This window comes from Mesorhizobium sp. CA4, assembly GCF_020165075.1.
Lineage (GTDB): Bacteria > Pseudomonadota > Alphaproteobacteria > Rhizobiales > Rhizobiaceae > Mesorhizobium.
In genome coordinates, this window is the sequence record NZ_JAIUHK010000043.1 from 1 (window position 1) to 43,341 (window position 43,341).

Annotated in this window: 44 protein-coding genes; 22 read left to right on the plus strand and 22 right to left on the minus strand. The window is 64.2% G+C overall.

What is annotated here, in order from left to right; translation table 11 throughout:
• Positions 1-149 precede the first annotated feature (149 nt).
• Entirely contained in the window at positions 150-374 is a 225-nt protein-coding gene (locus LB528_RS26160) for a hypothetical protein (protein WP_224716812.1), read from the minus strand.
• Positions 374-994, minus strand: coding sequence for an NmrA family NAD(P)-binding protein (locus tag LB528_RS26165; RefSeq protein WP_224716813.1), 621 nt, complete (start codon positions 992-994; stop codon positions 374-376). The genes LB528_RS26160 and LB528_RS26165 overlap by 1 nt, the downstream gene beginning before the upstream one ends.
• 313 nt (positions 995-1,307) lie before the next feature.
• On the opposite strand from LB528_RS26165, the gene LB528_RS26170 reads away from it, so the two are divergent.
• Positions 1,308-1,949 (plus strand): ThuA domain-containing protein, encoded by a 642-nt coding sequence (locus LB528_RS26170; protein ID WP_224716850.1) that lies wholly within the window; start codon positions 1,308-1,310, stop codon positions 1,947-1,949.
• A gap of 17 nt (positions 1,950-1,966) precedes the next feature.
• Here the strand turns inward: LB528_RS26170 and LB528_RS26175 are convergent, their stop codons facing one another.
• The 3 genes from LB528_RS26175 to LB528_RS26185 all read right to left on the minus strand — a co-directional run bounded on the left by LB528_RS26175 (position 1,967) and on the right by LB528_RS26185 (position 5,215).
• Positions 1,967-3,322: a glutamine synthetase family protein gene (locus tag LB528_RS26175; protein ID WP_224716814.1), complete on the minus strand. Its 1,356-nt coding sequence runs from the start codon at positions 3,320-3,322 to the stop codon at positions 1,967-1,969.
• Positions 3,323-3,559: 237 nt separating this feature from the next.
• A complete protein-coding gene (locus tag LB528_RS26180; RefSeq protein ID WP_224716815.1) occupies positions 3,560-4,258 on the minus strand; it encodes a GntR family transcriptional regulator in 699 nt (232 codons plus the stop codon).
• A gap of 147 nt (positions 4,259-4,405) precedes the next feature.
• The gene (locus LB528_RS26185) at positions 4,406-5,215 is read right to left on the minus strand and encodes a helix-turn-helix transcriptional regulator (protein ID WP_224716816.1); all 810 of its coding nucleotides are present in this window, start codon (positions 5,213-5,215) and stop codon (positions 4,406-4,408) included.
• Between the two features lie 117 nt (positions 5,216-5,332).
• On the opposite strand from LB528_RS26185, the gene LB528_RS26190 reads away from it, so the two are divergent.
• From LB528_RS26190 to LB528_RS26210, 5 genes are read left to right on the plus strand one after another with little or no spacing between them, the layout of a single operon-like run.
• The gene (locus tag LB528_RS26190; protein ID WP_224518590.1) at positions 5,333-6,469 is read left to right on the plus strand and encodes an ABC transporter ATP-binding protein; all 1,137 of its coding nucleotides are present in this window, start codon (positions 5,333-5,335) and stop codon (positions 6,467-6,469) included.
• Entirely contained in the window at positions 6,450-7,613 is a 1,164-nt protein-coding gene (locus LB528_RS26195) for a PotD/PotF family extracellular solute-binding protein (protein WP_224518589.1), read from the plus strand. Before LB528_RS26190 ends, LB528_RS26195 begins: the two co-directional genes overlap by 20 nt.
• 47 nt (positions 7,614-7,660) lie before the next feature.
• Positions 7,661-8,554 carry an ABC transporter permease gene (locus LB528_RS26200; protein ID WP_224716817.1) on the plus strand — a complete coding sequence of 298 codons (894 nt, stop codon included), beginning with the start codon at positions 7,661-7,663 and terminating at the stop codon, positions 8,552-8,554.
• The gene (locus LB528_RS26205) at positions 8,554-9,366 is read left to right on the plus strand and encodes an ABC transporter permease (protein ID WP_224716818.1); all 813 of its coding nucleotides are present in this window, start codon (positions 8,554-8,556) and stop codon (positions 9,364-9,366) included. Before LB528_RS26200 ends, LB528_RS26205 begins: the two co-directional genes overlap by 1 nt.
• Before the next feature lie 11 nt (positions 9,367-9,377).
• Complete coding sequence (locus tag LB528_RS26210; protein ID WP_224716819.1) at positions 9,378-10,139, plus strand: SDR family NAD(P)-dependent oxidoreductase; 762 nt, start codon at positions 9,378-9,380, stop codon at positions 10,137-10,139.
• Between the two features lie 19 nt (positions 10,140-10,158).
• Here the strand turns inward: LB528_RS26210 and LB528_RS26215 are convergent, their stop codons facing one another.
• Entirely contained in the window at positions 10,159-10,599 is a 441-nt protein-coding gene (locus LB528_RS26215) for a GFA family protein (RefSeq protein ID WP_224716820.1), read from the minus strand.
• Positions 10,600-10,712: 113 nt separating this feature from the next.
• Between LB528_RS26215 and LB528_RS26220 the strand changes: the two genes are divergently transcribed.
• The 4 genes from LB528_RS26220 (at position 10,713) to LB528_RS26235 (ending at position 14,827) form a co-directional block, all read left to right on the plus strand.
• On the plus strand, positions 10,713-11,015 hold the full coding sequence (locus LB528_RS26220) for a hypothetical protein (RefSeq protein ID WP_224716821.1): 303 nt from the start codon (positions 10,713-10,715) through the stop codon (positions 11,013-11,015).
• 73 nt (positions 11,016-11,088) lie between these two features.
• Positions 11,089-12,459, plus strand: a complete 1,371-nt coding sequence (locus tag LB528_RS26225; RefSeq protein ID WP_224716822.1) for a glutamine synthetase family protein — start codon at positions 11,089-11,091, stop codon at positions 12,457-12,459.
• A 2-nt stretch (positions 12,460-12,461) separates the two neighbouring features.
• Positions 12,462-13,760 carry an NAD(P)/FAD-dependent oxidoreductase gene (locus LB528_RS26230; RefSeq protein ID WP_224716823.1) on the plus strand — a complete coding sequence of 433 codons (1,299 nt, stop codon included), beginning with the start codon at positions 12,462-12,464 and terminating at the stop codon, positions 13,758-13,760.
• Positions 13,761-14,038: 278 nt separating this feature from the next.
• Positions 14,039-14,827, plus strand: coding sequence for a DeoR/GlpR family DNA-binding transcription regulator (locus tag LB528_RS26235; RefSeq protein ID WP_224716824.1), 789 nt, complete (start codon positions 14,039-14,041; stop codon positions 14,825-14,827).
• A 12-nt stretch (positions 14,828-14,839) separates the two neighbouring features.
• On the opposite strand, the gene LB528_RS26240 is transcribed toward LB528_RS26235, so the two are convergent.
• From LB528_RS26240 to LB528_RS26265, 6 genes are all read right to left on the minus strand, one after another.
• Entirely contained in the window at positions 14,840-15,346 is a 507-nt protein-coding gene (locus LB528_RS26240) for an L-2-amino-thiazoline-4-carboxylic acid hydrolase (RefSeq protein ID WP_224716825.1), read from the minus strand.
• Positions 15,347-15,409: 63 nt separating this feature from the next.
• A complete protein-coding gene (locus tag LB528_RS26245) occupies positions 15,410-16,186 on the minus strand; it encodes an ABC transporter ATP-binding protein (protein ID WP_224716826.1) in 777 nt (258 codons plus the stop codon).
• Positions 16,183-17,037, minus strand: coding sequence for an ATP-binding cassette domain-containing protein (locus LB528_RS26250; RefSeq protein WP_224716827.1), 855 nt, complete (start codon positions 17,035-17,037; stop codon positions 16,183-16,185). Before LB528_RS26250 ends, LB528_RS26245 begins: the two co-directional genes overlap by 4 nt.
• Positions 17,034-17,864 (minus strand): ABC transporter permease, encoded by an 831-nt coding sequence (locus LB528_RS26255; RefSeq protein ID WP_224716828.1) that lies wholly within the window; start codon positions 17,862-17,864, stop codon positions 17,034-17,036. The genes LB528_RS26250 and LB528_RS26255 overlap by 4 nt, the downstream gene beginning before the upstream one ends.
• The gene (locus tag LB528_RS26260; protein WP_224716829.1) at positions 17,861-18,847 is read right to left on the minus strand and encodes an ABC transporter permease; all 987 of its coding nucleotides are present in this window, start codon (positions 18,845-18,847) and stop codon (positions 17,861-17,863) included. The genes LB528_RS26255 and LB528_RS26260 overlap by 4 nt, the downstream gene beginning before the upstream one ends.
• A 144-nt stretch (positions 18,848-18,991) precedes the next feature.
• Positions 18,992-20,602: an ABC transporter substrate-binding protein gene (locus LB528_RS26265; protein ID WP_224716830.1), complete on the minus strand. Its 1,611-nt coding sequence runs from the start codon at positions 20,600-20,602 to the stop codon at positions 18,992-18,994.
• Positions 20,603-20,933: 331 nt separating this feature from the next.
• On the opposite strand from LB528_RS26265, the gene LB528_RS26270 reads away from it, so the two are divergent.
• The gene (locus LB528_RS26270; protein WP_224716831.1) at positions 20,934-22,127 is read left to right on the plus strand and encodes a M24 family metallopeptidase; all 1,194 of its coding nucleotides are present in this window, start codon (positions 20,934-20,936) and stop codon (positions 22,125-22,127) included.
• A gap of 171 nt (positions 22,128-22,298) precedes the next feature.
• Here LB528_RS26270 and LB528_RS26275 read toward each other — a convergent pair whose 3' ends face one another.
• The 3 genes from LB528_RS26275 to LB528_RS26285 are packed head-to-tail and all read right to left on the minus strand — an operon-like array spanning position 22,299 to position 24,834.
• Positions 22,299-22,718, minus strand: a complete 420-nt coding sequence (locus LB528_RS26275) for a cupin domain-containing protein (protein ID WP_224716832.1) — start codon at positions 22,716-22,718, stop codon at positions 22,299-22,301.
• Positions 22,719-22,722: 4 nt separating this feature from the next.
• The gene (locus LB528_RS26280) at positions 22,723-23,625 is read right to left on the minus strand and encodes a phosphoenolpyruvate hydrolase family protein (RefSeq protein WP_224716833.1); all 903 of its coding nucleotides are present in this window, start codon (positions 23,623-23,625) and stop codon (positions 22,723-22,725) included.
• A gap of 12 nt (positions 23,626-23,637) precedes the next feature.
• A complete protein-coding gene (locus LB528_RS26285) occupies positions 23,638-24,834 on the minus strand; it encodes a Tm-1-like ATP-binding domain-containing protein (RefSeq protein WP_224716834.1) in 1,197 nt (398 codons plus the stop codon).
• 154 nt (positions 24,835-24,988) lie between these two features.
• Between LB528_RS26285 and LB528_RS26290 the strand changes: the two genes are divergently transcribed.
• From LB528_RS26290 to LB528_RS26320, 7 genes are all read left to right on the plus strand, one after another.
• Positions 24,989-25,675 (plus strand): TetR/AcrR family transcriptional regulator, encoded by a 687-nt coding sequence (locus LB528_RS26290; RefSeq protein ID WP_224716835.1) that lies wholly within the window; start codon positions 24,989-24,991, stop codon positions 25,673-25,675.
• Between the two features lie 361 nt (positions 25,676-26,036).
• The gene (locus LB528_RS26295) at positions 26,037-27,353 is read left to right on the plus strand and encodes an ABC transporter substrate-binding protein (RefSeq protein WP_224716836.1); all 1,317 of its coding nucleotides are present in this window, start codon (positions 26,037-26,039) and stop codon (positions 27,351-27,353) included.
• 64 nt (positions 27,354-27,417) lie between these two features.
• Complete coding sequence (locus tag LB528_RS26300) at positions 27,418-28,323, plus strand: carbohydrate ABC transporter permease (protein WP_135870866.1); 906 nt, start codon at positions 27,418-27,420, stop codon at positions 28,321-28,323.
• 1 nt (position 28,324) lies between these two features.
• The gene (locus tag LB528_RS26305; RefSeq protein ID WP_224518320.1) at positions 28,325-29,281 is read left to right on the plus strand and encodes a carbohydrate ABC transporter permease; all 957 of its coding nucleotides are present in this window, start codon (positions 28,325-28,327) and stop codon (positions 29,279-29,281) included.
• On the plus strand, positions 29,278-29,496 hold the full coding sequence (locus LB528_RS26310; RefSeq protein ID WP_224716837.1) for a hypothetical protein: 219 nt from the start codon (positions 29,278-29,280) through the stop codon (positions 29,494-29,496). The genes LB528_RS26305 and LB528_RS26310 overlap by 4 nt, the downstream gene beginning before the upstream one ends.
• Positions 29,496-30,602 carry an ABC transporter ATP-binding protein gene (locus tag LB528_RS26315; protein ID WP_224716838.1) on the plus strand — a complete coding sequence of 369 codons (1,107 nt, stop codon included), beginning with the start codon at positions 29,496-29,498 and terminating at the stop codon, positions 30,600-30,602. Before LB528_RS26310 ends, LB528_RS26315 begins: the two co-directional genes overlap by 1 nt.
• Positions 30,602-31,705, plus strand: a complete 1,104-nt coding sequence (locus tag LB528_RS26320; protein ID WP_224716839.1) for an ABC transporter ATP-binding protein — start codon at positions 30,602-30,604, stop codon at positions 31,703-31,705. Before LB528_RS26315 ends, LB528_RS26320 begins: the two co-directional genes overlap by 1 nt.
• Positions 31,706-31,727: 22 nt before the next feature.
• Here LB528_RS26320 and LB528_RS26325 read toward each other — a convergent pair whose 3' ends face one another.
• The 3 genes from LB528_RS26325 to LB528_RS26335 form a co-directional block, all read right to left on the minus strand.
• Positions 31,728-32,159, minus strand: coding sequence for a DUF4437 domain-containing protein (locus LB528_RS26325; RefSeq protein ID WP_224716840.1), 432 nt, complete (start codon positions 32,157-32,159; stop codon positions 31,728-31,730).
• 108 nt (positions 32,160-32,267) lie between these two features.
• The gene (locus LB528_RS26330; RefSeq protein ID WP_224716841.1) at positions 32,268-33,230 is read right to left on the minus strand and encodes an AraC family transcriptional regulator; all 963 of its coding nucleotides are present in this window, start codon (positions 33,228-33,230) and stop codon (positions 32,268-32,270) included.
• A 286-nt stretch (positions 33,231-33,516) separates the two neighbouring features.
• Positions 33,517-33,864 carry a GFA family protein gene (locus LB528_RS26335; protein ID WP_224716842.1) on the minus strand — a complete coding sequence of 116 codons (348 nt, stop codon included), beginning with the start codon at positions 33,862-33,864 and terminating at the stop codon, positions 33,517-33,519.
• A gap of 119 nt (positions 33,865-33,983) precedes the next feature.
• Between LB528_RS26335 and LB528_RS26340 the strand changes: the two genes are divergently transcribed.
• Positions 33,984-35,279 (plus strand): amidase, encoded by a 1,296-nt coding sequence (locus LB528_RS26340; protein WP_224716843.1) that lies wholly within the window; start codon positions 33,984-33,986, stop codon positions 35,277-35,279.
• Positions 35,280-35,384: 105 nt separating this feature from the next.
• On the opposite strand, the gene LB528_RS26345 is transcribed toward LB528_RS26340, so the two are convergent.
• Genes LB528_RS26345 through LB528_RS26360 form a run of 4 tightly spaced genes read right to left on the minus strand, consistent with a single transcriptional unit; the run spans position 35,385 to position 39,202 of the window.
• Entirely contained in the window at positions 35,385-36,365 is a 981-nt protein-coding gene (locus LB528_RS26345; RefSeq protein WP_224716844.1) for a hydroxyacid dehydrogenase, read from the minus strand.
• A 4-nt stretch (positions 36,366-36,369) separates the two neighbouring features.
• Positions 36,370-37,086 carry a FadR/GntR family transcriptional regulator gene (locus tag LB528_RS26350; RefSeq protein ID WP_224518333.1) on the minus strand — a complete coding sequence of 239 codons (717 nt, stop codon included), beginning with the start codon at positions 37,084-37,086 and terminating at the stop codon, positions 36,370-36,372.
• Between the two features lie 2 nt (positions 37,087-37,088).
• Complete coding sequence (locus LB528_RS26355) at positions 37,089-38,258, minus strand: mandelate racemase/muconate lactonizing enzyme family protein (RefSeq protein ID WP_224716845.1); 1,170 nt, start codon at positions 38,256-38,258, stop codon at positions 37,089-37,091.
• A gap of 56 nt (positions 38,259-38,314) precedes the next feature.
• A complete protein-coding gene (locus tag LB528_RS26360; protein ID WP_224716846.1) occupies positions 38,315-39,202 on the minus strand; it encodes a sugar phosphate isomerase/epimerase family protein in 888 nt (295 codons plus the stop codon).
• Between the two features lie 398 nt (positions 39,203-39,600).
• Between LB528_RS26360 and LB528_RS26365 the strand changes: the two genes are divergently transcribed.
• The 3 genes from LB528_RS26365 (at position 39,601) to LB528_RS26375 (ending at position 43,057) form a co-directional block, all read left to right on the plus strand.
• The gene (locus LB528_RS26365; protein ID WP_224716847.1) at positions 39,601-40,656 is read left to right on the plus strand and encodes a sugar phosphate isomerase/epimerase family protein; all 1,056 of its coding nucleotides are present in this window, start codon (positions 39,601-39,603) and stop codon (positions 40,654-40,656) included.
• Between the two features lie 160 nt (positions 40,657-40,816).
• A complete protein-coding gene (locus LB528_RS26370; RefSeq protein ID WP_224716848.1) occupies positions 40,817-42,004 on the plus strand; it encodes a Gfo/Idh/MocA family protein in 1,188 nt (395 codons plus the stop codon).
• Positions 42,005-42,205: 201 nt separating this feature from the next.
• Positions 42,206-43,057 (plus strand): sugar phosphate isomerase/epimerase family protein, encoded by an 852-nt coding sequence (locus LB528_RS26375; protein WP_224716849.1) that lies wholly within the window; start codon positions 42,206-42,208, stop codon positions 43,055-43,057.
• Positions 43,058-43,341: the final 284 nt, after the last annotated feature.

A 43,341-nucleotide genomic window follows, 5' to 3' on the forward strand; every position in this document is an offset into this window, starting at 1 on the left:
GCGGGGTGGAGCAGCCCGGTAGCTCGTCAGGCTCATAACCTGAAGGTCACAGGTTCAAATCCTGTCCCCGCAACCAAATACAAAAAACGGCCCGCACAACGCGGGCCGTTTTGGTATTCGGCTGGAATGGCGGCATGGTGGCCGGCTGCTCACCCTTGCTCGCCGGATCGGGCAGGATCGCCTTGCGCCAATTCCTCCAAATAAGCACGCAGCGACCGCGGCTCCCGACCCAAGATCGCACGTAGCGTCAGTGGGTTGCCGAGCAGGCCGTGGCGATCGTAGTGATCGAACATGACCCTCAAGCCCGGAGGAACATCGCCGAGCACATCGCGATCGCGGCGCTCCACAATTTCATGGCCCAGCACATCGCTCATCAGCGCAGCGACGTTGAGACGGTTAAGATGCCCAAGCGCGCGAACGTTCCAAAAAGCAGCCGGTCTTCGGTTAGGGCTATCGCGGCGACCTCGGCGACATCGCGATAGTCGACCAGCGAAAAGCGTGTCCCGGACGACCAGGGCTCCGCAAGCATGCCCTCCTTCACGACTTTGGGCCAGAATGCCGCGTGGTTCTGGAAGTAGCGCGCCGGATGGAGGAACGTATATTCCAGGCCGGAGCTGAGAATCGCCTCCTCGACCGGCGCTTTGGCGACATGATTGACGAGGTCCGAAAGCACCGGATGGATCACGGCCGAGAACACGAACCGGCGCACGCCGGCGTCGATAGCGGCCTCCACGACTTTCTTTCCCACATCAGCCTCGGCGGGGATGAAGGCTGGGGCGATATAGAAGACGGCGCCCACATCCTTGAGCGCCGCATCCAAAGCTGCACGATCGCGCAAATCGCCGATGGCCACCTCGGTTGCGCCGTGACGGCGTACCAGTTCAGCCTGCTCGGGCTTGCGGACGAAGGCACGGACGCGCGCACCCCGGGCGGCAAGGGCGGGAATGACGCTGCCCGCAAAATTTCCCGCTGCTCCGAAGGCGAGAATCATCATGATCATGTTCCTGCGTGTCTCGTGACGATCACGGATCTGTTCGGGCCAGTGGCCCTCAGCCCAATCTGGTTCCCGCGACCGGGATGTCACCTCCCCGCCGGTATATTTTTCGGGTAGCGCTTCAGGTCGCATAGGATGAGTTGGCGCGAAGGCGCGCCGCGTTCGGATGGTTTCGTGTTTCGTAGTCGCGAAACCCGTTCGTGGGCAGGCTGGCCTCGGGCTTTTTTGCTGATGTGCATTAACGTCCGAAATCCCGACAAGTATTCGCCCTTGGCGATCTCGAATGAACGCAACCAAACTGACGGAGACAAAGATGCGGCAAGCGCTGATCGTATGGGGCGGCTGGGAAGGGCATGAACCCGAAGCCGGGGCGCGCGTCGTCAAGACGATGCTCGAGGAAGAAGGCTTTGCCGTGCGCGTCGAAAATACGACAGCGGCGTTCGCCGATCCGGCGATCGCCGATCTCAGCCTGATCGTGCCGATCTATACCATGTCCAAGCTCACCAGGGCCGAAGAAGCCAACCTGACCGAGGCGGTCCAAAACGGCGTCGGCCTCGGCGGCTATCATGGCGGCATGGGCGACGCTTTTCGCGAATCAACGAACTATCAGTTCATGTGCGGCGGCCAGTGGGTCGCGCATCCCGGCAACATCATCGACTATCGAGTGAACATCGTGCGGCGCGACGACCCGATCATGCAGGGGATCGAGGATTTCCCCTACCGCTCCGAGCAGTATTACATGCATGTCGATCCATCCAACGAGGTGCTGGCGACCACCACTTTTTCCGGCGACCACGCGCCGTGGATCGACGGCGTCGTCATGCCGGTGGTGTGGAAGCGGCGACACGGCAATGGGCGGGTGTTCTATCAGTCGCTGGGTCACGTGGCCTCGGAATTCCAAGTACCGCAGGTGCGCGCCATCTTGCGCCGCGGGCTGGTCTGGGCGGCACGCTGAGTGGCTGGTGCAACCGGCTAAACGCTCTCCAGATAGGTCTCGATCTCGAAGTCGCTGACGTTGAGCGCGAAAGTGTTCAGCTCCTGGCGCTTGCAGGCGATGAAGGCGTCGCGCAGCACATCCGGGAAGATCTCGGCGACACGCGGGCCGGCCTCGAAAGCGGCGATCGCCGAGGCCCAATCCGGCGGCAGCTTGGCGAGTGCCAGCCCCTGACCCTCGCCGCCGGTCGGCTCGCCGGGCGAGAGCTGGCGCTCGATGCCGATCAACGCCGCGCCGAGAATCGCCGCCAGCACCAGATAGGGATTGGCGTCGGCGCCGGAGACGCGATGTTCGATTCGCCGCGCGGCCGACGGGCCACCCGGAATGCGGATCGCCACCATGCGGTTTTCATAACCCCAAGCGACGGCGGTCGGCGCATAGGATCTGGGCCGCAGCCGGCGGTAGGAATTGAAATGCGGTGCGAATACCAGCGTGCTTTGCGCCATCGCGGCAAGCAGGCCGCCGACCGCGTGGCGCATGGCATCGGAGCCCTGATCCGAGCCGTCGTCGAAGATGTTGCGGCCGTCCTTGTCGAGGACGCTGAAATGGACGTGGAAACCATTGCCGGCGCGCTCGCCATAAGGTTTGGCCATGAAGCAGGCGGCGAAGCCATGCTTACGCGCGATGCCCTTGACGGTGCGCTTGAAGAGCACGGCGTCGTCCGCAGCGCGCAAGGCATCCGGCACATGGTTGAGATTGATCTCGAACTGGCCGACGCCGTTCTCGGCGATTGCGGTGTCGACCGGAATGTCCTGCATGCGGCAGGCTTCGTAGATATCGTGGATGAAGCCTTCGAAATCGTCGACCTCATCGATCGAGAGCGCCGCGTCGGAATCGAGGCGCCGCCCGGTCACCGGTGAAACCGGCCCGACCGGCCGCTGTGATGTCGGGTCGACAAGATAGAATTCGAGTTCGGTCGCGGTGACGGGCGTCAGGCCGAGCGCGGCGTAGCGGTCGAGGATGCGGGCAAGCGCGCGACGCGGGTCGCCAAGATAGGGGGCACCGCTGTCGTCCGCCAGCCAGACCGGCAACAGCGCCGTCGGATGCGCCGTCCAGTTGACGGGCAGTATGCCGCGACCCGTCCAATGGCAAAGCCCGTCGGCGTCGCCGGTCGAGAACACCTGGGCGTTACCTTCGATGTCCTCGCCCCATATGTCCAGCCCGATGGCCGAATAGGGCATGCGCAGCTTGCCTTCGAGTGCCTTGCGCGCCTGTTCGACCGGAATGCGCTTGCCGCGCATGATGCCGTTCAGGTCGCACACCGCTGCCCGCAGGCTCTGGATGTCCTTCCTGCTGTCCAGCCACTTCAAAACGTCCGCAATCGCATCGCTCAATTTCCAGCCCCTGTTTCTCTAGGTGCTGTAGCCCTGCCGGCTACCACATCCATTTTCAGCTTGTGAGTTCGTGAAGATCAGAACGGCCGACGCCGGGCTGATTATCTTCATTTTTTCAATTCACTAGCTGGGATATCGGGCGGCATTTCGGGTCAACATTGTGCGATCTGCGATCGCAACATAGCGGCCCGACCGACGAAAGCCAAGCCGGATTCGAAGTCGGCTTGTTGCGGCTTGTCAGCGGTGCGGTTCCGGAAACTTGACCTGGCCGAGGATGTGGGCCGCGCCCTCGGCGATATCGCGCACGATCGCGGCCCGCGCCCGCTCACCGTCGCCGGCCCCGATCGCCGCCACGACCTCCTCGTGGTAGTCGATGCCGAGAATGCCGGCCAAGTCATCCTCGAAGCCGATGTGCAGGTTGCGCAGGAAAGGGCCAACCTGCATCCATACCGTCTCGATCAGGAAGATCATCTGCTCGTTGCCGCAACGGCGGTAGATCGAGAATTTGAAGTCGTGGTTCTTGCGCAGATAGTCGTCGATGTCGCCGCTGCGGGCGGCCTGGGTGAGCTCGGCGCAATGACGGCGGATGGCGCGCAGATTGTTGCCGTTGATGAGTTTGGTGGCAAGCTCGGTGGCCGTGCCTTCCAGGATCGTGCGCACGTCGGTCAGCTGCTGGAAGCGGTCGGCCGAAATCAGCGGCACCTCGACGCTGCCGTTCGGCATCGGGCTCAGCGCCCTCAGCGCCTGCAGCCGCATGAAGGCGCTGCGCACAGGCATGTCGCTGGTGCCGAGCTCCTTGGCGAGCTTGCGCGAGGTCAGCTTCTGGCCAGGCCGGAGCTGACCCGACATCAGCGCCCGCACCAGTTCCAGATAGACTTTTTCATGCAGCGGAACGGTATCGACAGCGGTCAGTCCGAATTGCGATTTGTCGGCCATTGGCGATGAGCTGCTTGATCGGTCCTGAAACTTGTTTCGTCACGATCCGACGCGGGGAATAGCTCGCCGCCGCCGGGATACCTAGCCGGTCGTTCGGCCGCACGATAGACGGTGAACGCGAACCGCCGCAAGGGCGGCCGGGAGTTGCTATCCGATCCGCGCGTCGATGATCTCGACGAAGCGCGCGAACAGGCCGGCCTGCGATTTGATCTTCAGCTTGCGGTAGATGTTGCGGCGGTGGACCTTGACGGTCCCCGGCACGATGCGCAGCGCCCTGGCGATCGATTCCGTGGAGTGGCCCTGAAGCACCAGGTCGACGACCTGCTTTTCGCGCGAGGTCAAGGACAGGCTTTTCCAAATATGCGCCCGGTCGAGCTCGTTGGTCATCGCGATGATATCGCCGGAGGGTTGGGCCGCAACGTCGCCTGTAGGCAAAGACGGCCAGCGCTGCTTGCAGAAACCGATCACCGCCGGCGCCATGTCACGCAGTAGCCTGGCATCCGCCGTTCCGAACGGCCCGGTGGCGCGCAGCCGCATCAGCGAGAGCACCAGCGCATCCTTGCCGGCCAGCGGCACGAAGAAGCCGACCTCCTCGGCAAGTCTGGTCTGGCTGTAATAGGAGCGGTAGTATTCGCTGGCATAGAAGCGGTCCGGCGCGAGCTCGCGCATGCGCCAGAAACCCTCCTTGCGCTCGACCGCGGCGTGGTGGAACGGGTCGAGCAGATAGGGCCCTTCCTGATAGAGCGCGACGAAGATGTGGCTTTCGGCCGGCGAGAAGGTCTCGAACAGGAGCGGCGGCCGCGCAGCACCGCGATAGCCGAAGATCACGCAGTGATCGAAACGGACATGCCCGCGCAGCCAGCCGACGATCGCCTTGCCGAAATGGTCGCCGGTCTCGCGCGATGCGGCGATCACGGCGGCCAAGGCATTGTAGTCGTCACTGCGGGAGGCAGCCATTCATACCCCTCTAAACGATAAAATCGGCTAAATATACCACCTGCGAGGTATATACTAGATGCTGTTGGCTCTGATAGCGTCACGACATTGCCTCACGCTGTCGCTGGAGCCCGTGGCTTGACTGCAGTGCCCGATATCGAATTTCGCGCGGTCACCAAGCGCTATGGCGCCGTCACCGCGGTGAGCGGCATCGACCTTGCCATTCCGCCTTCCGCCTTCGTCGCTTTGCTCGGCCCTTCCGGCTGCGGCAAGACGACCTGCCTGCGCATGATCGGCGGCTTCGAGCAGCCGAGCGAAGGCCAGGTGCTGATCCGCGGCCGCGACATGGCGGGAACGCCGCCCTACCGGCGCCCGGTCAACATGGTGTTCCAGCAATATGCGCTCTTCCCGCATCTCGATGTCGAGGAGAACATCTCCTATGGGCTGCGCCAGGCGAGGCCCAGGCTGTCGTCGCGCGAGATCGCCTTAAGGGCAGGCGAGGCGCTGTCGATGGTGCAGCTCGCCGGCTACGGGCGCCGCAAGATCCACGAGCTTTCCGGCGGCCAGCAGCAGCGCGTGGCGCTCGCCCGTGCACTGGTCAACAAGCCGGCGGTGCTGTTGCTCGACGAGCCGCTGGCGGCGCTCGACAAGAAGCTGCGCACCGACATGCAGATCGAGCTGCAGAACCTGCAGCGCGAGATCGGCATCACCTTCGTGCTGGTCACCCACGACCAGGAGGAGGCTCTGTCGATGAGCGACTTCGTCTGCGTCATGAATGGCGGCCGCGTTGTGCAGCTCGGACAGCCGAGCGAGATCTATGATGAACCGGCCGACCTGTTCGTCGCGGATTTCGTCGGCAAGACCAATCTTCTCAGCGGCAAGGTGGCCGGGCTCTCGGGTGACCTCGTCGATGTCGCGCTTGCAGACGGCACGGTGATTGCAGCGCGGAAGCGGGTGCCGCTCAGCCGCGGCGAGGCCGTCTCTGTCAGCCTGCGGCCGGAATCGCTCAGACTTTCGGCGCCTGGAAGCGGCGCTTTTAAGGGCATAGTGCGCAACCGCATCTTCCTGGGCTCGACGGCGGAATACGCGATCGAGGTCCAGGGCATAGGATCGCTGCTCGCCAAGGCCGACCATGTGATGGGCCAGGGCAATCTCTTCAAGCCGGGCGAACCCGTCGCCATCGGCTTTGCCGCCGGAGCGCCGCTGGCGTTTCCGCACGCCAATAATAACGGGACAAACCAGAGGGAAGACCAACATGCCGAAATCCTATCGTGATGGACTGCCGATAACCCCCGATAAATTCATCGACCAGTTGATGCGCCTGAAGCGCGGTTCGATCAGCCGGCGCGACTTCCTCGGCCTCACCGGCCTTGGTGTCGCCACCGCCGTGATGGCGCGCGAGCTTGGCATCATGCCGACGCCGGCCTATGCCGCAGAGAACCTCGGCGACCGCATGTCGATCGCCACCTGGCCGAACTACCACGACCCGCAGACGTTCGAGAATTTCAAGGCCGAGACGGGCGTCGCCGTCGAGGTCAACGTCTTCGGCTCGAACGAGGAGATGCTGGCCAAGCTGCAGGCCGGCGGCTCGGGCTGGAGCCTGTTCGTGCCGACCAACTACACCATCTCGACCTACAAGAAGCTCGGCATCATCGAGCCGCTGGACATGGCGAAGCTTACGAATTTCGACGGCAAGTCTGAAGATGCGCGGTTCACCGCTGAAGGCACGATCGACGGCACGATCTATGCGGTGCCGAAGAACTGGGGCACGACCGGCTTCGCGGTCAACACTAAGAAGCTCGCGAAGCCGATGTCGAGCTGGAAGGAGTTCTGGGACACGGCCATGGCGGAAGCCGACGGCCGCACCATGGTGCATGACTATCAGCTCACCACCATCGGCAATGCGCTGAAATATTACGGCTATTCGTTCAACTCGCTGAAGCAGGACGAACTCGCCAAGGCCGAAGAGCTGCTGCTCAAGGTCAAACCGCATCTGTTCGCGGTGTCGAGCGACTACCAGCCGGCAATGCGCGCCGGCGATGCGTGGATGACCATGTGCTGGACCAATGACGGGGCACAGCTCCATCGCGACATTCCCGAGATCGCCTATGTGCTCGGCAAGGAGGGCGGCGAGATCTGGACCGACTTCTACGCCATCCCGAAGGACGCGCCGAACAAGCCGGCCGGCTATGCGCTGCTCAACTATCTAATGAACCCGAAGGTGGCGGTGAAGGAGCATCTGGCCAATGGCGCACCCTCGACCGACGCGCGCGTCAACGCGCTGCTGCCCAAGGAAGTGCTCGACAACCCGATCCTCTATCCGGCAGCCGACCTGTTGAAGCCGCTGGAGTTCGGCGCCGCCGCGACGCTCACCGATCCGGGCCGCGCCGAGCTGATGGCGCGCTTCAAGTCGGCTTGAGCGAGACCGGCCACAAACTCGATCCAGATAATGCGACCGGCGGGCAAATGCCCGCCGGCTCCCAACCGGCTTTCCCGATGCGCCGCAGTCTCTTTCGCAAAAACCTCGTGACGGCGCTGCTGCTTACTCCGGCGGCACTGTGGCTGGTCGTGTTCCTGGTGCTGCCCTTCGTCGCCATCGCCATTTTCAGCGTCGGCGAGCGGGCGCCGGAGGGCGGCTACCAAGCCGCGCTGACCTTGGCGCAATACGCCAACCTGCCGGCACGGGCGACCGCCTTCTGGAACACCATGGTGCTGGCGCCGGCCGGCGCTTTGGCCTGCCTGCTCGTCGCCTATCCGGTCGCCTATTATCTTGCGCTGCGTGCGCCGCAGCGCTGGCGGCTGATCCTGCTTGCGCTGATCGTCATCCCGTTCTGGACCAGTCTCCTGATGCGCACCTATGCCTGGATGTACATCCTTGGCGGGCGCGGCATCCCGGCTTTGCTCGCCTATGTCGGCATCGAGGATCTGAGGCTGATCAACACGCCGGGGGCGGTGCTGCTCGGCATCGTCTACGGCTACCTGCCGCTGATGATCTTGCCGATCTATGTCAGCCTGGAACGGCTCGACCGGCGCCTGCTGGAGGCCTCGGCCGATCTCGGTGCTACGCCGCTGTCGACCTTCCTTGGCGTGACGCTGAGACTTTCGTTGCCCGGCGTCATGACCGGCTTCTCGCTGGTGATGATCCTTTTGCTCGGCGAATATCTGATCCCGACATTGCTCGGCGGCGGCAAGGTGTTCTTCATCGGCAACGCGCTGGTGGATCTCTTCCTGCAATCGCGCAACTGGCCGTTCGGATCGGCCATCGCCATCACGCTGGTGCTGGTCTCGGTGGTAGTGCTGATCGTCGCCAACCGCATCTCGACCCGGCTTTCGGGCGCACGCCGGGTGGACCTGGTCTGATGCGCGCCTTCGTCGTCGCCGTCTTTGCCTTCCTCTATCTGCCGATCGCGCTGGTCGTGCTGTTCTCCTTCAATGCCGGCCACCATGCTAGCGAATTCACCGGCTTTTCGGTACAATGGTATGGCAAGGCCCTATCCAATCCCTTCCTAGTCGAGGCGCTGAAGAACAGCCTGTTCATCGCCACGACGAGCGCGTTGCTCGCGGCCTTCTGCGGCACGGCCGCGGCGCTCGGGCTGCAGCGCGTCGGCGCGCGGACGCGGGCTCTGTTCGATGCATTGCTGGGCGCGGCGATCGTCGTCCCGGGCGTCGTTATCGGCATCTCGACGCTCGTGGCGCTGGTGCAGCTTTTCGCTATCGTCAATCCGTTCCTCGCTTCGCTCTGGCCGACCGACCAGCCGCCGCGGCTTTCGCTGGGCTACGGCTCGATCATCGCCGCGCACGGCCTGTTCTCGATGGCTCTGGTGACGATGATCGTCGGCACGCGGCTGAGCAGCCTCGATCGCAATCTGGTCGAGGCTTCGAGCGATCTCTACGCCACGCCATTGACGACGTTCCGCTCGATCGTGCTGCCGCAGATCATGCCGGCGGTGATTGCCGGTTTCCTGCTCGCCTTCACCTTCTCCTTCGACGACTTCATCATCGCCTTCTTCGTCGCCGGCGCTCAGACGACGCTGCCGATCTATGTCTTCGCCTCGATCCGGCGCGGCGTGACGCCTGAGATCAACGCCATCGCGACGATCGTGCTCTGCGCGTCGGTCCTGCTCGTGCTGCTGGCGCAATGGCAGCTCGGCCGACGGAAGCCATCGCCTTGAGAGACCAATCCATGATCTTGAAAGACCGTATCGCCATTGTCACCGGAGCCGGATCTGGCATCGGGCGCGCCGGCGCGATGATCATGGCGCGGGAGGGGGCAGTCGTGGTGATCGCGGATCGGGACCCGGCGGCGGGCGAAGCCACCGCTTCGGACATCCGCGAAACCGGCGGCCGCGCCGAGGCCGTCGCCACCGATGTCGGCAATGATGCAGCCGTCGAACGCCTCATCGAGGGAACGCTCGGCAGGTATGGCCGGATCGATATCCTGCACAGCCATGCCGGCATCCAGGTCGGCGGCACGCTGACGGAAGTGGGCACCGACGGCATGGACGCCTCATGGCGGATCAATGTGCGGGCGCAATTCCTGGCGGCCAAAACCGTCATGCCGGCGATGATCGCGCAAGGCGGCGGCGTCATCCTCAACACGGCGTCCAATTCCGGCGTGTTCTACGACCGCGAGATGATCGCCTATGCCACCTCCAAACACGCCGTCGTGGCGATGACCCGGCAGATGTCGCTCGATTATGCCAAGCACAATGTGCGCATCAATGCGCTCTGCCCGGGCTGGGTCGACACGCCGTTCAACGAGCCATTCATCGCGCAGATGGGCGGGCGCGACGCGATCGAAAATTATGTCCGCACTAAGATCCCGATGGGGCGCTGGGCGAGCGCGGAGGAGATCGCGGAGGCCATTCTGTTCCTCGTCTCCGATCGTTCGTCCTTCATGACCGGACAGGCGCTGGTGGTCGATGGCGGCGAGAGTATCGGCTGAGGAGCGCTTGGCAAATCGCCTACCGGTCGTTGGGATTTCCGAATGCCGGATCGCGGCGCCGCGAGTAGGTGTCGATGCGCGGCAGATCGTCGGCGAATTCCAGCCAAGGCAGCCGAAGGCGCCAATAGGCGTGGGCGTGCGGCTTGAACCGTTCCGGATGATCGAAGAAGCCGATCGTGACATGGAGTTCGTCGCTCAGCCCTTCGTCGCTATAGGTGATCGAAGTGCCGCATTTCTCGCAAAAGGTGCGAACGACACCTTTCGTTCTCGAGAAGCTCCGGGGTTGACCGCGCGTGAAGCGGAACTGGTCCGGACGGTAGCCGATCCAGATGGTCAGCGGGCTGCCAATCGCGCGCCGGCAGTCATCGTCGTGATCGAAGCAGATCCAGAACGGATCGCCCTGCATCTCGGCGGCAACCGCTCCGCAAAAACATGCGCCCGTATCGCTCCTGCTGTCCATCTGATCACTCCTGGTTGTTTCGGGATCGTTTGGCCGGCGGCGCATATGGGGAACAATACAAGCAGGTACCCGGTTCCCTCCGCCCGATTGGGCCAGCAATGTGCAGCGGTTTCATGGGCGGGCTTGCGCTGCGAGCAACGATCGGCCAAACCATGGACCAGGTTCTCGACAAGGCTTGTCATGCGAGCGGTAGAAAGGCTTTCCCCCACCCGGCCGTTTCCAGTTGCGGTCGCAATGGCGCGCGCTTTGGCGGAGTGCCGCTGATCATGCGCAGCTGCCGCCACGAGAACCTGCAGCGCGCGGAGGAAACCAAGGTTGGCTCGCATGTCGTTCGCGACGGCTGGACCGAAGGGGTGGAAGGCGCTGCGCACCCGGCCTTTCGGCCGGTCATCAGGCGGGCGTCCGTCCTCGGATAACGCAGCTTAGATAACGCCCTACCGGAACGGACATGCCCGCCGAAGCGATCTCTCCTTCGTACGGACATGACCAATGCCTGACAATCTGAACACCTCATATGCCGGCGCGGACACGCAAAGCTGGCTGAAAACGCATGCGATCAACGAAGTCGAGTGCTTCGTGCCGGACGTCAACGGCGTGCTGCGCGGCAAGACCTTGCCGGTCGCCAAATTCCTGAAGTCGCTCGACGACCGCGCGCTCTATCTGCCGAGCAGCGCCTTCCTGGTCGCCATCGATGGCCGCTATTCCGGCTCTGTCGATGAAGGCTTCGCCTACCAAGATCCGGACATGCGCATGGTGCCGGACGTTTCGAGCCTGTGCCTTGCGCCCGGCAGCGCGGGCCGAGCCTATGTTTTCGCCGACACGTTCCACATGGATGACCGGCCGTGGATGGCTTCGCCGCGCCATGTGCTGAAAGCCGTGCTCGACCTTTATGAGAAGCGCGGCTGGCGTGCGGTGATGGCGCCGGAGCTCGAATTCTACCTGACGGCGCCAAATCCCAACCCCGATCAGCCTTTGACCGCACCGATCGGGCGCAACGGGCGGCCGGAAAGCGTGCAGCATCCTTACGACATGCAGGCGATGGAGGAGTTTGAAGCGGTGACGCGGCAGCTCTATCAGCATGCCGCCATCACCGGCTTGCCGGTGGAGACGCTGATCCACGAATCCGGCACGGCGCAGCTCGAGATCAATCTCGTGCATGGCGATCCGCTGACGCTTGCCGATCAGGTGCTTCTGTTCAAGCGTCTGGCGCGGCAGATCGCGCAGGCGAACGGCATGCACGCCACCTTCATGGCCAAGCCGATCGCCGCGCAGGCGGGCAGCGCCATGCATCTGCACATGTCGATCGTCGACAGGAAGGGCGAGCCTTTGTTTGCCGGCGGAGACGGCGAGGACAGCGAGATGTTCGCGCACTTCATCGGCGGCCTGCAGAAATATATCCCTGAAATCATGCCGCTGTTCGCGCCGCATGCGAATTCCTACCGGCGCATCCGACCCGGCCACAGCGCGCCGGCCAATATCGAATGGTCGCACGACAACCGTTCCTGCGGTCTGCGCGTGCCGCTGGGCGGCCGCGCCGCGCGCCGCATCGAGAACCGGCTGCCGGGGGCGGACGCCAACCCCTATCTCGCCATGGCCGGCTCGCTGATCGCCGGCTATCTCGGCATCGAGGAGAAGCTTGCGCGCTCGGAGGAGGCCTTCGGCAACGCCTATAAGAGCAAGAGCACACTGCCGAAGACGATGGAGGAAGCGCTGGATCGTTTCGCCGCCTGCGAGCCCGTGCGGGCGCTGCTCGGCGAGGATTTCTGCCAGACCTATCTGCGCGTGAAGAGCGTCGAGCTCGACCTGTTCCAGAGCGTCGTGACGTCCTGGGAACGCGACCATCTGCTGCTCAAAGTGTGACCATGGCTTCGGATTCGACAGGTTTCAATTCCGGTCTCGACGTCGACAAGTCCTACTATGTCGCTACCGCCAACCCGGCGCCCGAGCATCCGGCGCTTGCAGGCGATGTCGAGGCCGATCTGGTGGTGGTTGGCGGCGGCTGCACGGGCCTGTCGGCGGCGCTGCATGCGGCCGAGCGTGGTCTTGACGTGGTGCTGCTCGAAGGCGGCAAGATCGGCTGGGGCGCCTCGGGCCGCAATGGCGGCCAGATGATCCCCGGCCTGCGCAAGGGTGCCAGGGGCCTGGTCAGAAGCTTTGGGCCGGAACGGGCGAAGGCGCTGTTCGATCTGGCTTTCGAGGCGCGTGGGCTGGTGCTCGACATCATCGAGCGCCACGGCATCGAATGCGACTTGCGCCAGACCGGCCATCTGGTCGGCGCGGTCAGCGCTTCGGATATGCGCGACTTCGAGGAAGAGGCCCAATGTCTCGCCAAGGTGATGAACTTCACCGACGTCGAGATCCTGTCGGCGGCTGAGGCGCGGCAGATGGTCGACACACCCTATCAAGGCGCGGTGTTGGAGCGGCTCGGCGGCCACATGCATCCGCTCAACTACACGCTGGGGCTTGCCCGCGCCGCTACCGCCGCCGGCGTCGTCATTCATGAGAACTCGGTCGCGGTGCGGCTGGAGCGCGAACCTTCCATCCGGGTGTTCACCGACAAGGGCTCGGTCCGCGCCAGGCATGTGGTGCTGGCCGGCGATGCGCTGCTTAAGGGATTGGAGCCGCGCGTCAACAGCCGCATCATGCCGGTCGGCAACTATATCGTCGCCACCGAGCCGTTGGGCGAGCGCAATGTCATCCCGGCCGATGTGGCCGTCTCGGACACCCTGTTCGTCGTCAACTACTACCGCATGTCGGCGGACGGACGCCTGCTGTTCGGCGGCGGCGAGCGCTACACGCCGTCGCCGCCGGCCGACATCGGCGGCTTCGTGCGGCCGCATATGGAAAAGACCTTTCCGCAGCTCAAGGGCTGCCGCATCGATCATGCCTGGGGCGGTCTGGTGTCCATCACCACGTCGCGCCTGCCGCATGTCGGCCACTATGGGGAGGTCTATTTCGCGCATGGCTATTCCGGCAAGGGCGTCATCCTGTCGACGCTGTCCGGCAAGCTCTTGGCGGAAGCGATCACGGGCGATGCCTCGCGGCTCGACCTATTCTCGACTTTGACGCCGCTGCCGTTCCCGGGCGGCACGGCGCTGCGCGGCCCACTCTATGTGCTCGGCATGTTGTGGTATGCGATGCGCGATCGCTTAAGGCACTAGGGGTCCATCGATATTCAGGTGAGGCCGGCCTGCAAATGGCGGCTTCCTGCGCTTCCGGTGCTCACGTACTTCAAGTACGCTCCGCTCCGGCCTTCGCCGGCCGAAGCCCTAACAAGCGTCTCCGCTCTATGAAGGCTACGGCCGGCGTAGGCCGGTTCTCGGAAGCCACCACTTTCGGCTCGGCCTGACCTGAATCTCGACAGACCCTGGGCTGGCTTTCGTATCCCTGGGGTGGCTATGTCTGCACGCCAGGGACGAAATCCCGGGAAGGAAGAGCGATGAACATCGAGCCGGGCCGACTGACCAAGAAAGAGCGCCATGAGCTGATCCTGTCGGAGGTTCGGCGCTCCGCCTCGATCCGTATATCGAGGCTTGCGCGTCGCATTGGGGTCGCCGGCGAGACCATCCGCCGCGACCTGATCGAGCTCGGCGAAGCCGGGCTCATCAACCGCACCTATGGCGGCGCCACCATTTCGCTGGTGACGTCGGAACCGGTGGTCGCCGAACGCGGCCTCACCATGATGGAGGAGCGGGCCCGCATCGGCCGCGGTGCCGCCGGACTCATCGAGAAAGGCCGCATCGTGATGATCGATGGCGGCTCGACGACCTATGAGGTCGCGCGCAGCCTCTCGCAGCTTGGGCGGGATCTGACGATCATCACCAACTCCGTCGGCGTCGCTTCGGTGGCCGGCGCCAATCCGGGCTTCCGCGTCATTCTTTGCCCCGGCACCTATGACAGCCGCGAGGCCGCCGTGCTCGGCGAGGACACGGTGGAATTCGTGCGCCGCTACAATGCCGACGTCGCCATCATCGGCGCCTCGGCGCTGAATGCCGAAGGGCCGAGCGACATGATCTCGGGCGCGGCGGCGGTGAAGCGGGCGATGATGCGGCGATCTCTGTCGACGATGCTGGTCGTGACCAACGACAAGTTCGGCCGCACCGGCCTCGAACGCATCTGCGCGCTGAGCGAGATTTCCGACGTCGTCACCGATCGCGAGCCGGCGGCGGCGCTGCGCGCCGCGATCGACGAGGCAGGCGGCGAGCTGCACGTCTTTGCCGAAAGCTGAATAGATAACCGGTTAAGCGTCGCGGTTTGTCAGCGCGATGTGGCAGCAGCCGGAGCCATGGCCCGGCGTCCAGGTGACATTGTCGAAGCGCACGCCGGTCGCCTCAAACAGGCCGCGATCGAAGGCGCCGGCGATGCGGCAGAGCGTGGCGAGTTTCTTCTCGCCGACGCCGGCCTCGACCCAGGCACCCTTCAGTGGGCAGCGCTTCACCTTGAAGGCGATATGGCCAGGCCCCCGCTCGACATCGGTCCGATAGATGCGGCCGCCATCCGGACTGACGGCGAGGAATGCGTCGCCGATTGCCGGCGCGTCATTGGGCCCGAAATCGGCGAAAGCGGCTGCTGCAACTTCCCGGCCGCGCTTCTCGATCGTGCGGATCATGACCGCTTCGGCCTGCTCGGCACCGAACTCGGCGGTCAGCTCGTCGAGGAAGAGACGGTAGAGGTCGGCGCGGTTGCGGAAGGCGGAGAAGAGCTCACGCGACAGTTTTTCGGCCCTGGCTGCTTCGGGATCGGTCATGATGTGTCCTGATTTGTCGTTTGACCATGATCTTGCCCGCAAACCGGGTCCCACTTTGCGGGATCATGGTCGGTTCCTGGTCAATCTTGGTGTCGCCGCCACCAGCGACTTGCCGATCGCCGATTGCGGGTTGGCGATCACGGCGCGGGCAACGCCGCTCTCGGCGATCCGGCCGGCATCGAGGATGACGACGCGGTGCGCCACGGCGCGGATGACGCCGAGGTCATGCGAAATGAACAGATAGGCGATCCGTTCCTGCCTTTGCAGGTCGAGCAGCAATTCGAGGATCTGGCTGCGTACCGAAACATCGAGCGCCGACACGGCTTCGTCGAGCACGATCAGCGACGGCCGCGTGGCGATGGCGCGGGCGATCGCCACGCGCTGCCGCTGTCCGCCGGAAATCTCGTGGATGGCGCGCGCGGCAAGGGCGGCATCGAGGCCGACGCGCTCCAGCAGCGCCGCAATCCGGCGCGGGCGCTCAGCGCGCGAGGCAAGCCCATGAATGCGCAGGGGATCGTCAAGCACGCGCGCCACGGTGGCGCGCGGATTGAAGGCGGCGAGCGGATCCTGGAACACCATTTGGAGACGGGCGCGGCGCGCGCGCAGCGTGGTGCCCGACAGCGCGAGGAAATCCGCGCCTTCGAAGTAGATGCGGCCGGCATCGGGCTCGATCAGCCGCAGTACCAGCCTGGCGATGGTGGATTTGCCGCTGCCGGAGGGGCCGGCGAGCGCCAGCGTCTCCGCCGGGCCGATCTCGAAGGAGACGTCGTCGACTGCAGCAAACGGTTTGCCGCCACGATGGTAGCGCTTGGCGAGATTGGAGACGGCAAGCACGCTCATGCCGAGGCGCCTCGGCGATCAAGCAGCGGCTCGGCGTCGAGGCCGAGATGGGCATCAAGCAGCGCGCGCGTATAGGCATGGCGCGGCGCGTTGAGGATCTGGTCGGTCTCGCCAAGTTCGATCAGCTCGCCGTGGCGCAGCACCACGATGCGATCGGCAAGCGCGGCGGCGAGTGCGATGTCGTGGCTGATGAAAAGCAGCGTCATGCCGTCCTCGGCCACCAGCCGGCGGATCAGCGCGACGATCTCGGCCTGCACGATGGTGTCGAGCGCGCTGGTCGCTTCGTCGGCGATCAAGAGTTTTGGTCCAGCGGCGATTGCCGCAGCAATGGCCACGCGCTGCTTCTGGCCGCCGGAGAGCTGGTGCGGGTAGGTGTGGAAGGCCGAGTCCGGGTGAGGGAGGCGGATGCGTTCGAGGAGGGTTTTGGCTTTCGTACATGAGTCTCGCCAGCTGAGCTTGAGATGCGTGCGGACGACTTCGGCGATCTGCTTGCCGACGGGCATCACGGGGTCGAGGCTGGAGGAGGGGTCCTGGAAGACGAAGCCGATGTCGCGGCCGAGGAGGGGTGTTTGGTTTCCGTCAACCGCAGATGGTTGGGGTTCCGGTGTGACGGAATGAGACTCCTGTAGTTGGCGTGCTGACCACTCAATCGTTCCGGCGATCACAGCACCCCTCGCCAACAACCCCGCAACCGCCAGCGCCAGCGTGCTCTTGCCCGAACCGCTTTCGCCGATGATCGCCAGGCGCTCTCCGGCCTTCACATCCAGGCTGATGCCCTTCAGCGCCGGCACCTCCACACCGTCATGCCGGTACCGCACCGAGAGATCGCGGATCGAAAGCAGCGCGGTCACGACAGGCTCCTGCGCACCGCGGTGCTTTCCACCACGCCTTCGCCGGCCAGATAGACGCCAAGCACGGTCAGCACCAGCGCGATACCGGGAACGACCGACAGGAAAGGTGCGGTGCGCAGCACCGTACGCCCCTCGGCGATCATGCCGCCCCAAGTGACGCGATTGGGATCGCCCAGGCCAAGGAAGGAAAGCGCGGCCTCGGTGAGGATCGCGGCCGCGACGATCACCGAGGACAGCGCCAGCACCGGCGGCAAGGCGTTGGGGAGCACCTCGCGAAAGGCGATTTCGAGCGGGTGCATGCCGACGACGCGCGCGCCGGCGACATAGTCGCGTTCGCGGATCGACAGCACTTCCGCGCGGGCGACGCGCGCGGGTCCGGTCCAGGCGCCGAGCGCGATCGCGGTGACGACGACGCCGAGCGAGGGTCCGACGATGCTGACGAAGGCGAGCGCCAGCAGAAAACTCGGCACGGTCTGGAAGGCATCGGTGATGCGCATCAGCACTTCGCCGACAAGGCCGCCGGCAAAGCCGGCCAAAGTGCCGACCACCGCGCCGATGAGGAGCGCCGCGGCGGCGGCCGCCAACCCCACCGCCAGCGAGGTGCGGGCGCCATGGAACAGCTCGGCCAGCACGTCGCGGCCGAGCCGGTCGGTACCGAGCGGCAGCGACCAGTCCTGGAAAGGCGGCAGCAGCGCCGGGCCGGCGATCGCTTGTGGATCGCCGGGAAACAGCAGCGGCGCCGCCAACGCCATCGCGGCCAGCAGGGCGAGGATAAGCGCGCCGACGATTGCCTCCGGCGTGCGGAAGAAGCGGCGCAGGCGGCTCATGCGCTTGCCTCGCCGGCGCCGACGCGCGGATCAAGGACAGCGTAGACGAGATCGACCAGGAGGTTGATGACGACGACCAGTACGGCGCTCACCAGGATGATGCCGAGCAGCAGCGGCGTATCGCGTCCGGCGACGGCTTCCTGCGCCAGCCGGCCGAGGCCGGGCACGGCAAAGACGCTTTCGATGACGACGCTGCCGCCCAACATTTGCGCCGATTGCAGGCCGAGCATGGTGACCAATGGCAGGAGCGCGTTGCGGGCGACATGGGCAAGCACGATGCGGCGACGGGGCAGGCCTCTAGCGCGGGCGGCGAGGATAAAGTCCTGCCGCCAGGCCTCGGCCATGCCGGCGCGCATCATGCGCAGATAGAGCGCCAGATAGATGAAGCCGAGCGCCGACACCGGCAGCACCAGATGGGTGGCGATGTCGGCGGCGCGCGCCAGCCCGGTTTTGCCGGAGGCGATGGTCTCGATGCCGCCGATCGGCAACCAGCGCAAATCGACGGCGAAGACGACGATGAGCACCAAGCCGAGCCAGAAGCCGGGCACGGCATAGAGCGCCAGTGAGCCGATGGAGAGGAAGCGGTCGCGGATGCTGCCATGCCGCGCACCGGCATAGATGCCGAGCGCCGAGCCGAGGCCGAAGGAGAGCGCGGTGGCGCTGCCCATCAGGATCAGCGTGGTCGGCAGGCGTTCGAGGATGACGTCGCGGATGGGCCGCGAGAAGGTGACGGACTGGCCAAGGTCGAGATGCAGCAGCGCCCAGAGATAATTGGCGAGGCGCGTCAACTCCGACTGGTCGAGGCCCCAGCGGTGGCGCAGCAGTTCGATCATGCCGGCGTCGCCGCCGGTCGAGACGATATAGGCATCGACGGCATCGCCGGGGGCGGCTTCGAGCAGCAGGAAGCTGCCGATGACGACGATAAGGAGCACGAAGACGCTGCCGACGAGGCGGCGGCGCAGGAGGCGGAGGGCGCGGGTCATGCGCGCCTCGGGAGATTGGCGATATCCTGGCTAGGAATGCGCCCAGGCACCCCCCTGTGTCCTGCCGGACAGAGGGGGGTGTGAAGGAACGCGGCCTTCGGCCAAATTCCTACATTCTCGCGAACTCTCATCCGCGCGAGTGTGTCACGAATCCAAATAGGTGTCCGCCCAGTTCGACACCGCCCAGCGCGGGTTGTTGGCGATGTTGCCGACGGTATCGCGGGCGACAGAGATGAAGCTCCACTCCGCGACATTGATCAGCGGCAAATCGGCCGCGACCTTCTTCTGGAACTCCTTGTAGAGCTCCGTGCGGGCGGATGTGTCGAGCGTCTCCGATGCTTTCGCGATCAGCGCGTCGAGGTCGGCGTTCTTGTAGCCGCCCTGATTGGAGAAGGGCACGCCGTCGGGGATGCCGCTCTGCACCAGGATGGTGGTCGAGATTGCCGGGTCGCCACGGAACACCGGCGGGCCGACGGCGAGGTCGAAGGCGTGGTCTGTGTAGACGGCCTTGATGTGCGCGGCGGCATCGTTGTTGACGATCTCGGCGTCGATGCCGATCGCGGCGAGCGCCTGGCGCAGGTAATCGCCGAACTGCTTTGTCTCGTTGAAGTAAGGCGCCGGCAACAGCTTCAGCGCAAAGCGCTTGCCGTCGTCGGCGCGCTTGTAGCCGGCTTCGTCCAGCAGCGCATTGGCATTGGCGACATCGAAGGGATAGGTCGGGACGTCGGCGGTGTAGAATTGCGGATCGTTCTTCGGCACCGGGCCGGTTGCGGTCGCGGCGTAGCCGAGAAAGATCGTTTTGACGACGAAATCCTTGTCGATGGCATGCGCGATCGCCTGACGCACTTTCAGATCGGCCAACTCCTTGCGGCGGTGGTTGATCTCGACGACGAGCTGGTAGGTCAGCCCCTCATAGCCTTTGGTGATGACCTTCAGGCCGGGCACCTTGGAGATGCGGTCGAGGTCGGCGAGCGGCACGGCGGAGAAGGCGGCGAGCTGGATCTCTTCCGCCTCGAGCGCCGCGGCGGCGGACGTGCGATCAGGGAGCACCTGGTAGACGATCTCGTCGAGATAAGGCTCGTCCTTGCCCCAATAGGCGTCGTTCCGGGTCAGCCGGTAATATTGGCCGGCCTTGTATTCGGCGAATTTGAACGGACCGGTGCCGAGGGGCGCGTTATTGGCCGGGTTCTCCTCGATCTTGCCCACCTCATAGAGGTGCTTCGGCACGACGCTCGACAGCGCCGGCAGTGCGTTGCGGATCAGCTGGAACGGCGTCGGCTTGGCGAATTTGAAGATTGCGGTGAGCTCGTCCGGCGTGTCGACGGCCTCCAGGTCCTTGAATGCGGTGCGGCCGAGATTTTGCAGCGGCTTCCAGATCTGCAGCGCCGAGAAGGCGACGTCGGCCGAGGTGAAGGGCTTGCCGTCATGCCATTTGACGCCGTCGCGCAATTTGAAGGTCACCGACAGGCCGTCGGCAGCGCCTTCCCATGAAAGCGCGAGCCGCGGCTGCAGCCCGTCCTTGCCATCGAAGGCGGCTTCGGCCAGCGTCTCGACGATCTTGCTGGAAATGAAGAAGACGCCGTTGGAGGCGACGATCGCCGGGTTGAGGTTGCGCGGTTCGGAATCAGCGGCGACGATCAGCCGGCCGCCCTTCTTGGGCGTCTGCGCAAAGCCGATGGTCGGCAATGCGGTGGAGGCCAGCAGCAGCGCCGAGCCGGCCAGCAGGCCGCGGCGTGAAATCGTCAATTCGGACATCGCTCAAACTCCCCTCTTCGCGCCTTAGCAGGCGCGGCAATCCGGTGATTATGGCCCTTGGCAAAGGTTTCGCCAGAGACGGATTTGGCGCATCATGGCTTGGCTTGAAATTTCCGTCCGCTGGACCAGCCAGCCGAAAGAGGCTTTCATGCTCTTATCTGGTCGGACCAAATTATGGAGAAGAAGGATCATGATGGGACAGAAACCGGATTTGGCGCGGAAGTGATCAATTCTGGCTGGACCAGAGTGGCGAAAAAGATGCAGATTTGGCCAACAGCCATACATCATGACTTTCGGCGCTCCTGCGGCCGATGAAAACAGGGAGAGGCAGATGAACATCGCTCCGGGCAAAACCGAGGTCAGCAATGTCCCGTTCGATCAGGCGCGGGTGGATCGGCTGATGGAAGAGGCCGGCATCGACGTGCTCTTCGCCACCTCCAAGCACAACACGCAATATCTGCTCGGCGGCTACAAGTTCATCTTCTTCGCGGCGATGGATGCGATCGGTCACAGCCGCTATTTGCCGATCGTCCTTTACGAGAAGGGCGGGCCGGAACATGCGGCCTATATCGGCAACAAGATGGAAGGCGGCGAACATCAGAATCATCCGTTCTGGACGCCGACCTTGCATGCCGCCTGCTGGGGCACGCTCGATGCCGCCAATCTGGCGGTGGAGCATCTCAAACAGATCGGCAAGCAAGCCGCCCGCATCGGAATCGAGCCGGCCTTCCTGCCGTCGGATGCCTACACGCTGATCCGCAAGGCGCTGCCGGATGCAAAGCTGATCGACGCGACCGACATGCTGGAGCGTATGCGCGCCATCAAGACCGAGGCGGAACTCGAACAACTGCGCATCGCTTCCGAGCTGATCACCGATTCCATGCTGGCGACGATTGGCTGGGCGCGGGAGGGCACGAGCAAGACCGACATCATCGAGCGGCTGAGGCACGAGGAGACCAATCGCGGCGCGCATTTCGAATATTGTCTGCTGACGCTGGGCTCCAGCCACAACCGCGCCGCCTCGAGCCAGGCGTGGAAGAAAGGCGAGGTGATGTCCATCGATTCCGGCGGCAATTACCACGGCTATATCGGCGACCTCTGCCGGATGGGTGTGCTTGGCGAGCCGGATGCCGAGCTGGAAGATCTTTTGGCCGAAGTCGAAGCGGTGCAGCAGGCGGCCTTTTCCAAGGTCGAGGCCGGCATACTGGGCGGCGACATGATCGCGCATGCGGAGAGCGTGCTGAAGGCTTCGAAGGTCGCGGCCTACACGGATTTCTTCGCGCACGGCATGGGGCTGATCACGCATGAGGCGCCGTTCCTGATGACCAACCATCCGGTCGCCTATGAGGGCACCTATGCAGCCAAGCCGCTGGAAAAAAACATGGTGCTGTCGGTCGAGACCACCATGCTTCACCCGACACGCGGCTTTATCAAGCTGGAGGACACGGTGGCCGTCACTGACGCCGGCTATGTGATGTTCGGAGATCGCGGACGCGGCTGGAACCGGGGCGGGGCGGCAGCTTAGCCTCGACGGCGCTCCCCCCTCACCCGGATTGCCAGCCGAATTGCGAAGGGCAATTCGGGGCAATCCGACCTCTCCCCAAAGGGAGAGGAGCGGGTGGCGCCGGCGCCAACCTCTTCTCCCCGCCGGGGAGAAGTTGGCCGCGAAGCGGCCGGATGAGGGGGCCTTAAGCGATTACTTTCCGCCCGCCGGCAGCAGCCTGAAATCCGGCAGGTTGCGCAGCGCCACCTCCGGCCCGGCGGGTGAGTAGACGACGAAGAGCTGCATCGGCTGGTCGCCGGTGTTGAGCGTCGAATGGAAGCGGCTTTCCGGCACGTAGATGGTGCAGCCGGGGCCGACTTTCGCCACCACCGGATTGCCGCTCTCGTCCTCGACCATCTGCTCGCCATTGCCGGAGATGACGAAGATGATCTCTTCGGCGCCCGGATGGTTGTGGCGGGTATGCCCCTTGCCGGGCGGCAGGTCGACGACGCCGCCGGAGAAGCGCTCCGCGCCATTCACCTCCGGCGCGACAGTCAGCGACAGCTTGCCCCAATCGAAGCCGAAGGCGCTGACATCCTTCGGGTAAACAAACACCTTGCTCCTGTCGGTCATTGCCTCATGCCTTCCTTTTCGTTTTTGTCGGAGCATCGGATTTTCCCAAAACCGGCTTCCACTTTTGGGTCCGATGCTCCAGCGAAACCGCCTTGAAATCCGCCGTCTGCCGGGCGATCGCCGCTTCAGCCGGCAGCCGTTCCATCGAGCTTGCGCCATAGAAGCCGTGCAGCCCCTCACAGCGCTCGAGGATGTAGCGCGCGTCGTCGGGCATCGAGATCGGTCCGCCATGGCAAAGCAGGATGACGTCCTTGCGCACCGAGCGCGCCGCGTCGGCAATGGCGTCGATCTCCTTCACGCAGGCGTCGAGCGTTTTCGCCGAGGTGGCGCCGATCGAGCCGCCGGTCGTCACACCCATATGGGCGACGACGATGTCGGCTCCAGCTTTCGTCATAGCGCGCGCCTCGTCGGCGTTGAAGACATAAGGCGTGGTGAGCAGGTCGAGCTTGTGCGCCTCGGCGATCATGTCGACCTCGAGCCCAAAACCCATGCCGGTCTCCTCGAAGCTTTGGCGCATGGTGCCGTCGAACAGGCCGACGGTCGGAAAATTCTGCACGCCGGAAAAGCCCATCGTCTTCAGCTCGGCCAAAAGCAGCGGCATGATGACAAAGGGGTCGGTGCCGTTGACGCCGGCCAGCACCGGCGTCTTCTTCACCACCGGCAGCACCTCATAGGCCATCTCCTTGACGATCTCGTTGGCGTTGCCATAGGCGAGCAGGCCGGCGGCAGAGCCGCGCCCTGCCATGCGGTAGCGGCCGGAATTGTAGATGATGATCAGGTCGATGCCGCCGGCTTCCTCGGCCTTGGCCGATAGGCCGGTGCCGGCGCCGCCGCCGACGATCGGCACGCCGTCGGCGATCATCTTGCGGAATTTCTCCAGTATCGTTTTGCGTGGGATGGCAGCCATGCTTGTCGTCTCTCATGTCCTGGCGATGTCGAGAAATGCCTCGGCCGCCGCCTTGGCGAAGGCGGGGTCGTTGATGTGCAGCGGCAGGCGCGTGACGGTGCGATCCCTGGTCGGCTCGATCGTACGCTCGATGGCGTCGAACAGTGCCGCATCGGCCTCCATGTCGAAGAAGGCGCCGCCTTCGATATCCAGCGCCGAGACGCCCTTTTCCGGGATCAGGAAACGGACCGGGCCGTCGCATCGGGCGAGGCGGCCGCCGATCCATTCGCCGATCCGGCGGCATTCTTCGGCGGTGGTGCGCATCAGCGTGACATTGGGATTGTGCTCGTAGAACAGCCGCCCACGATTTTTTTCCGGAATGGTCGGTGGCGCCCAGAAGTTCACCATGTCGAGCGCGCCGACCGAACCGACATAGGGCAATTTCGTGCGGGCGATCGCGCCGAAGCGATCCCCGGTCGCCGGCAGCACTCCGCCGAACAGGAAATCGCAGACCTCGGTCGTGGTGATGTCGAGCACACCCGCCAGCAGACCGCTGTCGGCGAGCTTCTCCATTGAGCGGCCGCCGGTGCCGGTGGCGTGGAAAACCATGCAGTCATAGTCGGCGCGCAAGCGCTCGACGATCGCGGTCACACAGGGCGTGGTGACGCCGAACATGGTGAGCCCCAGCGCCGGCTTGCCGGCGTCGGCCGAGGCGGGCCTCGCAGCCATGCCGGCGATCGCCTGGGCGGCATTGTGCAGCACCGTGCGGGAGAGCCTGTTCAGTCCCGCCATGTCGGTCACCGACGGCATCATGATGACGTCCGAGACATCGACGTAGGGCGCGGTATCGCCGGAGGCCAGCGTCGAAACCATTAGCTTCGGCAGTCCGAGCGGCAGCGCGCGCATGCCGGCGGTGACGATCGAGGTGCCGCCGCCGCCGCCAATGCCGATGACGCCGGCGATGTCATTCCGCGAGCGGATGAAATTGGCGAAGGCAGCGCCCATGCCGGCGACGGCGGCGCCGCGATCGTCGATGCCGAGAACAGCGCCGGCTCCCTTGGGATGATGCGCGGCGACCTCGCTCGCGGGGATATCCACCGGGACGGTCGCGCCGCGCGTGCCGATATCGACCCGAACGACCGCGCCTCCGGCCTTGGTTACGGCATCGGCCAGGAAGGCGAGTTCCTCACCTTTGGTGTCGGCGGTGCCGACCACATAGATGCGCTTCATCCGCGGTTCCCCGTCGTCCGGCCATGGTCGGCTTTGCCGCCCGCCTTTTTTGCCCCACCCTTAAGCTCCTCGGCAAAAGCCTCGTCGCTGGTGGGACCCTTATTGCCCGGCCTCGCGCCATTGCAAATTTTTGAGACGCGCGTATCGTATTGACATGGATGTCTCACGTCAACAAGCCGCCTCCAGCGATGATGCCGCCCAGGCGCCGGCCGCCGAAAAGGGGCCGCGCGCCCGCACAAGACGGCTGATGCTGGAAACGGCAACGAGGCTGATGCAGTCCGGCATGACCCCTTCGGTCAGCGAGGTCGCGGAGGCGGCGGAGGTGTCGCGCGCGACCGCCTACCGCTATTTCCCGAGCCAGGCGGCGCTGGTGCAGGCCGTGGTCGATGAAGGGCTCGGCCCGATCCTCACCTGGAACTCGGCATCCGACGATGCCGAGCGGCGCGTGGCGGATCTGTTCGCTACCGCGATGCCGCGTATCGAGGCCTTCGAGGCAACGTTCAAGGCGGCGCTGAAACTGTCCCTCGATCAATGGGCGCGGCGCCAGGCGGGCACGCTCGGATCGGAACCCGCCTTCACGCGCGGCCATCGCGTCGACCTGTTGAAAGATGCGATCGGGCCGCTCAAGGGCCGCCTGAAGCCCCGCCAGTTCAAACGCCTGGCGCAGGCGCTGTCGCTGATGTTCGGCGTCGAGGTGGTGACGGTGCTGAAGGATATCTGGGGGCTGGATAGCGCCGAGATGGTGTCGGTGGCGCAATGGGCGGCGGGCGCGCTGGTGCGCGCCGCAATGGCGGAATCAGATGCAAAATCGACAGGAATGTCGGCGACGCCTGAGCGATGATCGGTTAAATCTGGTTCGACCAGATTGCTGAGACAGTTTTGAATGTTAATTGGAGTGAACGGCTCGTCACAAGGCCTCTGCGTATCAAGGAGTAGGAAAAACGAGGGAAAACAGGCAGATGTCGTAATATTTGGCTTATTTGGCTGCCATCGGCCACTCAAGAAAGCGCTTGACGTCAAGGCAGAATTGGTAATACCAGATCAAGATGAATAAAGCGGATCGAAAGTGAAGGCTGCGATCTATTTCCGGCAGGGCGAGGAGGCCTGGAACCGGAGAGATGCCATCACAGGAGGAACTACCAGGGCCGGCTTCGCTGCCGACCCCGCATGACACGGTAGAATGCGCACAAGGGAGGAAAACTATGCGCAAGTTAGTGACCAGCGTGCTTGCTGGTATCGGCCTAGCGCTTGCCTGCGGGACGTCCGTCCGCGCGCAGGATAAGGAACTCACCATCTTCTGGGCGGAATGGGATCCGGCCAACTACCTGCAGGAACTCGTCAACGACTACACGGCCGAAACCGGCGTGAAGGTCACGGTTCAGACGACGCCGTGGCCCGACTTCCAGACCAAGGCCTTCACCGAGTTCAACGCGCATGGCGACGCCTACGACATGGTCGTCGGCGACTCGCAATGGCTGGGCGCCAGTTCGACGCAAGGCCACTATGTCGACCTGACCGACTTCTTCAACCAGCACAAGCTTGGCGACGTGATGGCGCCCGCGACCATCAAGTATTATGCCGAATACCCGGGCGGTTCCGGCAAGTACTGGGCAATCCCGCTGGAGGGCGATGCCATCGGCTGGTCCTACCGCAAGGACTGGTTCGAGGACCCGAAAGAGAAGGAAGCCTTCAAGGCCAAATACGGCTACGACCTCGCCGTGCCGACGACCTACGCGCAGTTGCGCGACATTGCCGAGTTCTTCTATCGTCCGGACCAGAAGCGCTACGGCGTAGCCATCTACACCGACAACTCCTATGACGCGATGGCGATGGGTGTCGAAAGCGCCATCTTCAGCTATGGCGGCGACCTCGGCGATTACGCAACCTACAAGGTCGACGGCATCACCAATTCGAAAGAGGCCGCAGCTGGCCTCGACATGTACAAGCAACTCTACAAGTTCACGCCTCCGGGCTGGGGCAAGACCTTCTTCGTGGAAGACAACCAGGCTATCACAGGCGGCCTCGCCGCGATGAGCATGAACTTCTTCGCCTTCTTCCCGCCGCTGGTGAACAAAGCCACCAACCCTTACGCCGACGTCACCGGCTTCTTCGCCAACCCGGCCGGGCCCGACGGCAAGCGCTTCGCCGCTCTCGGTGGCCAGGGCATCTCCGTCGTCTCGTATTCGAAGAACAAGGACGAGGCGATGAAGTTCCTTGAGTGGTTCATCAAGGACGAGACGCAGAAGAAGTGGGCCGAGCTCGGCGGTTACACATGCAGTCAGGCCGTGCTGAAGTCCGAAGCCTTCCAGAACGCAACGCCCTACAACAAGGCGTTCTACGACACGATGTTCATGGTCAAGGACTTCTGGGCAACGCCTGAATACGCCGAAGTGCTCGATCAGCTGAACCAGAACATCTATCCGTTCGTGGTCGGCGGCAAGGGCACCGCCCAGGAGGCGCTCGACAAGACCGCCGCCGACTGGAAGGCGACCTTCACCAAGTACAACCGCTACAAGTAAGCATCACAGTCAGAATGCCGGAGGAGGGTTTCCCCTCCGGCATTCCTATTTTCAGGAGACAAAGTTGGCTTCGGTAGCCCTCACCAATCTCGATCCCGCGTCCAGGGCCGCCGCGCGCGGCTGGTCCGATCTGACCATCCGCAACCTGTTCATCATCCCGACGCTGGTCTTTCTGATCGTCTTCAACATTTTTCCGCTGATTTATTCGCTCGGCTATTCCTTCACCAATTTCGCGGCCAACCGTGCGGAGCCCTGGCAGTTCGTCGGCTTGCAGAATTATCGCGAGCTGCTGAGCGACGACCACATCTGGTCGAACTTCGTCATCACGGCCAAATACGTCATCGTGTCCGTGGCCGGGCAGATGATCGTTGGCTTCGGCCTCGCCCTTCTGCTCAACCGCAGCTTCCCGATGAAAGGCCTGATCACCACGCTTCTGTTGTTGCCGATGATGATGTCGGCGGCGGTCGTCGGCCTGTTCTGGCAATTGCTTTACAGCCCGTCCTGGGGACCGATCAACTATGTGTTCGGGCTTGGCGACTTCGCCTGGCTCTCCAATCCCGACAGCGCGCTCTACGCGGTCGCGATCACCGATATCTGGATGTGGTCGCCCTTCGTCATGCTGCTCTCACTCGCCGGACTCTCGGCGGTGCCGCAGCATCTCTACGAGGCGGCCGCGATCGACCGTGCCGGATGGTGGTATACCTTCACCCGCATCACCTTGCCGCTGGTTTCGCCGATCCTTTTGATCGCGCTGATCTTCCGCACCATGGAAGCCTTCAAGACCTTCGACATTGCCTACACGATGACCACCCAGCCGACGGCCGAGCTGATCGCGATCCGGCTCTACAAGCAGGCCTTCCAGCAATGGGACACGGGCAAGTCCTGCGCGCTGGCCTACATCGTGCTGATCATGGTGCTGGCCATCACCAATCTCTACGTGAAGTATCTCAACAAGGTGAAGGAGCGCTGACATGGCCGCCGTCCGCACTTCTTCCGAGGTCGCCTTCAACCGCATCGCCATCGCCGCGGTGCTGATCGCCACGCTTGTCTTCCTGGCGCCGATCTACTGGATCGCCTCCACGGCGTTCAAGCCGAAGGAACTCGCCGTCAGCGTGCCGCCGACCGTGCTGTTCGAGCCTGAGGTGACGCCGTTCGTGCGGCTCTTCACCAAGCGCGTGCAGATGCAGAAACCCGTCGACCCGCAAGCCTATGATGCCGCGCCCTGGTGGGAGAAGCGCATCTATGACGGCGGGGAGCGCGTGCTGAAGGTCGGCAAGGACGTGCAGCTGTCGCAATATCCCGACCGGTTCATGAACAGCCTGATCGTGGCGGTGATCAGCACGGTGCTGGCCGTGGGCATGGGAACCTTCACCGCCTACGGCTTCTCCCGCTTCAAGATCGCCGGCGAAGCGGATCTGCTGTTCTTCATCCTGTCGACGCGCATGCTGCCGCCGGTGGTGGTCGCGATCCCGATGTTCCTGATGTACCGGATGGTCGGCCTCAACGACTCGCATATCGGGCTAATCATCCTCTACGTCGCCTTCAACCTGTCCTTCTCGGTCTGGCTGATGAAGGGCTTCATGGACGAGATCCCGAAGGAGTATGAGGAGGCCGCACTCGTCGACGGCTACACACGCATGCAGGCCTTCTTCAAGATCGTGCTGCCCGAGGCCGCGACCGGCATCGCCGCCACCGCCGTGTTCTGCTTCATCACCGCCTGGAACGAATACGCCTTCGCATTGATCATGACCAACCGGCGGGCGCAGACGGCGCCGCCCTTCATTCCGTCGCAGATCGGCTCCGGCTTGCCGGACTGGACGACGATCGCGGCGGGTACCTTCCTGTTCCTGCTGCCGGTTGCGATCTTCACCTTCCTGCTGCGCAATCATCTGCTGCGCGGCGTGACGTTCGGAGCGATCCGCAAATGAGTTTTCGCGCTATCAACGAAAAATACCTGTTGCCTGCCTCGCAGATACTCATGGTGCTGGGCATCGTCGCGCTTTGCCAGCCATGGAGCCTTAACCTGCATTCCTACGGCGTGACGATCATCCTGGCCGGGCTGATCGGCTTCAACATCACGTCGAAGATTGCGCCGGAGCGCGGCGAGGAAACCGGCGCCGCGGCGCATGAGGGAGCCCGGTAGTGACACAGATCGAACTTCGCGGCATCGAGAAATTCTTCGGTGCCGTCCAGGTCATCCATAATTTGAACCTCGCCATCACCGACAACGAATTCATCGTGCTGCTCGGACAGTCGGGCTGCGGCAAGACCACGACGCTGCGCGCGATAGCCGGGCTGGAGACGATCGACAAGGGCGACATCCTGATCGACGGCAAGGCGGTGCAGCACCTCAAGGCCGCTGATCGCGACATCGCCATGGTGTTCCAGTCCTTCTCGCTCTACCCGCATATGACGGTGTTCGAGAACGTCGCCTTTCCGCTGCGCGCAACGCGCATGAGCAGCGGCGAGGTCGACAAGTCCGTGCACGAGGTCGCCCGGGTCCTGCGCATCACCGATCTGCTCGACAAGAGGCCGTCGGCGCTCTCGGGCGGCGACATGCAGCGCGTGGCCATCGGTCGTGCGCTGGTGCGGCGCCCGAAGGCAATGCTGATGGACGAGCCGATCGGCGCGCTCGACGCCAAGCTGCGCGAGGAGATGCGCGCCGAGATCAAGCGCCTGCACGTCAAGCAAGGGTCGACCACGATCTATGTCACGCACGACCAGATTGAGGCGATGAGCCTCGCCGACCGCATCGTCATCATGCATGAAGGCTTCATCCAGCAGGTCGGCACGCCGGACGATGTCTATTCGCATCCGGCAAACCTGTTCGTGGCGCAGTTCGTCGGCAGCCCGGTGATGAACATCGCCGAGGCCAGTGTCGCGGATCAGGCGGGCGCTGCCTCCGTTACCGTTGGCGATGCGCCGGCCGGCTTCGAGTTCCCGCGCCAGCTCCTGTCCAAGCTCAACGGGCATGCAGCCAATGGCGGGCTGACGCTCGGCATCCGTCCGGAGGGGGTACTCGTCCGGCACGATGCGGCGCCGGGCTACATGCCGGTCGAGGCGAGCATCATCGAGCCGCTCGGATCCTTCGACATTGTCGACCTCAAGATCGGCTCCAAGATGCTGCGCGCCCGCACCAAGGCCGGTTACGTCTCGGGTCCCGGCGAAAAGGTCCATGTGCGCATCGATCCCGAGCAGGCGCATTTCTTCGACACGGCAAGTGGCAAGTCACTCGGAGTAAGGCTGTAATGGCCCATATCGAACTGAAGAACATCACCAAGAAGTTCGGCGGCCACACGGCGTTGATCGGACTCAACCTCGACATCGCCGACGGCGAATTCTTTGTGCTGCTCGGCGAAACCGGCGCCGGCAAGACGACGGCGTTGCGGTTGATTGCAGGGCTCGAAAAGCCGACCGAGGGCCAGGTCTTCATCGATGGCGTCGACGTCGCCGACTGGGGCGCGGCCGAACGCGACGTGGCGCTGGTGCTGCAGCAATATTCGCTCTATCCGCGCTACACGGTGCGGCAGAACCTCGAATTCCCGCTGAAGCCGAAGATCCGCCGGCTGCCGGATGCCGAGATCAAGGACCGCGTCGCCCGAGCTGCCCGCACGCTTCGTATCGAGCATCTGCTCGACCGCAAGACCGACCGGCTTTCCGGCGGCGAGATGCAGCGCGTTTCGATCGGCCGCGCGATCGTGCGCAAGCCGCGCGTGTTTCTGATGGACGAGCCGCTGTCGGCGCTCGACGCCAAGCTGCGCGAAGCGCTGCGCACGGAATTGAAGAACCTGCAGATGCAGCTCGGCGCCACGTTCCTGTTCGTCACGCATGACCAGATCGAGGCCATGTCGATGGGCGACAAGGTCGGCATGCTCAACCATGGCCGGATCGTCCAGACCGGCACGCCGCATGAGATCTACAACAATCCGCGCGACACCTATGTCGCGAGCTTCGTCGGCTCGCCACCGATGAACCTCATCGACGGCAGGCTGGTTAACGACCGCGCAGTGATGGCGCCGGTGAATTTCGAATTGCCGCTCACAATTGGCGCCAAGAGCTTTGGCGGGGGCCGGGCGAGCGGCGCGACCGATGGTCGCCCGCTCGTCTTCGGCATTCGTCCGGAGGACGTCTATCTGGAGAGCGGGGCGCCGGTCGAGGCACGCGTCCACGATGTCGAGAACCATGGCGTGGAGAAGATCCTGACGCTCAGGGTCGGCGACACGATGCTGCGGGCGACCGTGCCGGCCAGGACCGATGTCGCGATCGAACAGCCGGTGCGTTTCGCCTGGAACCCGGACAAGGTGGTGATGTTCGACAAGGGCAGCGGCGTCAGCCTGCGGCACGCCGGATAGCAGTCCGGCTTAGCCTGCAGCCTTATTTCGGCAGATAGGTCTTGTAAGGCATGTCGTTGATCAGCAGGATCACGCATTCGGTCTCTGACAGGCAGGCGTCGTCATGCATCTCGTTGGCTTTCTGGCTCCAGTAGGAGCCGGGCGGCAACTCGACCTTTGTGGCTTCGCCGCCCTGCATCTGCCAGTGCGCCCAGAGACCCTTGATGACCACGGCGCGGTAGTCCGCGGTGTGGGCATGGACGGGCGCGCGCCAATTGCCGGGAACCTTCAGCAGCGTGCCGGCCGGGCCTTTCGCCCGTTCGCCCCATAACGGGCCAAGGCGCTGCGGCTGGCCCGGCGCTTCGACGGCGTAAGGGATCTTGTCGGCCGGCAGGTAGCTGTTTTCCAGCGCGAAAGCCGGGCTCGACATGATGGCGAGCGCGGCAAGCGAAAGCGATGCGAGATGATTGGGCATGGCGGTTTCCTCCATGATCGAGCTTATGCCGTCTCGACCGGTGAGGAATGACGTGGCGTCCAAAAGACTTGGCAATTCCTCCAGCAGACTGCCTGCCGGATGTCAGGATTACTCCTCGCGACCGGCGTTGCGGAAACGGCTTGGCGCGACGCCCATAACCCGCTTGAAGGCGCGGCTGAAGGAGGCTTCCGAATCGTAGCCCAATCTCGAGGCCGCGACCGAAACCCGCATGCCGTCACGGCTAAGCCATTGTCGCGCCTGGTGCATGCGAACGCGCAGCACGTATTTGGCCGGCGTCTCGCCGACCACGGCGGCGAAGCGTTGCGCAAAGGCCGAGCGTGAGGCGCCCATCATCCTGGCCAGCGCCTCCACTGTCCAGTCGCGCTCCGGCTGCAGGTGGATTGCGGCAAGCACCTTGCCGACATCCGGATTGCGCACGGCGGCGATCCATCCGGTGGCGTCGCCGCAGCCATTCTCCACCCAGGAGCGGATGATGGTGGCGGCGAGCACGTCGGCCAGGCGGGCAAGAATGCCGCCGGAGCCGACCCGGTCCATCGTCACCTCGCCGGCCATCGCGTCGAGCAGATGCTGGATGCCCGGCGCGTTCGCCATCAGCTTATGCGCCTGCATGAGGTCAGGCATCATCTCCAGCAGCGGATGCGAGCCGTCGAGGTTGAAATGCATACTGCCGCAAAACAGCAAGGTCTTGCGGCCGTCGCAGCCGTTTGAGACGTCGTAGATGTTCTCGCACACAGGCTCGATGGTGTAGCGGCCGATCGGCACCGGCGGCACGCCGGGCGCGCTCGCCAGCACATGCTCGTCGCCGCGCGGGATCAGCAGCGCGTCGCCCACCGAGAGCTCGATCCATTCCTTGGCCGGCGAGAACAGCCAGCAGCCCTGCTGTCCGATGAAATGGAAACGCGCGGCCTTCTGCGCCGGGAAGGAAACGGCCCAGGGCTCGCCGAGCACGCAGCGGCCATAATCGACGCCGTCGAGGCGCAGTCCGCGCAACATGTCGGTGAGCGGGTCGCCCGAAGTCTCTAAAACCGATTTGGACGAATTGTAATCCATTTCGGCGTTTCTAACATGGAAACTCCAGATAGTCACTCCCTATGTTGCACTGCAGGCCAAATGTTGCGCTGCAACTCGCCGGAGATTTGGCATGGCCGAGCCCTCCACAGGCGCCATGGACGTCGCTGTCCTCGACAGAACCGAAGCTGAAGAACGAGGTGAGCCTGCGTGGGGCGCAGGCCGCCGAATAGGCAAGCCCTCTCGCCCTTCCGAGTATCGGCCCGGCGGCTCTCAGGAGCGCCGGGCCGACGTCTTGGTGACGGCCGATGCGACCGGCTACCGGTAATCAGGCCGAGCGCCCATCGAACTCGAACACTTCGATGCTGGCGATGTCGACATCGTCGAGGCAGTTGATGTTGATGTAGGCCGTCCGCCCGTCGCCTTCGCCGACGTCCTCGGCAAAGGGATGCATGCCGCAGGTGCGGCAGAAGCGATGCGCGATCTGGCCCTTGCCGAAAGTATAGCGGCCGAGGTCGTCGCCCCAGGCGACCAGATTGAGCTTCTCATGCGGCACGGCCCACAGCAGCGCCCCCTTGCGCCGGCAGATCGAGCAGTTGCAGCGCACCGCGCCGCCGATCTCACCCTTGACCTCGAACGCCACCTTGCCGCAGTGGCAGCTGCCTTTGTACAGCATCAGCATCTTTCCATCGCTGGCAGGGTGCAAAGGCACACTTGCCGGGTTATCTCTTCGCCGGCCAACACCAGGCCGCACGCATAAAAGACGTTACAATTTTGCAAGGCCCGACACCGAAAATGCAATCCATCCGCGACCGTCTCGAAATCATCCTGTCACGTCTTGCCAATCGGGCGGGAGACGAGAGGGTCTATACGAAGCTCTATTCCGAGGCCGCGCGGGCAGCCGCCGATGCGTCCGACGCCCGCCGCATGGCCGGCGTCAGCCTTGGGCCGCTCGACGGACGCATCGTTTCGATCAAGGATCTGTTCGACGTCGCCGGCGAACCGACGACGGCCGGGGCGCCGATCCGCGCCGGCGCCGCGCCGGCGACACGGGACGCGGTAATCGTGCAAAGGCTGCGCCAGGCGGGAGCGGTCATTCTCGGCAAGACCAACATGACCGAATTCGCCTTCACCGCGATCGGCGACAATCTGCATTACGGCACGCCAGGCAATGCCGCCGACGCCAGCCTTGTCCCGGGCGGCTCGTCGTCGGGAGCGGGCGTTGCGGTCGGCGAGGGCACGAGCGACATCTCCATCGGTTCGGACACCGGCGGTTCGGTGCGCATCCCCGCCTCGCTCAACGGCGTCGTCGGCTTCAAGCCGACGGCGCGGCGCGTGCCTTTGACGGGCGCCTTTCCGCTGTCGATGACGCTGGATTCGATCGGTCCGCTTGCCCGCAGCGTCGCCGATTGCGCCATCGCCGATGCGATCATGGCGGGGGAAGAGCCGGTGGCCCTTCAGCCGGTTTCGCTCGCCGGCCTGCGCGTCGGCATTCCGCGCGGCATCTTGTTCGGCGAGACGCAAGCCGACGTCGCCGAAGCTTTCGAGGCCTGCATCGACAGGATCGGGCGGGCCGGCGCCCGCCCTGCCGATTTGTCCATCGACGATCTTATCGCCGAGATGCGGGCTGCCACCAGGCGCGGGACCATCGCGTCCATGGAAGGCGCGGAGGTGCATGCCGATTGGCTGGCGAGCGGCGCCTCGGTGCCGGTCGATCCGCATGTCACCGGGCCATTGACGCGCGCGCTGGCCGTTCCCGCTTCCGCCTATATCCGCACGATCCGCCGCCGCGGCGAGCTCGCGGCGGCCATGGCGGAACGGCTGGAGGCGGTCGATTTGCTGGCATTGCCGACCGTGCCGATGGTCGCGCCCTCCATCGCCGCCATGGCCGGGGACGAAGCGCTGCGCGACAAGACGGAAGGGCTGCTCCTGCGCAACACGCAGGTCGCCAACCAATTCGACCTCTGCGCGATCTCGCTGCCGATGCCCGGCACGAAGCTGCCGGCCGGATTGATGCTGGTGGGCAAGCATGGGGATGATCGTCGGCTGCTGCGCATTGCCGCCGCTGTCGAGGCTTTGCTTGGCCGTTAACTGCGGAGGCCATCAGGATGCAAGTCAGGAAAGGCTGGCCGGACAGAGGGGGTTGCTGTCTCGCCAGCATCTCAGGTCTGCACCGTCGCGATGCTCACCGCGGAACTATTCGCCGACCGGGAAGCGTCGACGGTAGTGCTCGATGACTTCCGGATTGCGCAGGTTGACCGGCAGTTTGCCGGCGAGCACCAGCAGCGCTTCGCCAGCGGCGCCGACGCCCATGCGCATCATCGATTCCTCGGTGATGCCGGCCATATGCGGGGTGACGATGACATTGTCGAAGCCGAAATAAGGATGGTTGGGCGGCAGCGGCTGCGTGGAAAAGACGTCGAGCGCGGCGCCGCCGATACGCCCCTCCCGCAGCGCTTCGATCAGCGCCTCGTCGTCCACCACCGGACCGCGCGAGACATTGATCAGCAGCGCATTGGGCTTCATGCGGCCGATGCGCTCGCGGCTGATCAGGCCGCGCGTCTCCTGCGTCAGCGGGCAGCAGAGCACGATGATGTCGCTTTGCTCGACCAGCGCGTCGATCGACAGGAAGCCGACACGCTCGGGCGCCGGACGCAGGCTGCGCGTGGTCGCCACGACATTGAGGTCGAAGCCGTGCGCGGCGATGTGGCCGACGGCCTGGCCGACCGCGCCGAGGCCGACGATGCCGATCGTCTTGCCGGCCAGCTCGCTGGTCAAGTTGGCGTGCTCGCGCCCGGCAAGCCAGCCCCTGGCGCGCAGGTCGCGGTCCATCACGCGGAATCGCCGCAGCAGCGCAAGGGCGGTGAACATCACATGCTCGGCGACCGAGCGGGCGTTGACGGCGGGCACGTTCGCGACCAGCACGCCGGCGGCGGTCGCCGCCTCGACAGGGATCATGTCCAGCCCGGCGCCATGGCGGATCGCGGCGCGCAAATTCGCCGCGCCGGCAAACAGCTCCGGCGGCAGCGGCGCGCGCACGATGACGATGTCGGCGTCGCGGGCCTCGGTGGTCAGTGTCTTGGCATCGAGCGCGGAAGCGATCGCAAGCCGCCCGGCGCCGGCCAGCATCGCCGTGGCGCGTGAGTGCAGCGGATGCGTCGACAGGATCTTGCGCATCGGCTCAAGCCTTCTCGAGCGCCGCGCTTTTCGGTTCCTTCCCGCGGCCTTCGATGATCCCCTTCCAGTAGCTCTCGGCGCCCTGCAGATGGGCATTCATCAGGGCCTGAGCGAGATTGCCGTCGCGGCGCAGCAGCGCCTCGTAGATCTGGATGTGCTCGGCATGTGAGCGCACGCTGCGTTCGGGATCGTTGAAATAGATCGGCAGGCGCTGTTCGCCCATGAGGTAATAGACGCTGCAGATGTTGTGGAAGACGCTGTTCTTGGTCGCGCGTACGATCTCGAGGTGGAACTCGCGGTCTTCCTTGGCGAGGCCTTCGCCGGCGGCGATGCGCTCTTCGGAAGCCTTCAGGATCTCGCGCAGGCGCTCGAAGTTCTCTTCGGTGGCGCGCGAGCAGGCAAGCTCGGCCGCCTTGATCTCATGGATCTTGCGCAACTCGACGGTCTCGTAGATCTGCACCGGATCGAGCGGCAGGCCGGCGCGGGCAAAAAGCGCCAGCGCTTCCACGCTCGCCTGCTTGGTGTCGATATAGATGCCGGACTTGGCGCGCCGCTCGACGATGCGCATGGCTTCGAGGATGGCGAGCGCTTCGCGGATCTGGCCGCGGCTGACGCCGAAATGCTCCGCCAACTCTCGCTCCGAAGGCGTGCGGCCGGACTCCTTGTCCGAGTTGGAGAAGAGGTAGGCGGCGAGTTCCGCTAGAAGGTTCTTTTCTTTCATCGTCAGATACGTTGCGCGTGCGCCTCCAGGTATCGCTCGGAGATGGTGAATCCCAAGCCAGGCTTTTCAGGGATCGCTATCATACCGTCCTTGGCTTCGACAGTCTCCTCGACGAGGTCGTGGATCATCGGGTTGGCGCCGAGTGAATATTCGATGATGAAGCTGGCGGGCGAGGCGGCACACACATGCAGCCCGGCAAAGAAGCAGGGCGCGCCGGCCCACAGATGCGGCGCGAAGCGCAGGTTGAAGGCGCTGGCGATGGTGCCGATCTTCATCGCCTCGCTGATGCCGCCGCAGAAGGCGGGATCCGGCTGCAAGATGTCGGCCGACTTCAGCACCGCCAGATCGCGGAAGGCGTAGCGCGTCGCCTCGCTCTCGCCGGTGGCGATCGGCGTCGAGCCCGAGGCGCGCACCTCGGCCATGCCCGGCTTGTCGTCGGCGACCACCGGCTCCTCGAACCAGGCAAGGTCGAGATCGGCGGTGAGCTTGATGAAGCGCTTGGCCTCGGCCACGGTGTAGGTGCCGTGCGCGTCGACCATCAGATCGACATCCGGCCCGATCGACTGCTTCGCGGCACGAACGCGGGCTGCCGACACATGCGGGGCGCCATCCATGGCGCCGATGCGCATCTTCAGCGCCTTGAAGCCGCCTTTGGCGATGTAGGATTTCAACTGCTCGCCGATCGCATCGGCCGCGGCCCAGCCGCCCGAGGCATAGGCCTGCATGCGCTCGACCTTGCGGCCGCCGAGCAGCCGCCAAACCGGCTGTCCGAGCGACTTGCCGAGGATGTCCCAGAGCGCGATATCGACGGCGCTGATCGCCGCCACGCTCATGCCGCGCCGCGCCAGCTGCGGCATGGCATGGCCGGCATGTGCGGCCGTCTCATGCCGCACGCCGTTGTAGAGCATTTCCCAGATGATGGCGATGTCGGCCGGGTCGCGGCCGATGAGCTGCGGGCCGATCTCATGGTTGAGCATATGGACGAGCGCGCCATAGCTGCCGGCGCTGCCGGCGGCGTTCTTGCCCTCGCCCCAACCGACCAGGCCGTCGTCGGTGTCTATGCGCAGAATGGCGGCGTCGAACGTCGTCACCTGACCGAAGTCGCTGCGATGCTGCTTCGCGACTTCGATCGGGATACGAACCCACCAGGCCTGGACGCTTTTGATGCGCATTTTGTCCCTTCGGCCCCTCCGCCCACCGGTGGAAGGGACAGGTTTCAATCGGAGGCCTACTTGATCAGCGGCAGCAGCGTTTCGGCGGTGATGCGCATCTGGTCGGTGTAGAATTTTTCCGTGAGCACACTGGAGCCGTGGTCCTGGATGAATTTGAGCTGCTCGGGCGAGATGTCGACCGGATTGCGCTCGACCATCTCCGGATAGGGCGCCGCCGGCGTGCGGTCGACGGGCGCGACGAACTCGTTGGTCAGCGCGCCGTCATAGCCGACTTCCTTCAGCGTGCGCACGATCTTCGGCCAGTCGATCTGGCCAAGACCGGCGGCGAAGCGGTTGTTGTCGGCGACATGGAAATCGAACAGGCGCTTTCCGACCTGACGGATCGCGTCATAGACGTTAAATTCCTCCATATGGATGTGATAGGCGTCGAGGCAGACGCCGCATTCGGGGCTCACCGCATCGGCGAGCGCCAGCGCTTGGGCGCCGCGGTTGAAGAGGTAGGTCTCGAAGCGGTTGAGCGGCTCGATGGCGATCCTGACGCCGACCTTCTTGGCGTGGGTGAAGCATTCGCGCGTGGCATCGACCACCCAGCCCCATTCCTCCGCCTCGGTGCCGTCCGGAACGACCTTGCCGACGGTTGCGGGCACAAGCGTGATGATCTCGCCGTCGAGCTCGCTCACCATGGTGAGCACGTCCTTGACGTATTGCACCGAGCGCTCGCGCTGGCCCTGGTCCTTGGCGGCGAGGTTGCGTTCGCCTAGCATCAGCGTCACCGAACCCCAGCAGCGAATGCCGTGCTCCTTCAGGAGCGCGCGCGTCTCCTTGGTCTTGTACTGCTCAGGCTCGCCTGAAATCTCGATCGATTCGTAGCCGAATTTCTTGATGCGCTTGAGCGTCACCTCCAGCGGCTCCGCCCGCATCCAATTGTGCGTCGAAAGATGCATGGTCTATCCTTCCCAGAATTGGCCTGTCACATTTTGCCGCGGCGCCCCAGCAGAGGTGACCGCGTGATTTCCTCCCCAAGGCGTTGCCAGCATTTTCCTCCAAACTGGTTCGACCAATTGGGCCTGCCATGACCTCTACAGCAAATTTTAATGCGCAGCAAGAAGTGGGCGGCTGAAGCTCTATCTAGCGAGCAATAATCTGATTTTATGAGGTAATTTCGCTTGCCTGTCTGGAAGTTCGCCTCGTATTAGCGGTTTTCGGCCGCTTGACCGAATTCCGGGATTTGGTAATACCAGAATGGCGCAATGCATGGCGCCGACAGGATTGACCAAACAGGCTGGCCCTCACTTCAATCGGCGCTATGCTTGGTCGCGAAAACAAACGAGGGAGGATGCCGATGCCGACGACGATGAAGGGTCCCGGCCTGTTTCTGGCGCAGTTCGCGGGCGACGCCGCACCGTTCAATTCACTGGCTTCGATCACCAAATGGGCGGCAGGGCTGGGCTACAAGGGCGTGCAGATCCCGACGTGGGACGGGCGCCTGCTCGACCTCAAGAAAGCGGCGTCATCGAAGGCCTATTGCGACGAGGTGAAAGGCATCTGCGCCGATGCGGGCGTCGAGATCACCGAATTGTCGACGCATCTGCAGGGGCAACTGGTTGCGGTGCATCCCGCCTATGACGCCCAGATGGATGGCTTCGCGCCGGCCGAGGTGCACAACAACCCGAAGGCGCGGCAGAAATGGGCCGTCGAACAGATGGAGTTCGGCGCCAAGGCATCGCGCAATCTCGGGCTGAACGCCTCGGTGTCGTTCACCGGCTCGCTGGCTTTCCCTTATCTCTATCCCTTCCCGCAGAGGCCGGCCGGACTGATCGAAGAAGCCTTCGGTGAGCTCGGCAAACGCTGGAAGCCGATCCTCGATGTCTATGAGGACAATGGCGTCGATGTCGGCTACGAGATCCATCCCTCCGAGGACGTGTTCGACGGCGCGACCTTCGAGATGTTCCTTGACGCGGTCGGCGGCCACAAGCGCTGCAACATCAACTACGACCCGTCGCACTTCCTGTTGCAGCAGCTCGACTATCTCGAATTCATCGACATCTACCACGAGCGGATCAAGGCGTTCCACGTCAAGGACGCCGAGTTCAACCCGACCGGGCGGCAGGGCGTCTATTCCGGCTACCAGGGCTGGGTGAACCGGGCAGGCCGCTTCCGCTCGCTTGGCGACGGCCAGGTGGATTTCGGCGGCATCTTCTCCAAGCTCACCCAGTACAATTACGATTCATGGGCGGTGTTGGAATGGGAGTGCTGCCTGAAGCATCCCGAGGACGGAGCGGCTGAAGGCGCGCCTTTCATCCAGCATCACATCATCCGGGTGACCGAGAAGGCTTTCGATGATTTCGCCGCCGGCACGACCGACAAGAAGCTGCTGCGCGCGATGATGGGGATTTGACGCTTGCCTTCCCTCCCCCTCGAGGGGAGGGTCGATCCGCGCAGCGGATCGGGGAGGGGTCGCCGGGCGTAGAGCTCGGCACCTACCGACCCCACCCGGCCCTGCGGCCACCCTCCCCTCAGGGAGGGGAAGGGGTATCTCAGACAATGGAGGGACAAAAATGGTCGGCGCATCGAAGTCGGAAGCGGGAGGCGGCCCGATCCGCTATGGCATGGTTGGCGGCGGGCAGGGCGCCTTCATCGGCGCGGTGCATCGCATCGCGGCGCGCATGGACAATGATTTCGTGCTGGTGGCCGGCGCGCTGTCATCGGATCCGGCGCGGGCCAAGGCGTCGGCCGCCGAACTCGGGCTCGATCCGGAGCGCAGCTACAGCTCCTATGCCGAGATGGCCAAGGCCGAAGCCAAGCGTCCCGACGGCATCGAGGCGGTGGCGATCGTGACGCCAAACAATGTGCATGTGCCGGCGGCGAAAGCCTTCCTCGAGGCAGGCATCCATGTCATCTGCGACAAGCCGCTGGCGACGTCGCTGGCGGAGGCGAAGAAGCTTGCCGCTCTGGTCGAAAAGGCCGGCAAGGTCTTCGTGCTGACCCACAACTACACCGCCTATCCGATGATCCGGCAGGCACGCGAGATGGTGGTCAAGGGCATGCTCGGCGACATCCGGATCGTGCAGTCGGAATATCCGCAGGACTGGCTGACCGAGGACCTTGCCGCCACCGGCCAGAAGCAGGCCTCATGGCGTTCCGACCCCAAGCAGGCCGGCGCCGGCGGCGCGCTGGGCGACATCGGCACGCATGCCTACAATCTCGCCCGCTTCGTGTCCGGGCTGGAACTGGACTCTTTGTCGGCCGATCTCGATGCCTTCGTGCCGGGGCGCCAGCTCGACGACAACGTCAACGTCATGCTGCGCTTCAAGCCGGTCGGCAACAAGCATCCGGCCAAGGGCATGATCTGGGCCAGCCAGGTGGCGCCCGGCCACGAGAACGGGCTGAAGCTGCGCATCTACGGCTCCAAGGGCGGGCTGGAATGGGTGCAGGCCGACCCGAACTATCTCTGGTACACGCCGTTCGGCCAGCCGAAGCAGCTGCTCACCCGCGCCGGCGCCGGCGCGATGCCCGTGGCCGCGCGCGTCAGCCGCGTGCCGTCCGGCCATCCGGAGGGCTATCTCGAAGGCTTTGCCAACATCTACCAGGAGGCTGCGCGCGCCATTCGGGCGGCGCGCAGGAAAGGCGGCAAGCCGGCTAAGGATGTGGTCTTCCCAACGGTCGCGGACGGCGTCGAAGGCATGGCCTTCATCGAGGCCTGCGTGAAGTCGTCGAAGAAGAATGGGGCGTGGACGAAATTGTAGTCGGCGACGCGCCCCCTCACCCGGATTGCCAGCCGAATTGCAACAGCAGTTCGGGGCAATCCGACCTCTCCCGGAGGGGAGAGGAGGCGTTGGCGCCTATCTTCTCTCCGGCGGGGAGAAGGTGGCCGCGAAGCGGCCGGATGAGTGGGAGTGGCGAGACCGGCGGTGCAATCAGCCGGCCGTCAGAGGGAGGGGGTGTCGATGAAAATCGGCATGTGCATGTTCTTGTGGACCACCAGCGTCTCGAAGAAGCACGAGGCGCTGCTCAAGGATATCAAGGCGACCGGCTTCGACGGCGTCGAAATACCGGTCTTTGTCGGGGCGCCTGACGACTATAAAAAACTCGGCGAGATGCTCGACCGCATCGGACTGGAGCGCACCGCGGTCTCGGCCATGGGCGATCCGGCGATGAACCTGATCTCGCCGGATGCCGCGACGCGCAAGGCCGGCATCGACTATATGAAATGGGCGATCGACTGCAGCGCCGCGCTGGGCGCGGAGACGCTCAGCGGGCCGCTGCATTCGACGCTCGGCGCCTTTTCAGGCAGCGGGCCGACGGCGGCCGAAAAGAAGCGCTCGGTCGCCTCGCAGCGCGCCATCGGCGACTATGCCGGCAAGAAGGGCATGACCATCGGGCTCGAAGCGCTCAACCGCTTCGAATGCTATCTGGTGAACACCATGGCCGATCTGTCGGAGCATATCGACGCGATCGACCGGCCACACATCAAGGCGATGTATGACACGTTTCATGCCAATATCGAGGAAGCCGACCCGATCGGCGCCTATACGAAGCATCGCCGCAATGTCGTCCATATCCATATTTCGGAGAATGATCGCGGCGTGCCGGGGCGCGGCAACATCCCGTGGAAGGAGACTTTTTCCGCTATCCGCAAGAGCGGCTATGACGACTGGCTGACCATCGAGTCGTTCGGGCGCTCGCTCAAGGATTTGGCGGCGGCGACGAAGGTTTGGCGCGATTTCGCCGAGAGCCCGGAGGCGGTTTACCGCGAGGGGTATCGGCATATCAGGGATGGGTGGAAGGCTGCCGCGTAAGCCCCCTGCGCCTGATCCATTTTCTATTTGCATCGGCAAACGGTTGCCAGGTGGTTCCCCCACTCCGTCTCGGCTTCGCCGAGCCACCTCTCCCCCCCTCCGGAGGGAGAGGAAAGGGAGCCTGGTGGCGCCGGGAGAGGAAAAAAGCCTCGGCCTTAGAGACAGGCGGCTCGGATATCCTGGCGCCTTTCCTCTACCCCGTCGATCGGGCATATGCGCTAAGATAGCTTTGGCATGGCTTGAAATTTGCGCTTTCGAGGTGGCTCGCGCCAACGATGTCGCAA

What these genes read in the sequence shown, in the direction of transcription:
- LB528_RS26160 (WP_224716812.1), bottom strand. Translation starts at nt 374, where the DNA reads ATGAGCGATGTGCTGGGCCATGAAATTGTGGAGCGCCGCGATCGCGAT.
- LB528_RS26165 (WP_224716813.1), bottom strand. Translation starts at nt 994, where the DNA reads ATGATGATTCTCGCCTTCGGAGCAGCGGGAAATTTTGCGGGCAGCGTC.
- LB528_RS26170 (WP_224716850.1), top strand. Translation starts at nt 1,308, where the DNA reads ATGCGGCAAGCGCTGATCGTATGGGGCGGCTGGGAAGGGCATGAACCC.
- LB528_RS26180 (WP_224716815.1), bottom strand. Translation starts at nt 4,258, where the DNA reads ATGGCCGACAAATCGCAATTCGGACTGACCGCTGTCGATACCGTTCCG.
- LB528_RS26185 (WP_224716816.1), bottom strand. Translation starts at nt 5,215, where the DNA reads ATGGCTGCCTCCCGCAGTGACGACTACAATGCCTTGGCCGCCGTGATC.
- LB528_RS26195 (WP_224518589.1), top strand. Translation starts at nt 6,450, where the DNA reads ATGCCGAAATCCTATCGTGATGGACTGCCGATAACCCCCGATAAATTC.
- LB528_RS26200 (WP_224716817.1), top strand. Translation starts at nt 7,661, where the DNA reads ATGCCCGCCGGCTCCCAACCGGCTTTCCCGATGCGCCGCAGTCTCTTT.
- LB528_RS26205 (WP_224716818.1), top strand. Translation starts at nt 8,554, where the DNA reads ATGCGCGCCTTCGTCGTCGCCGTCTTTGCCTTCCTCTATCTGCCGATC.
- LB528_RS26210 (WP_224716819.1), top strand. Translation starts at nt 9,378, where the DNA reads ATGATCTTGAAAGACCGTATCGCCATTGTCACCGGAGCCGGATCTGGC.
- LB528_RS26215 (WP_224716820.1), bottom strand. Translation starts at nt 10,599, where the DNA reads ATGGACAGCAGGAGCGATACGGGCGCATGTTTTTGCGGAGCGGTTGCC.
- LB528_RS26220 (WP_224716821.1), top strand. Translation starts at nt 10,713, where the DNA reads ATGGGCGGGCTTGCGCTGCGAGCAACGATCGGCCAAACCATGGACCAG.
- LB528_RS26225 (WP_224716822.1), top strand. Translation starts at nt 11,089, where the DNA reads ATGCCTGACAATCTGAACACCTCATATGCCGGCGCGGACACGCAAAGC.
- LB528_RS26230 (WP_224716823.1), top strand. Translation starts at nt 12,462, where the DNA reads ATGGCTTCGGATTCGACAGGTTTCAATTCCGGTCTCGACGTCGACAAG.
- LB528_RS26235 (WP_224716824.1), top strand. Translation starts at nt 14,039, where the DNA reads ATGAACATCGAGCCGGGCCGACTGACCAAGAAAGAGCGCCATGAGCTG.
- LB528_RS26240 (WP_224716825.1), bottom strand. Translation starts at nt 15,346, where the DNA reads ATGACCGATCCCGAAGCAGCCAGGGCCGAAAAACTGTCGCGTGAGCTC.
- LB528_RS26245 (WP_224716826.1), bottom strand. Translation starts at nt 16,186, where the DNA reads ATGAGCGTGCTTGCCGTCTCCAATCTCGCCAAGCGCTACCATCGTGGC.
- LB528_RS26255 (WP_224716828.1), bottom strand. Translation starts at nt 17,864, where the DNA reads ATGAGCCGCCTGCGCCGCTTCTTCCGCACGCCGGAGGCAATCGTCGGC.
- LB528_RS26260 (WP_224716829.1), bottom strand. Translation starts at nt 18,847, where the DNA reads ATGACCCGCGCCCTCCGCCTCCTGCGCCGCCGCCTCGTCGGCAGCGTC.
- LB528_RS26265 (WP_224716830.1), bottom strand. Translation starts at nt 20,602, where the DNA reads ATGTCCGAATTGACGATTTCACGCCGCGGCCTGCTGGCCGGCTCGGCG.
- LB528_RS26270 (WP_224716831.1), top strand. Translation starts at nt 20,934, where the DNA reads ATGAACATCGCTCCGGGCAAAACCGAGGTCAGCAATGTCCCGTTCGAT.
- LB528_RS26275 (WP_224716832.1), bottom strand. Translation starts at nt 22,718, where the DNA reads ATGACCGACAGGAGCAAGGTGTTTGTTTACCCGAAGGATGTCAGCGCC.
- LB528_RS26280 (WP_224716833.1), bottom strand. Translation starts at nt 23,625, where the DNA reads ATGGCTGCCATCCCACGCAAAACGATACTGGAGAAATTCCGCAAGATG.
- LB528_RS26285 (WP_224716834.1), bottom strand. Translation starts at nt 24,834, where the DNA reads ATGAAGCGCATCTATGTGGTCGGCACCGCCGACACCAAAGGTGAGGAA.
- LB528_RS26290 (WP_224716835.1), top strand. Translation starts at nt 24,989, where the DNA reads ATGGATGTCTCACGTCAACAAGCCGCCTCCAGCGATGATGCCGCCCAG.
- LB528_RS26295 (WP_224716836.1), top strand. Translation starts at nt 26,037, where the DNA reads ATGCGCAAGTTAGTGACCAGCGTGCTTGCTGGTATCGGCCTAGCGCTT.
- LB528_RS26305 (WP_224518320.1), top strand. Translation starts at nt 28,325, where the DNA reads ATGGCCGCCGTCCGCACTTCTTCCGAGGTCGCCTTCAACCGCATCGCC.
- LB528_RS26310 (WP_224716837.1), top strand. Translation starts at nt 29,278, where the DNA reads ATGAGTTTTCGCGCTATCAACGAAAAATACCTGTTGCCTGCCTCGCAG.
- LB528_RS26320 (WP_224716839.1), top strand. Translation starts at nt 30,602, where the DNA reads ATGGCCCATATCGAACTGAAGAACATCACCAAGAAGTTCGGCGGCCAC.
- LB528_RS26325 (WP_224716840.1), bottom strand. Translation starts at nt 32,159, where the DNA reads ATGCCCAATCATCTCGCATCGCTTTCGCTTGCCGCGCTCGCCATCATG.
- LB528_RS26330 (WP_224716841.1), bottom strand. Translation starts at nt 33,230, where the DNA reads ATGGATTACAATTCGTCCAAATCGGTTTTAGAGACTTCGGGCGACCCG.
- LB528_RS26335 (WP_224716842.1), bottom strand. Translation starts at nt 33,864, where the DNA reads ATGCTGTACAAAGGCAGCTGCCACTGCGGCAAGGTGGCGTTCGAGGTC.
- LB528_RS26340 (WP_224716843.1), top strand. Translation starts at nt 33,984, where the DNA reads ATGCAATCCATCCGCGACCGTCTCGAAATCATCCTGTCACGTCTTGCC.
- LB528_RS26345 (WP_224716844.1), bottom strand. Translation starts at nt 36,365, where the DNA reads ATGCGCAAGATCCTGTCGACGCATCCGCTGCACTCACGCGCCACGGCG.
- LB528_RS26350 (WP_224518333.1), bottom strand. Translation starts at nt 37,086, where the DNA reads ATGAAAGAAAAGAACCTTCTAGCGGAACTCGCCGCCTACCTCTTCTCC.
- LB528_RS26355 (WP_224716845.1), bottom strand. Translation starts at nt 38,258, where the DNA reads ATGCGCATCAAAAGCGTCCAGGCCTGGTGGGTTCGTATCCCGATCGAA.
- LB528_RS26360 (WP_224716846.1), bottom strand. Translation starts at nt 39,202, where the DNA reads ATGCATCTTTCGACGCACAATTGGATGCGGGCGGAGCCGCTGGAGGTG.
- LB528_RS26365 (WP_224716847.1), top strand. Translation starts at nt 39,601, where the DNA reads ATGCCGACGACGATGAAGGGTCCCGGCCTGTTTCTGGCGCAGTTCGCG.
- LB528_RS26370 (WP_224716848.1), top strand. Translation starts at nt 40,817, where the DNA reads ATGGTCGGCGCATCGAAGTCGGAAGCGGGAGGCGGCCCGATCCGCTAT.
- LB528_RS26375 (WP_224716849.1), top strand. Translation starts at nt 42,206, where the DNA reads ATGAAAATCGGCATGTGCATGTTCTTGTGGACCACCAGCGTCTCGAAG.